This window comes from Cyanobacterium sp. (genome assembly GCF_054166785.1).
Genome location: NZ_JBSZCP010000017.1, coordinates 1 through 54,809, shown reverse-complemented (window position 1 = coordinate 54,809; position 54,809 = coordinate 1). Strand labels below are relative to the sequence as shown.

Genomic DNA, 54,809 nt, shown 5'->3' with positions numbered 1-54,809 from the left:
TTTAGTGGCGGTCGGGCAGCCCGTCCAAGAAAAGGCTAGTGGAGATGGTCGCAGCGGGGGCGAGTTTACTCGTCTAGCCACGAATCTGTGAAGCTAGAATCCCCCGACATAATCTTTGATTTGTCGGTGGGAGTGTCAATATGAGCATATTTTTCTCGTAATTCAACACAGCAAAAAAGATAGTTTTTTATACTATATTTTGACTTCAATCATAACACTAAAACTGCAATCATAATTTTTTCTTATGTTAACTATGTTAATTTTTGATAACATTCTTTTATATTACTTAGATAGTTTGTATCATAATATACAGAAATGTTTTTAGTATATATTTGCTAAAAAAGGTTTCCATTAAAATTAATTTTTATTTTATGGAGTACAGCTATGTTGGTTAAATTAGCTACAGCAACAAATAAGGTTACAGAGGCAAAAAAATCTCTAACTACAGACTGGAATCCCTTATGTCACATCACCTATAATCGTGATTCATGGGTTAAGTTAAATCAAGCTCCTAATGATTACAGTCAAGAAGAAGCATTACTATTGTGCGAAGAAAAAGCAGGTACTTGGGTAAGTTGGGTTCCGGGTTACGGTGAGATTGTTTTGGATAAAAGTGAATTTTACTGCTAGATTGAGTTTTCTGAATTAATCATTAATTTTGACAAAATATTATGTCTATACTTGAGTTAAAATCTAGTTTCATTAACCTTGATCAACATATTGAATATCCTTCTGAAGGTGTTTTAAGTAAAGTTTTACTCAAGGATAAAAATTGTCAATATACATTATTTTGTTTAGCAAAAGGCACAGAAATTTCTGAACATACTTCCAGCCGTAACGCTACGGTTAATGTTATTGAAGGGGAAGGAATTTTAACTTTGGAAGGGGAAGACATTAAGCTGGAAAAAGGGGTTTTCGTGGTGATGCCTAGTAATGCACCCCACGCCCTAAATGCTAATCAAAATCTTTGTTTTTTATTAACTCTTTCGGCAACAAGAGATTCTGACTAGCTGAACTATTAACGGTTTAAAACATCGTTGCGATGTTCCACTGCACCAACAATGCTTACAACTTCATCAATATTTTGTTGAGATACATTTAATTCATGGAGGGTTTCTACAAGGTTTTGGGCGATCGCATCAAAATGAACATCGGTTAAGCCCATTTTTTCTACCAAATCTTTATGGGCATCCCTCATACTACGCCCCGTAAATTTATCTGTGCCACCGAAAGCATAAGTCATAAAAGCCTTTTGGTGGTTTTTTTGCTGTTTCATATCAGTATCAACAAAAAAGTGTTTTACTCTCTCATCATTCAATACCTTTTCGTAAAACATATCTACAGCTACATCTACGGCTTCTTTTCCGCCTAATTTTTCGTATAAAGTTTTCATTGTTGATCCTATATCAATGTTTCACTACATTTTCATTGTATGTCACCCATCAAGTACCCATGATCAAAGTGCCAATATATTTTAAAGTGTTAAGTTTTCCTGACATTTAATTACGATTTGGTATAATTTTATACAGAAACTATAAAGTAAGGTAAATGGTATGAATTGCACAACATGGGAACAAGAAGAAGCAAAAATCTATCTGCCAGGCACCCCAGTTCAATTTAAGCAAAATGGAGGGGAAATATATTATGTAGAGGAATATGAGCCGATGCTTGTACCTCCTGTCTGGTTAGAAAACTATCCCAAACCTTGCTATCCTGAAGAATTAAGAGTTTTATCAAACTTATTTTGTGTGTTGCCTCAAAAAAGTTTACAAGTGGCATAAAAACGAAAAAAGGACAAACCTTCTCAAAGAAAAGATTTGCCCCAATGGTTGTGACTATATTAGAAAAAATTAAGTGAAATTAAAAGTTGTGGTGATACGTTTCATCGCCTCGATAACGTTTTCACGGCTATTAAAAGCGCTAAGGCGGAAATAACCTTCCCCTGCGGCACCAAATCCAGAACCAGGAGTACCTACGATATGGACGTTGTGAAGAAGTTTGTCAAAGAAATCCCAACTAGATAAACCATCGGGAGTTTTTACCCACACATAGGGGGCATTCACGCCACCATAGACGGTTAAACCTGCTTTGGTTAATTCTTGGCGAATGATACTAGCATTTTCGAGGTAGAAATTGACTAACTCACTAATTTCGGCTTTTCCTTCGGGGGAATATACCGCTTCGGCACCTCTTTGCACGATATAGGATACGCCGTTAAACTTGGTGGATTGACGACGATTCCAAAGTTTCCATAGTTCTACTTCAGAGCCATCATTGGCTTGTCCTTTGAGGGTTTTGGGTACTACGGTAAAGGCGCAACGGGTTCCTGTGAATCCTGCATTTTTGGAAAAAGAACGAAATTCGATCGCACATTCCCTCGCCCCTTCAATCTCGAAGATAGAATGGGGTAAAGTGGGGTCAGTAATAAATGCCTCATAGGCAGCATCAAAAAGAATGATAGAGCCGTTTTCTCTGGCATAGTTTACCCACTGTTGTAAATATTCCTTGGTGGCGGTAGAGCCGGTGGGGTTGTTGGGGAAACAAAGGTAAATTAAATCTACGGGTTCGGCGGGGATTTCGGCGGTAAAATCATTATCGGCACTAATGGGGAGATAAACTAAACCTTCATATTCTCCCTTCTCGTTAGCATCTCCCGTGTGTCCTGCCATCACGTTAGTATCTACATAAACGGGATATACAGGGTCAGTAACTGCAATTTTGTTGTTTTTGCCAAAAATGTCTAAAATATTGCCACAGTCACACTTAGAACCATCGGAGATGAAGATTTCATCGGGGGATACATCACACCCACGGGCTTGGAAATCGTTTTCGGCAATTTTTTCCCTTAACCAGCCGTATCCTTGTTCAGGGCCATATCCTTTAAAGGAGGTGCGATCGCCCATATCTTCAATGGCCTTAGCCATGGCATCACGACAGGCTTGGGGTAAAGGTTCGGTGACATCTCCAATACCTAACTTAATAATATTCGCTTCAGGATTATCTTGAGCAAAAGCACTTACCCTTCTACCAATTTCAGGGAATAAGTAACCAGCCTTTAGTTTTAAATAATTATCGTTAATTGTTGCCATATATAAATAACTGTAAAGATCCTATAAGCTATCGTATCATCACGGATCCACCAAAGAAACAATTGACAATTGACAATTAACAATGGACAATTCTTTAACCTGTTGAGGATTGGTCAATAACAAAAAACTATTGCCTATTACCTCATTTAAAGAATATCCGCGATCGCACTTTCCAACTCATCCTGAGTCAAATCAGTAATAATAAAAACCTCCTGTACACTTTTCCCCTGACGGGCAATGAGCTTAAACCCCCCTCGAATCGGCACAGAAACCTTTAATTTTAGATGGGGAATGTGACTGCGCGATCGACTCAAAACCGCTGGGGTAATAGTGCGAACCCCCTCATATACCACCAACTTTTCCAAAATAGGAATCAAACCATCCAGATGGGTAGAATGATTCCAAACAATGCGTCCTTCCGACGACTTACTCATGATGCCTCCAATGGTGCCATGGTCAAACCCTCTCTCCTTAACTGTTGATGATATAACTCCGCCTGTTCCAAAGGTCCTGCCCAAACCATCGCCTGTCCTTGAAAATGTACCTGATTAGTCAAATTCCAAGCCAACTCCTCCGTCATCTTCGGAATATGACGCATCAAACAACTAGCCACATGATCAAAAGTATTAAAATCATCATCCAAAACGATAACCTTATAATTAGGGTAAGGTTTGCGGACAGTTTGGTCAGACTTTGTCGGAGTAACTATAGCATTTCCTAATACCATATCAGTCATAAAAGGTTATTAATATCAATATTTTTCTCAAAACTGAACTTTTTGTTTTACCCATTATATATTAACCTGAATGGCAAACATCCCATAATCATAACGGAGCAAAAATAGATTACCTTTAGCATCCCTAGAGCTTCAAATCCCCAAATGACTACCCAGAATGTCCCAAATTAGCATAAACTATTTGAAGAAAGTTTGTTTAGTAAAAAAATATATTCAAGGAGATTTAAAAAACATGGGAGCTATATTCCAATTACTCTTAACAGCATTGGTTCTTTTTTCCTTTATCATGATTGTTTATGTACCCGTTGCTTACGCCTCTCCCCAAAACTGGGAACAGTCTAAATCTATTCTCTATATCGGCTCTGGTTTGTGGATAGCCCTTGTCGTTGCCGTTGCCGTACTCAACTTTTTCGTGGTTTAAGTTCAAAACTTCTTAACAAAAATTAATATTTCTTCAAGAATTTCTGAACAGAGTAAACAATAATTTTTTTAATCAAAAAGGGCTTTTCTGTAAGCCCTATTATTTTCCTCACAATAAGTAATCTTTTATTTTTTAATATGGCAGTTTTTGAAGGTAATTTTACCCAAGACATCCCCAATCTTCGTTTTGCATTAGTTATCGGGCGTTTTAATGATTTAATTACCAGTAAATTATTAACAGCTTGTCAAGACTGTTTAAAAAGACATGGCATTGACGTAAACCCCGAAGGAGAACAGGTGGACTATGCTTGGGTACCAGGTAGTTTTGAAATTCCCCTAGTATCCCGTAAATTGGCAGAAACAAAAAAATATGATGCTATTATCTGCCTAGGGGCGGTAATCAGGGGTGATACTCCTCATTTTGACTATGTATCTAACGAAGTAGCCAAAGGGGTAGCATCTGCATCGGTACAAACAGGCATACCGATTATTTTCGGTGTTTTAACCACTGACACCATGCAACAAGCCTTAGAAAGGGCTGGAATAAAAAGTAATCACGGCTGGGGCTATGCCATGAATGCCATCGAAATGGCTACCCTCATGAAACAGTTTAAATAATTAGGCGATAGTACAAAGTAATTGAGTTGACTTCTACTAAGGTTATTTTAAGGTTGACAATGGTGGGTGATTATTGCCCACCCTACAAATCTGTTTTTTATCACCGTTGCCCATTGCTTGTTCCCTATTCCCTCATTTACAATTGACTAGAATCGAGACTTTGGGCTTCGTCATTACTAAGGGGTAAATGTAAACCACATTCTTGTTTAACCCCATGGAAACGAGTATCCCTTTCATCATCATCACTAGCACTTAATGGACGGCTAGAATGCCAATCTCCCACGGATACATAACCTTTATCAAAGTAGGGATGATAGGGCAAATCATGCTCTGTTAAATATTCGTAAATATCTCGGGAACTCCATTTCAAAATGGGTAGGATTTTATAATGTTCCCCTTGTTTATTGACATATTCCAACTGCTGACGAAATTTTGTTTGATTTTGTCTTAAACCTGCTAACCACGCTTCAGCTTTTAATTCTTTTAATGCCCTTTGCATGGGTTCTACTTTCCTGATGCGGTCATAAAGATTTAAAGACTCAACGCTTTTATCTTGCCAAATTTTTCCATAAAGGGCTTCCATTCTGGCAGGACTCATTTCTGATTGATAGACTTTGAGATTGAGGTTTAATCTGTTGCTTAATTCTTCGGCAAAAACGTAGGTTTCTTTGGGTAAATATCCTGTATCAATCCAGATTATCGATATATCGGGTACTACTTGGGTGACGAGATGTAACATTACCGCTGACTGTATCCCAAAGCTGGTACTCATTACCAGATGTTCCCCAAATTGTTGATTTGCCCAATCAACGATCGCCCCTGCGCTACAATCAATCAATTGACTATTAACGGAAACAAGATCTAAGGGGTTTCTGGCGGTAGATAATTGATACACAGGATATATAAATAACTTTTGTATTTCTGAACGGATGAATTATATTCTAGGTTTCCTACCTTGTATATGTCAACCAACGGAAAAAAAATCCCACTCTTTTGGATGGTGGGAAAATGAAAAAGCTAATACGCAAGGGTTTCTAAAGTAGAGCGTAAATATTCTTTCACCTGCTCATCGGTGTTTGAGGATACAGATTTTTTGTCCTGTTGCCACTGTTTAAAACCAGAGCTTTTTGCGATCGCCTTTTTGAGGTTATTCCAAATTTCTTGATTTTTGCCTAAACCAGTCGAAATAGTTGACATTGCCATAAATACCTATTCTCGTCTTAATAGTTGACTTATTCACAATATAACTTAATATTTATGTTTTTGATTGTAACTAATGTCACAGTTTCCTCAAAAGGTAAGAGGCAAGGGGCAAAAGATGATGGTTATTAACTACTTCACTCAAATATTCTCCCATGGGTAAAATATTTTAATGATAATTACTTGCAATAAAAAATAAAATAGGATAAGCTAAGTTTAGCTTTTATAAACAGAGAAGCTAAGTGAATCGGTTACTTGTTTTAGGCGAGATGATAGATCTTGCTTAAAACTTTTTTAAAATTGTAAATTCATTGTCATTATAATTGAGAATTATGTTCAAGCATCCTGATGTTTTATGGTTAAATACGAATACTTACTTCAAACGGTTTAACCTACCCATTATCAAATATCTATCCCGTCAACTGTCCATTGGACAATGGGAATATGAACAAAATCAGGATGAAGGGTGTTCCTTGGAAGGTGCGATCGCACTTTTAGACGACTACTTAACCATGGCAAAAAAACCAGTACACCTGATTGGTCATAGTACAGGAGGATTACTAGGCTTATTATATGCTCGTCAACATCCAGAGAAAATAAAATCCCTAACCCTTTTAGGAGTAGGAGTAAACCCCAGTAAAGATTGGGTAGAGTATTATTATAATCTGCTCAAAAATTTTCCCTGTAGTCGAGAAATTATCTTAACTCGTCTATCTCACCATCTTTTCCATTACCAAAACCATTACTACCAAAAAGCATTCATTAACATCCTCGATAAAGCCCTGACATACTCCCTATCTCCCCATAGTCTCTATCAAACCTCAGACATCCTCAAAGGAGGAATTGACAAGCCCTTGATGGTGTGTGGCAGTGCAGAAGATGCTATTATTCCTAGCCACGACATTGAGCAATGGCAACCCCACCTAAAAAAAGAAGACTATCTCTGCTTAGTCAATCAAGGAAGTCATTTTTTTCACTACCTATCTCCTCAATGTGCAGGGCAACAAATCCTTAAATTTTTGAACACTACCTCACAAAATGCCATCAAGGAAAATAACGCTTTTATGGGAGAAAGTGTCAGAGGATAGTCAAGATAAAAAAGTCTAAATAGAATGAGCATCCTAGAGGTAAAACTACGAATATATACTTATAAAAAATCTTGAGAATTATCTTTAGTTTGCAATAATTTTAAGGCTTTCTTAATATCTTGAGTTTGATGTTTATTGACTATCAAAGTAGCATTACCATCCCTCACAATTACCACATCCTCTAATCCTATGGTTATAATTATTTCATTTTCTTCGGTACTATAGATAATAGAATTTTTAGTCTGATAATTGATACTATCGGTATTAGTAATATTCTCATCAGTTTTTGATAACAACCTTTCAAGGGCATTCCAATCTCCTAAGTCATCCCAAGGAAAATCGGCAGGTAATACATAGGCAGAAGCAGTTTTTTCCATCAAAGCATAATCAATGCTAATTTTCTCTAACTCAAGATAACCCTGCGCACCTTTTTCTTGCAGAGGTTTAAATATTTCTGGGGCAAATTTTGCCAATTCCTGCAATACAAAATCAACCTCAAAAATAAACATCCCACTATTCCAACTGTAATCCCCCGTAGCGATGAATTTAGAGGCAGTTTCTTGATCTGGTTTTTCAGTAAAACGGGTTACTTTGTACACAGGTAAATTATTTATTTCCTCCTCCTTATCCCCCTGCTGAATATAGCCATAGCCCGTAGAAGGATAGTTAGGAGTAATACCGAGGGTGACGATCGCCCTTTGGCTCTTTGCAAACTCGATACCTGCTAAAATAGTTTTGATGAAACCCTCTGGGGAATTAATCCAATGGTCGGCGGGAAAAAAACCTGCGATCGCACTTCCCCCAAAACGTCGTTGTATCTCCAAACTAGCCCAAGTAACGGCGGGGGCAGTATCTTTGCCCTCTGGCTCAACTAAAATATTTTCTGAAGGTAAAAGAGGTAGTTGTTGCCTAACATTTTCCGCCACCAAAGCCGAGGTAATCACCATCAAATTATCCCAACCATCCACCAAAGGTAAAAGACGGTTAGCCGTAGCCTGTAAAAGACTGATACCAGTGCCATCAAGACATAAAAACTGTTTCGGGCGCTGACGACGACTCAATGGCCAAAAACGCTCACCTTTTCCCCCTGCCAAAATTACGGGAATAAATTTTGATTTCATGTTTATCAAAAACTAAATTAATTAATAATACTAAATCTTATAGTAATAATATATTAATCGTGGCGGGGAAGAGGGAACGGGGAACAGGCAACAGTTAATAATGGTTTACTGTCAATTCTCAATTATCCATTATCCATTATCCATTATTCATTGCTTTCCTGCTAAAGTTTGAAATCGCCACACAAAAACCACAGAGGCAATTACCACCCCAATCAAAAGTCCTAACCACAAGCCCACAGCCCCTAAATTTAACCCGAAGGCGAACCAATAAGCACAAGTTAAGCCAATACACCAGTAAAAAAGGAAACTCAAAACCATCGGTATATGGGTATCTTGTAAACCTTGCAACGCCCCATAGGCAATTTTTTGAACTCCATCAAAGATATGGGCGATCGCCGCTACCCGTAGAATAGATACTGCAAGGGATACAATAGGCGCATTTTCTGGCTCAAGCACATTAATATATAACCCCACAATTTGCTGAGGGAATACCAACAACAAAATTACTACAAAAATACTCCATAAAGTTCCCACCGTAACACTAACTAACCCTGCTTGACGGATTCCCCGCATATTCTCTTGTCCAACCCATTTACCCACCCTTGCCGTGGCAGCAAACGACATACCCAATGGCACCATATAAATGATATTCATGGTTTGAAAAACAATTTGATGGGCTGCCAACCCATTAGTACCAAATTCTGCCATCAGATAGCTTACGACTGTATATACCCCCACCTCAAGGGTTGTAAATACTCCGATGGGTAGCCCTATTTTCAACAACTTCCAGAGTTTTTTGGGTTTTAACTGATGGAGATTTGCAAAGAAATGATAGTCTTTGAAATGATGACTAACAGAAAGATAGACGATTAAAGCACCAAACATCCCCCACCATGCGAGGGTAGAAGCTAAAGCCAATCCTGCCAACTCTAAGCGAGGAAAACCCCATACACCAAACCCTAAAACATAGTTACCTAAGATATTTAACCCTGTGGCAATGGTTACAATCCAAAAAATAGGACGAGCTTGGGATAGGGCAGAAACCACCCCCCGTAACATAGCAAAGCCCAAAGCAGGAAACAATCCCCATAACATAATATCAAGGTATGTACTAGCTAATTCTACGGTGGTTACATCTAATCCTAATGCACCCCCTAAACTATCAAAATGGGCGGTAGCCACCATAATAGGAATAGATAGAAGTAATGATAACCATAATCCTTGTCGGGTCAATTGTTCGATTTCATTTTTATTACCTGCACCATAGGCGTTTGCCACTAGAGGGGTAACACCCATGACAATGCCACTGGTGGCTATCATAATGGAGAAAAAGGTAATGGAGGCTAACGCACCCGCTGCTAAAATCTCGCTTCCCAAGTGTCCCATCATCACGGTATCGGTGAATCCTGTAGTCAACTGTGCCACCTGAGCGCTGGCTAGAGGTACGGCTAGTTTTAAGAATGCCCCGATTTCTGTACGAATGCCCAATTTCTGAGTATTGGGAATGGTCATGTTTTAAAAAACTCCATTATCCTTTATTGTTATTTTAAAGGTAGGATGTTTGCTTTTACCTTTGCTTGGTTGATAGTAATTAAAGCCCCCATCATTAACTCTGATTCAAATTGTTTGAGAGCATTTAAAACTAATTCTCCTAGTTTGTCGGGAAAAACATTTTGGGTTCTCACTTGAATTACACTAGGTTTATTAGCTTTTGTTACAGCAAGGAGTGAACCAAAATCCAAATCATGGGTAAAAACGACATAATCATTATGAACAGCCCATGTCATAATTTCTGTATCTTTTGCTCTGGGATTGCCTACCTGTGTCCAGTGTAATGCTTCATAGCCTCCTTGATAAAACACTGGCAACCAATCAGGAGATAAATTCATATCGATGATAATTTTCATTACACAATCAGAGCAACCTCTTTTTCTTCACTACGCCATGAAGCATAAGCTAAGGCTTGATAAATATCTTCTTTTTCTAGGTAAGGATAGGCTTTTAGGATGTCAGACGGTGTATATCCTTCTGCCATTAAGCCTACAATGGTTCCTACTGTAACACGCATCCCACGGATACAAGGTTTACCGCCCATAACTTGAGGATCTAATGTAATTCTGTCTAAGTTTGTCATAAAAAACACATTTAAAAATAAAAAATTACATATGCTACAGTGAAATAATACTGTTCCACCATTGTCAATTACCTTCACGATTCCATTTTGTTAAACAGCCTAATTATCTATTCCCCTGCATGGTATGAACTACGTACCAAGGGGCCACTACGAACATGACTAAAACCCATTGTAAGGGCGATCGCCCCTAACTCGTCAAATTCTTCGGGAGTCCAATATTTTTCCACGGGTAAATGAGCCAACGACGGACGCATATATTGACCGATGGTAATGCGATCGCACTTTATGCCCCTCAAATCCTGTAAAGTAGAAATAATTTCCTCCTTCGTTTCCCCCAAACCCAACATTAAACCAGACTTCGTAGGAATCGTATTATCAAACTCCTTCACCAACTGCAAAACCCGTAACGAGCGCTCATACTTACCCCCCCGACGCACAGGATTCTGTAACCGTGGCACCGTTTCCACATTGTGATTATAACAAGCAGGTTTAGCTCTCACCACCGTAGCCACCCTAAGCGCCTGTTGATTTTGAGCATCTTTTCCCGTACCAAAATCAGGAGTCAACACCTCAATTTGTGTAGTGGGATTAACCCTTCTCACCTCATCTATTACCCTCACAAACCAACTAGCCCCCCCATCAGGCAAATCATCCCGTGCCACCGAAGTCAACACCACATAACGCAACCCTAATAATTTTACCGCTTCCGCCACCTTTTTCGGCTCATCAGGATCAAGATTCATGGGTGCTTCTCCCTTATCTACCTGACAAAAAGCACAACTGCGGGTGCATATATGCCCCATTAACAAAAAAGTAGCCGTACCATTGCCATAGCATTCTCCCCGATTAGGACAACGTCCTTCCTCACATATAGTATGAATTTCCCTTTGTTTAACAATTTTTTGCACCCGAGAAATTTCCGATGCCTTACCGATGGGGGCTTTTAACCAACTAGGTAAAGGTGTAGGAGATGATACCTTTGAAGTCATAAGTTTCCAGAAAACTACAAATTTGTTGCGCATTATTCTAGTCAAATGGTAACACATTCAAAGATTTTAGTCCTTAAGGCAATCTTTAGGGATAAAAAAAGCTCATAATTTTAGTCAATATTAATGATTAGCAAATAAAAAAATTAACCCTTATAATTGAACAACAATTCCTAGTATTTCATATGCTATGAAGAAAATCATAAACTTTTACTATTTATTAAATAAATCTTGACAAAAAAAATAATATCTGTTACATTTGCTTGTGGTGATTGTACTCAATCCCATCGGAAATTTATTAAATAATTAAAGAAAATATTAAGTATATGGATTCTTCTGGTAGTAGTAGCCAAATCGTAACGGTGAAATCTATGACAGTAGAGGAAGATCCTGACCCTAGCGGACACGGTACTTGGTAGTTGATTGGTAGAATATAATATATCTTTTTGATAAGGTTATTTCTCTAGTCACTACTAAAGAAAGTGGCTTAAAGGGAAAGAGATTAACCTTTAATAATTGTTTTGGGAAATAGTTGTTAGCTATTTATCCCTAATTTCGCTTTGTATTTTTTTATTCTTTTATGGATAGATAATGATATACTGCTGTGCATTTTTATAGAAAACTTAGATTGCTCGTAGTTCTCCGTAAATTTAAAGGGAAATTAATCTAAAAATTTTAAGTTCTGACTAATAATTTAGGACTGCTAGATAATTTTTTGTAGGTTTTAAATATTTTTTCATAAAAATATCACAGTACAAAGTGAGGGGTAAGGTATCGGCATATTTTGGTGCAACAAATTCCTAGATAATTCATTATTTAATATTTTCTCTTATCTATTTATCAAACAAAAAAATGATTATGGAAAGAGGTAAAAAATGCGTAATTTACTCAAAGATTTATTGGAACCCTATGCCTTAGAAGCGGCAAAAAAAGAGGCAAATAGTTTTCCCCCTGCCGAATTAGTTCAACTATTAATGGATATTGAACCCGAAAAAAGGGTGTTAGCATTTCGTTTACTCGAAAAAAACAAAGCGGCGCAGGTATTTGAATATTTACGTCCTGAAGATCAAGCAGGATTGACTCAAATGATGGAAAGCCCAGAGGTTATGGGGTTAGTTGAAGGGTTAGAAGCCGATGAGCGAGTAAGACTTTTTGATGAATTACCTGCCAAGGTAGTTAAGCGGTTGATTGCCAATTTACCCACCCAAGAACGGGAAACGGTTAATATTTTGTTGGGTTATCCCGAAGGCAGTGTCGGCAGAATTACCAATTTACGGATCATTTCGGTAAAGACTAGGGCAACGGTAGCTCAGGCTCTGGATTTGGTCAAAAATTCTGATTTGGATGATAACCAGTTAGAAATGATTTTTGTGATCGATAATGAGCGACATTATCAGGGCTATGTGCGTACTGTTAATTTAATTAAAAGTAATCCCACGGCTTTGATAGTGGATGTTTTGGAAAATAATACCGTTGCAGTGATGACGGGCGATCGCACCTCAGAAGCAGTCAGACTCTTAGGAGAAGTGAACCTTCCAGCCATTCCCGTAGTAGATAGCGAAGGGCGCTTGGTAGGAGACATTACCTTTGATGATGTCATCGACTTAGTAGAAGAAGAAGCAGACGAAACCGCCCTTGCTCAGGCGGGGGTAGTGAACCTCTTGGGTAGAGATGAAGCATGGAGTGATACCTTAGTCAAAGGTTCAGCTTTTTCCTCCGTACGCATCCGCATTGCCTTTCTCTTGATTACCCTTGTAGGGGGCTTTTTAGTAGGTGGTATCATCGAAACCTTTGAGGAAGTATTAGAAGAAATCCCGGCGGCGGCGGTATTTATTCCCCTGGTGATGGACATGGGGGGTAACGTTGGAACCCAGTCAACTACGGCTTTTGCTAGGGGTTTAGCATGGGAACAAATTAACCTCAATCGTTACTTTCTCTACATTTTCCGAGAAGCCCGCATCGGTATCTTAATGGGACTGATTTTAGGAAGTGTATCAGGTATTGTGGCTTATTTTTGGCAGGGTATTCCCAACGAAATCCCTCAATTGGGCATGGTGGTAGGAATTTCCCTCGCTTTGGTGGTGACTTTGGGGGCGATGTTGGGTTCTATTTTACCTTGGGTGATGTTGAAATTAGGGTTTGATCATGGCCCAGGTGCTGATCCCCTCATTACCACTATTAAAGACTTTGTCGGACTGTGGATTTATTTTTCTTTAGCCACTTGGTTGATAGGAATAGCTTAAGTGAAAGGCAAAAAACAGTTTCAAGAAACATTATCAATGAAAAAAATATAGGTAAATACAATGAACGAACAAAGAAGCAGAATCTCCCGTTACTATGGTCAATTAAATCCCGAAGACTTATTTTTTAATGTCAATTTACAGGATTTTACCCACCAAGTGGAGCTAATTTCTTCGCTACAAACAGGGGGGAAAATTACTCCCACAGAGGCGATCGCACGGATTAACCATATTTGGGAACATATCAAAGACTATCAACAAGGCTCAGGGTTAGATTTACCTGCGGTGGAATTAGCAGAACTTTTGATGCAAATTGAACCCGAAAAAAGACTTTTTGCTTTCAATTCCTTATCACAGGAAAAGGCGATTAAAGTTTTTAAATGTTTGAGATCTGAAGATCAAGCAGGGTTAATTGAATCCATGGAAAATCAACAAATTATGGATCTAATCCCCAACCTAGAAGCCGATAATTTAGTAAGATTATTTGACGAATTACCCAGTAAATTCGCTGAAGAATTAATCGAAAAATTAGCGCCTCAAAATCGCATTTCCGTTGACATCCTGCTCAAACACCCCGAAGGCACCGTAGGGCGCATTATGAACCTACGGCAGATGGCAGTTTTACCCAACACCACCGTAGAAAATGTCTTAACCGCCATCCAACACTCTAGCCTTACCGCCAACCAATTAGCCCTTATTTACATCATTGACGAACAAAAATACTATAGAGGTTTTGTGCGTACCGTGCGCCTATTACGGTGTGATCCCAGTCAAACCCTTGAAAGTATTATGGAAGGGCAAAATATCGCTATGGCAACCAAAGATCCCGATGAGAGAGCCATTAAAATCCTTAGGAATAATGATCTTCCCGCCCTTCCTGTGGTTGATGGAGAAGGAAGATTAATTGGGAATATCTCCTTTGATGATATTATCGACCTAGTGGAAGAAGATGCCACCGATACAGCCCTTGCCCAAGCAGGGATTGGGAATCTACTCAGTCGGGATAAAGTATGGAGCGATAAGTTAGTCAGAGGCTCTATAACCTATGCTGTTAGATTAAGAATTACCTTTCTAATCGTTACTCTGATTGGGGGTTTTATCGTCGGTGGAGTGATTGAGAACTTCGAGGAAACCTTGGCAGTATTGCCCTTTGCGGCGGTATTTATTCCCCTTGTGATGGATATGGGGGGTAATGTGGGAACTCAGTCAACCACTATTTTCGCCCGAGGGTTGGCATGGGATCAAATTGATGTACGCAATTATCTTCCCTACTTTTTCCGTGAAACTCGCATCGGTTTAATGATTGGGGGAATTTTGGGCTTAATCGCTGGTGGTATTGCTTACTTTTGGCAGGGGGTTCCCAATGGTGTTCCCCAGATGGGTTTAGTCGTTGCGATCGCCATTGTCAGTGTAGTTACCCTCGGTGCTATTCTTGGTGCATCCTTACCATGGATAATGCTCAAACTAGGCTTTGACCACGGCCCAGGGGCTGATCCCTTTGTTACCACCATTAAAGATTTTGTAGGACTATGGATTTACTTTTCCCTCGTCGTCTGGTTAGTGGGAATAGTATAAATATTGGTGGAGCGATATATACAACGCCCATCATCAATTGATTAGGTTTGGCTAAAATAAAATTATGGAGAATAAAATAATGCCATGGAAATTACTAAACAAGAGCTAAAAGCCCAACTAGACGAACTTATCGACAAATTACAAAGGGAAAATGAAGATATTATCATTCTTGATGGTGGCAAACCTATCATTAAAATTTGTCAATATCAAGTATCTCCTACCACCGAGGAATTATTCTCTCCCCTTAGAGGAAAAGTAAAATATTACGAAGACTTAACCTCTCCTACCACTGGAGAATGGGGTAGTGAGTTATGAAAATTGTTTTAGATACTTGTGCTTTAATTTGGTGGAGTTTAGATCCTGAGTGTTTATCCACTAATGCTCAAAGTGCTTGTGAGAAAATGGAAAAGGCAAAAAATGGTCTAGTTGCTTCAATTTCATTATGGGAAATTGCCCTAAAGGTAAAAAGAAAAAAATTAGATCTGGGAATTAATTTGGATGTATATATAAATACTCTCATGCGTTCAGACGTAGTCTCAATTATTCCCATTGATGTCAGTCTGTGGGTTAATAGTGTTCAATTAAACTGGGAACATAAAGATCCTGCGGATCGAGTTATTGTCGCTTTAGCAGATAAGTATCAAGCTGAATTGATTACGAAGGATACTGTGATCAAAGACTTTTACTCTTTAACAGTCTGGTAAACCACTAAAGTTTTATTCTCAATTATCCATTATCCATTATCCATTATCAATTGTAATAACCTTCCCTTAACCTCGCTATTTGAACCGTAGTGGTAAAATCCAGATAAATTGCAATAAATAGGAGAAAAGTGTGGAAAATTTAGAGTTCGCCATGCGCCTTGCTGTGGCATTTTTGCTCGGTTCGGCGCTCGGTTTTGAAAGACAATGGCGCCAAAGAATGGCAGGTTTAAGGACAAATACCCTAGTTGCCACGGGTTCGGCTTTGTTTGTCATGCTTTCAGTGCTTACCCCTGATGATGCTAGTCCTACTCGTATTTCTGCTCAGGTGGTATCAGGTATTGGTTTCCTCGCAGGGGGGGTAATCCTCAAAGAAGGTTTGAGCGTCCGAGGGTTAAACACCGCGGCTACTCTCTGGTGTGCGGCAGCTATCGGGGCTTTAGCTGGGGCTGGTTTCATTTCTGAGGCTTTCATGGGTGCGATCGCCGTTCTCATCTCCAATACCGTACTGCGTCCCCTCGGTTATCGTATCAATCAACAACCCCTAGAAAACACCGAACTAGAGTTGTGTTATGTCTGTTCTTTAATGTGTCACAGCAAAGACGAAGCCCATGTGAGAGCTTTATTATTGCAATCCCTTAACAGCGGTAAAATGAAATTACGTTCTTTATCTAGTGAAGACATAGAGGATACTATAGATAAAGTAGAAGTAGAAGCAGAAATGGTCACTCAAACCCGTGATGATGGATTTTTGGAACAAATCGTCAGCCGTCTGAGCCTTGAACCTGCGGTAACGGCCGCTAATTGGCGTATTATCGAACAGGAGTTTGGTTAAACTGTTGAGCTTTAAAGGTTTGGGGAAATATGGTAGAGTTTAAATATATTCTGGGAAATACTCCATTACCCATAGTTTTATTATTTGTGGTTTGCCGATTTGTTGGGGAAAGATTTTTTAAAATTTTGCGGTAAAGTCAAAGAATTGTTTATAAAAAAAGTTCTAAAGGTTATTATATAGTTGTATATTTTTTGTTTATCTTTAATTTTTATTTTTAAGTTTTTATAAATATGTCTTCTATTAATTACCAAAATATAATTCATGAACTAGGAAATATTAAAACAATAATTGACTCCAAACAGATTAAAACTTTATCCCAAGATTATTACTATTTTAGTCCTATTTTAGTAGATAAATTAGCCGATAAAAAAGCAGATTTAGTAGTTTTACCTAGTAGTGAAGAAGAGGTTTTAAAAGTTGCTCAAATTTGTGTAAAACATAGAATACCGCTCACAGTGAGGGGCGCTGGTACGGGAAATTATGGGCAATGTATTCCCCTTAATGGTGGCATTGTCCTAGATATGACTCAGATGAAGCAAATTCACTGGATTAAAAATGGTTGTGCCTGTGTACAAGCTGGGGTAAAAATGGCAAGCCTAGAAAAGGCAACTAGGCAAGAGGGATGGGAATTGCGCATGATTCCCTCAACCTATAAAGTCGCTACCATCGGAGGCTTTTTTGGGGGTGGTAGTGGGGGCATTGGCTCCATAAATTATGGGCAACTCAGGGATAGGGGTAATCTTCACCGAGTAAGGGTTGTAACCCTTGAGGATGAACCAAGAATTTTGGAATTAAAAGGAGATGAAACTAACCAAATTAACCATGCCTATGGCACCAATGGTATTATCACAGAACTAGAAATTCCCCTCGCTCCCGCTTATAATTGGTTAGATGCGATCGCCACTTTTCCCAACTTTATGGATGCGGCAAAATTTGGACAAGAGTTAGGGGATAGTGATGGCATTATTAAGAGGTTAATTAGTGTCCATGCTAGTCCTATTCCTGAATATTTTACGGCTCTTAAAAAATATTTACCAAAGGGAGAAAGCTGCGTTTTATTAACTATTAGTGAAAACTCCCTAAACTCTCTATCAGAATTAGTGATAAAACATCAAGGAAAAATTACTTATCAAGAAAATTTAGAGAAAAAAAATAGCCTTAATTTAACAGAATTTACTTGGAATCATACCACCCTCCATGCCCGTGCCATTAATCCGAATATTACCTATCTACAAACCTTCTTTTTTACCCTAGATAAAGTTGAGCAAATGTATAAATATTTTGGGGATGAAGTAATGATACACCTTGAATTTATGAGGGTGGGCGGTAAGGCTATCCCCGCAGGATTACAGCTAGTAAAATATACTAGCGAAGAGCGACTAAATGAAATTATCCAATATCACGAACAAAATGGGGCTTTTATTGCCAATCCCCATACCTATATATTAGAAGATGGAGGAAGAAAACAAATTGAACCTGAGCAACTAAAATTTAAGCGGATGGTTGATCCCTATGGTTTAATGAATCAAGGTAAAATGAAGGCATGGACAGAAAATAGTTAATTTCTGGTAAATGTAGCTACTCCTCATAAATGAAAAGATTTAATTTTCACAAATCAATCAAATATCAATTGCCTAATACCTAATTATGAAACTTAATCGACGTACTTTTTTACAGGGGGCTGGTTTAAGTATTGCCTCTTTGGGAGGTTTTTTTGGTGAAACAATTTTACCAACCCATCAATTAAGCCGTTATGCCCAAGCCTTGGGGGCAAATGAATCCCGAAAGTTAGCCCTTTTGGTGGGAATTAATCAATACCCATCGGGCAATAATAATTTAAGGGGTTGTGTGACGGATGTTGAGTTGCAAAAGGAGTTGTTGGTTTCTCGTTTTGGGTTTAATTCTGGGGATGTTGTCAGTTTAATTAATGGGGAAGCCTCAAGGGAGTCGATTTTAACTACGTTTGATGAGCATTTGACAAAACAGGCAAGGGAAAATGATATAGTTGTATTTCATTTTAGTGGGTATGGACGACAGGTAAGGTTAAATAATGGGGATGAGAATTTAACGGAAAGTTTGATTACCTCTGGTAGTAGTTTTAAGGGTGATGGTAATAATGAAGATATTTTGTTGGATAGTTTAATTAGTCTATGTCAATCTTTGAAAACTAGCCGCTATACTCTCATTTTAGATACCAGTTATCAACCTTTTGAGGTTTCCACGGCAACTAAGTTATGGTTAAGGTCCTATCGTGGTGATAATATTCCTATTATTAGTAGTAAGGAGTTAGCTTTTAATAAGGAGATTAAACAAAAAAGTAAAAGTTCTAATTCTTTGTTAAAGGGGAATAAATCGGGGGGAACAATTTTTACTTCGGCGACAGAAGGATTAGCGACGGAAATTACAAGTAATGGTTTTAATGCTGGTTTATTTACCTATAGTTTAACCCATTCTTTATGGCAAAATGTTGCTCCTATTAATAATTTAATTTTGAGTAAAAAAGTAGCGGCGAATATTGCTCTTATTAATGGGGAGTTAAAATATACAAATATTAGTTTAGCAATAAAAAATGATCTTGCCCCTTATTATATTTCGGCGGATGAAGAACATCATGGTGATACGGTGATAAAAAGTGTAAATGCTAATAATAATGTAGAGTTTGATTTAGTCGGTTTACCTTTATTAGTGCTGTTTAATTATGGTATAAATTCTTGTTTTTCCACAGAAATTGATCTTTCCCAAAATGTGGTGATTCAAGTTAATTCTTTGATGGGAAATAAAGCTAAGGGTGTTATTTTAAAGGGTGTGGATAAGGTAAAAACTGGTTTGGTGTTACGGGAGGCGGTGAGGGTAATCCCTAGGGAAATTGATTTGATGGTGGGTTTAGATAGTAGTTTACAAAGAATTGAAAGGGTTGATGCTACCAGTGCTTTGACTTCTGTGGGAGATATTAAGGCGATTAATTTGGGGGATGCTTATGGGGATTGTATTTTAGGGAAGTTAACTTCTAATGGTAGTTATGGTTTGTTTTCTCAGGCGGGGGTTGTGTTACCCAATACCATGGCAAAAATTCCTAATGAGGCGGTATCTACGGCGGTTAAACGGTTGAGTAGCCCTCTAAGAAATAAGTTAGCTCAAAAGTTGGTGAATCTAACTCTCAATAGTAATGCTTCTCGTTTACCTGTTAGGGTGGCGGTAGAATATTCTCAAAATAAACAAAGTTATATTAGCTATCAGAAAACTTCTTACAGTACGGCATTAGATAATCAAAAGTCTAATTTAAAAACTACTCCTAATATTGCTCAACAGAAGCAGTTAATTAATATTTCTGCTGGTTCTTCTTTTTCTATTTCTATCCACAATGAAAATGATTATGATCTCTATTATATTATAGTTGGTTTTAATTCTTCGGGAAGGGCGATCGCCTATTTTTCCACTCAAAATGTTATGGTAAATGCTCAGAAAATTTTTACTATTCCTGATGATAAAAGTGCTATTAAATTAATAGATAATGGTAATCAGGGTATTGGGGAATTAGTTATTATTTGTTCTCAATCGCCTTTTAATAATACGTTTAATGAACTATATAAAAACAGTAAAAATAGTTTAGAAGAAGAATCCGTAATTGTTTTAGAAAATCCTGTGGCGGTAGCCCAAGCTATTCTTTTAGATTTACATGAAGGTAGTGGCGTTACCCCTGATTTAGTTCCTAATTTATCAGATGTTTATGCTTTTGATTTGAGTAACTGGGCTAGTTTTAATTTTGTTTATGAAATTGATAGCTAAGTATGGGGATGAGTGTAATTGAATGACGGAGATGGTGAGCAAAGCCCACCTCACAAGTTACATTACAATTGGTTTAGATATTCCTTTAATTGATCTAAATTTAGCTCCCCTACATCTCCATCTTTCCTACTTCTAAGACTCAGGGTTTGTTTCTCTACCTCTTTGGTGCCAATGACGGCGACGAGGGGAATTTTTTCTAGTTCAGCTGTTCTAATTTGTTTCCCAAGGCGATCGCCACTACAATTAACCTCCACACGATAATCTAAGTTGCGCAACTGTTGGGCAACGGAATCAGCATAGGAATATTGCTCTTCGGTGACGGGTAAAAGCCTTAACTGAATGGGTGCTAACCAGAAAGGAAAATCCCCTGCATAGTTTTCAATCAAGATGCCAAAAAAGCGCTCTAAAGAGCCAAAAATGGCACGGTGAATCATAATCGGGCGTTGACGAGTACCATCAGAAGCCACATATTGAAGATCAAAACGCTCTGGGAGGTTAAAATCTACTTGGATGGTGGAACATTGCCACAATCTACCGATGGCATCCTTAATTTTAATATCAATTTTAGGGCCATAAAAAGCACCGCCCCCCTCATCCACCACATAATCCCACTCTTTTTCCTTGAGGGCATCCATTAAGCCTTGGGTTGCTAAATCCCAAATTTCTGAACTTCCCACGGACTTAGCGGGGCGAGTAGATAAATTTACTTCGTAATCCGTGAAGCCAAAATCCGATAAAATTTGCTCAGTAAGGTTCAAAACCCCCAATATTTCCCTTTTAACTTGCTCTGGTAAACAGAAGATATGGGCATCATCTTGGGTAAAACCTCTGACTCTCATCAATCCATGTAATACCCCAGAGCGCTCGTAACGATATACCGTGCCTAATTCTGCCCAGCGGATGGGTAAATCACGGTAGGAATACAAAGCACTTTTGTAGGTTAGCACATGAAAAGGGCAGTTCATGGGTTTGAGTTGATATTTTTGGGCATCGATGTCCATTTGATCAAACATATTTTCCCGATAAAAGTCGTAATGCCCTGATGTTTTCCACAACTCAAGGTTGGCTATGTGGGGGGTATATAAAAATTCGTAACCTGATTTTAAATGTTGCTCTCGCCAATAGTTTTCGATGATTAGGCGCATTTTTGCCCCCTTGGGTAGCCAAAAGACTAACCCTCCCCCTGCGTCTTCTTGGAGGTTGAACAGTTTTAATTCTGTACCTAGTTTACGATGGTCTCTTTTTTTTGCTTCTTCTTTTTGAGTTAAATAGGCTTTTAGTTGTTCGGGGGTTTCCCAAGCGGTGCCGTAAATTCTTTGTAGTTGGGTATTCTTTTCATCTCCTCGCCAATAAGCCCCTGCCACGCTTTCGAGGGTGAAGGCTTTGGGGTTAATTTCCCCTGTGTGGTTTAAATGGGGGCCGGCACACAAATCCCACCAGTATTCTTGGGGCGGAATTTTTACGGTTTCAATGAGGGATGGCTCTATTTCGGGATGGTTGGTGTAGCCTACGTCGGGGCTACCGATAAAGTAACGGGTAATGGTTTCTTCTTCGGGAATGTTATCTAATATTTCTAGTTTGTAATTCTCCCCTAGGGCTTCTATTTCTTCTCTTAAGTGCGATCGCACCACTTCTTCCCTAATAATGGGCAATTTTGCCTTGATAATCCTTTTCATCTCCTTTTGAATTAACTTCAAATCCTCTGGGGTAAAGGGTAAAGGGCGATCGAAATCATAGTAAAATCCATTCTCAGTCCAAGGCCCTATGGTTACTTTCGTTTCAGGAAAAAGACTTTGTACCGCCATCGCCATCACATGGGCGCAAGTATGACGAATACGCAACAACTTATCAGGGCTACTTTTACTTAGAACATCCATGGTACTTTGATCTTTTGCTGAAACCGCCATATTAATATTTTGATAATGATTATCATTATTTATGATATAGGCAATTAGAGAAAAATTCTACCTCTGATTAATATTGCAGAGTTTTGAGAACTAGCTGACCACCATAAGGATTATACAAAGCATAAGTAGCTTGATGGGGAATTTTGCCCACATTACCCACACCAATAATCTTTTTCTCCTTAACATCCTTGTTATCACTACTTTGACTATCTAAAGTCATAACCATCGATGTTAAACTACCCTGTTGTAACTGATACTCATACAACAAACTAGAACGTCCTGAAAAAAGATAATTGACATTCATCCGTTGTAAACGATCTAACATTATCCAAGGGGAAGTATCAGGGGTTAAAACCTCACTAACACTAACACTGCTACCATGAATCAAAAGACAATCAAACTCCACAAAACCGAAATCCAATTTTTGTAACCAATCCATGGTTTCACGGGAAATACAATCCCATAAACTCTTAGTAGCATCCACCCCAAATTGATCAATTAACTCCATAGGATTTGCCGTAGAAGCCAATCCATAAAGAATTAAACATTGCTCTTCCCACCAACCACGACAAACATGGGGAATTAACTCATGACTAGGAGGATTAATAATCCTCTCAATAACTGCCTCATTTTCTGAGCTAATACCAATCACATCACCCAATATGTATATATCCTCAATGGTTTGCTTTTGCTGATAAATATCTTTTAATACCGCCTCGTAAGCCTTTAAATTACCTTCAATTCCGCTTAAAATTGCCCACATTTTTTTAGTAAATATTTGATAGTGAATGGCTAAGTCCATCAGATACTACACTGAGTAAAACTTAATCATTGTCCATTGTTAATTGTCCATTGTTGACTACCTTTGACACACATGAGATGCGTCTTCCGCTTTTTCCGCAAACTCCAATCCCCTAGCCAATCGCCAAGCAAAAATAGGCGGTAAACCTTTCTCGATAATATCTCTACAGGTGGATTGATAATCATATTCAACCTCCCTTAAAGTCACTTCCCCCGTCTCCTTGTGGTAAATAACATAGGTAGCATTAGGTCTTCCGTGACGAGGTTCTCCCACAGATCCCACATTGATGATACGTTTTAAAGGACTATGAAATTCTTTTTCTTCTGATGCTTCTATGGTGGGCTGCTGAATTTTTACTTGTAACATACCATCGGTTAAATCACGAACATAGGGAATGTGGGTGTGTCCACAAAATAAAACGTCCGCAGAGGAGCTTAAAACACGTTCTAAGGCGGTGAAAGCATCCATTTCGGGCAAAATGTATTCGTGGTTGCTTTGGGGACTGCCATGGGCAAAACAGAGATTATCTAGTTTAAGGGTATGGGGTAATTCAGCTAAAAATTGACGATTTTCTGGGGTAATTTGTTCATTAGTCCACTCGTGGGCGACTATGCCTCTTTTTTCTGCTAACAAAGACGGATAACTACAATCACAAGCATTTAATCCTTCGACAATGTCCTCATCCCAGCATCCTTGTACAGAAGGAATTTTTAACTCTCGAATTTTATCAACAATTTCATTAGGATGGGGACCATATCCCACTAAATCCCCTAAACTATAGACAGCATCACAGTGATGGGCTTCAATATCTTTGAGTACCGCTTCAAAGGCGGGTAAATTGGCATGGATACAAGACATAACGGCAATTTTCATTAATATTTTTCCTCAATTTAGATAAAAGTTTTGTAGTTAAGGTGCGTCTTCGTAAATCAAACAGTTTGATTACTAAGGATTGAAGCATAGTACAAACATCAAAAAAATCGCCATCATCCATTAATACGCAGTGTCATTTTTTAGTGATTCTCTAACTTGTTGTTGATAAAAGTAAACCGTTGAATCGTCCAAACAAAAATCCCCTAAAGTATCGGCCATGGCTTTTTTATCTAGGTTACAACCAATGATTTCCAAACCGCTAAAATGAGTTGGTCTGCCCTCAAGGGATAATGGTAAATTTAAGGGATAAAATTCTGGACTATAACTATGGTCTAAATATTCACCATAAATACATTGACCATCCATAATGTTAAATATACCTTTAGCTCGAAAAATATCACCATAAGCCCCTAGGGTTAACTCTTGCCAAAAAGTTTCTAAGCTGGAGAAATCTAAAACTTCTCCTGTTAAAGTCGCTCTATGAATTTGTAAATCAGAAAAGTGTGGTAAACGGGGTTTTATGGTTATGGCTTGATTAACAATTATGTTGTTAGTTAAGGGTTTCCATTTATCTTGATTTTCTTCTGGATTTACTATGGCGATTACTTGAGCATTTAATTTTTCAAATAAATCTTTGATGGGATAATAATCTACATATTCAGGGACTTCTAAATAGATATGATTTTTTCCTGCTAATTCTATTAAATCTTGGGGAGATTGTACATCTACAATGGATAAGTCTTGATGAATACTTTGTAAAAAAGCACCATCAAGGGGAAAGGTATTAGTTTTCGGACTGTAATAGTAAAAATGGTGATCTTGATTTTCCTTGAATTGTTGTTGTATCCAGTGAGTTTTGCCTACACCAAAACTACCAATGACTACTGTTATCATATTTTTTGATGGTGACACTTATAAGAATGATAATCGTTATTATCTGTTTTTAGCAATGGTTTTTCCATTAAAAAGGTAAATCGTCTTCGTCTTCTATGTCTAATTCAGGGCGATTGATAACCTTTATTTCGGGAGGTGGAATGATAAAGGGTGGGGAGTCAATATTATCCAGAATTTCACCGTTGAGGTTTTTAGCAAATGTTTCTGCCACTTGTTTTATTTGGGCGGAGGATGTCTTGGCTATTTTTATCTCATTATCCGCAACAAGAGGTTGGGGTGAGGGGGTTATGATTTCTTCTTTCTTCTCCACGGGTTGAGAGTTGACGGGAGGAGGAGGGCTATAGGGTGGTTTTTCTTCTATGGGTGAAGATGGGGGGTTATCAAAAACTTTTTTTGTGGTTTCTTTTCCTTCTTGTACTTGAAATACTAGGTTAATGGATTTGCCTAAAATTTGACTGAAGGCTTTTTCCATGGCTGGTTGATGCTGTTTACTAAGTTTGAGAAAAAATTCTGTGATAACACCGATGGTAATGGTGGTGTTTTGATAGTCGAGAATATGGCATTGTTGCACCAAGAAACTTTTTGTCATCACGGCGGAGATGGTGGAGGCGACTTTTTCTTTTAATTCTTCTAAGGAGTTAAATGCAGGGGGGGGAGTGGTGGTTTCTTTTTCTGGGGGAGGGGAGGGTTGAGAGTTGACGGTGGTAGGGATAGCAAGGGGAGATTCTTCTTGCTTTGGAGGGGGGGTAAAGGTTTTTTGAGCGACGGGAGGGGGAGATGGGATGGGGGTGGGGGTTGGGTTGATTACGGCATTGGTAGCTACTACCCTATTAGCGGAGGGGAGGAGATTAAGGAGGGTAATTTCTAGCCAAAGGCGGGGTTGGGTGGTGTTTTTGATTTGGAGTTCGCTATCTTTGAGTTTTTTTTGCCCTTGAAGGATGGTTTCCATGGGCCAATGGTGGGCTGTTTGACATAGTTTTTGCCATGTTTCTTCGGTAACGGTGACTAAGTCCGATCGCCCTGGGGCTGTTTTTGCTATCAATAGACTAAGATAAAAGTTAGCGAGGTTTTGTAGCAGTATTAAGGGTTCTCTACCCCTATCCAATAGTTTACGACATTGTACTATGACGGTTTCTGGGTTATCCGTTGCGATCGCACTCAACAACTCCAATAAATCCTGCTCAGATACCGAACCCACCAAATCCCAGACCTTTTGGGTGGTAATAGTACCCGATAACAAACTTAGTTGATCTAATAAACTTTCTGCATCCCTCATCCCCCCATTGGAAAGTTGTGCCACCAGACTAAGCGCCCCAGAATCAATGTCTATGCTCTCCTCCGTGGCGATATAGCCCAAGTGTTTTACCATGGCATCAAGGGGGATACGACGATAATCAAACCGCTGACAACGGCTGATAATGGTGGGTAATACCCTTTGGGGATCGGTAGTCGCCAGAACAAAAATTACCCTACTCGGTGGCTCTTCCAAGGTTTTTAACAGAGCATTAAATGCGGCGGTACTGAGCATATGGCAATTATGAACCAATAAACCATTTGCTACAAAATTATGGTTATCCTCAACTTCTATGTCGTAAACGTTCTCTTTTCCAATAACACTAATCTTTTCTATGACTTCTAAACTTGTATTCCATTGAGGGGATGGCGTATTGTTGAAAATCCTTGAGCCATTTACGAGTTGATTTTGCTCCGTATTGATTATCTTTAAACTGGTGTCCTCTGGCAAAACGTCTGATTCTACCATCTGTTCCGTATTTATGGATAAGACTCCCGCATCCACATTCACAGGGGATAGTATCTTCATTCCTTCTCGAAGCTCGTTTGCTTTTATCCATCCATCTGTTGTCCGAATTAAATGATTACCTGTACAACGAATTTCTCTATGGTTGGTTTTTATTTTTAGAGTTTCTTTGATTCCTTGGTCTAACCATCTTATAACTTTTTTATATTCCCACTGCTTTGATTTTTCATCATAGCTAAGGACTTTTTTCCCTTGAATTTTTGGGTTATCTAACCTCATAAATCCTTCATTCGTATTTATCAGGCTATCTCCTGTTAAACATTCGTCGATCACATATACTTTATAACGAAACTGCACAGGGGCGAACTGTACCCGCTCAATAATTTCCCTAATGTTGTCAACCCCCGTATTACTGGCGGCATCAATTTCAATGACATCAAGGGCTGAACCGTTGGTGATACTTACACAGGCTTCACACTTTCCACAGGGCGCAGGGGTAGGTTTATCTGTCGCCATACAATTTAGGGATTTGGCTAAAATACGGGCGCTGGAGGTTTTTCCTGTACCCCTAGGTCCACAAAATAGATAAGCTGGGGCGATTTTCTCTGAGGTAAGGGCATTACTCAGGGTTTGGGCGATCGCATCTTGTCCTGCTAATTGTGCAAAGGTTTGAGGACGATATTTATGGTGTAAAGGCTCGTAAGTCACAGCAGTTATAGTTTGTGCAGGGTAATGGCTAGTAGCGATTGTTTTTACTCTTTATCTTAATTGTCTATGGTCTATTGTTTATTGTCAATTCCATTGTCTATTGTTTCTGGTTATCCGTTATTATTAAATATCAATAGAATATGGGTTTTTGTTCTCGAAGGTAATGATTAAAAAAATATGGCCGTGGGGTGCAAAAAAAGAAGAATCACCACAGGATTATAATCAAGAAGAAGGGGAAGACTCCTCCCAGGAAAAGCATTTTACCGATGATAAAACTTTGGAGTACCTTTTTAATCAATTATTAGAAGGGGTTGCTAAGGGATGGACGGAAAACCGCATCGAGAAATTTTTTCAGAATTTAGAACCAAAAAAAATAACCGTTGATAGTTGGTTGATATGGTTACAAAAATATGGCGAAGATTTGGTTAACTCTTTTGCTCCCCATTACACCATCGCCTCAAGGATGGTAATTTTGGGGGAAAAAACTTCTTCGTTACCATTTTATCGTCCCGTGGGAGATTTAGCCCATGAGTTTGGCAATGAAATTTTGGCAAGGAAAGATGGTATCCAATTAGAGCCTATCAAGAGTAATGGTGATGAGGATGAGTCATCGGAGGTTAGTAGTTTGGCGGATTTATTAAAACTTCTTCAGGATGACGAAAATTTTGCCCGTAAAACTGCCCGTAAGTTGGGTTTAAAAAATCATGACCCGGGGGCTATTATTGAAAAGCTGGTGAAAGCGAGTAATTCAAGCAAGGAAATTCTGTTGGAAATAGAATCTATTGCCATGGATGAGGAAGAAGAGGAGGAGTTAATTGATTTAGAATGGGTGGAGCATTGGTTTAGTTTGGGTTTAGAAAAGGCACAAGGTGGAGATTTGGAAGGGGCGATCGCCTCTTGGGATAAAATCATAGAAGTAGAACCAAATTTAGGACAGGTTTGGCATAATCGAGGGTGCGCCCTTGCCTATATGGAAAGATATACCGAAGCCATCGAATCCTTTGATCACGCCCTTGATATAAACGTCAATGATGTGGAATCATGGAATAGTCGTGGTAATGCTTTGTACAATCTACAACAGTATTCCGAAGCCCTCATGAGTTGGGAAAGAGCCATCGGTATTCAACCTAATTATTTTATGGCATGGTACAACAAAGGTCGTGTTTTAGAAATTCTTGATCGCTACGGTGAAGCCCTAGAATGTTATCAACAAGTAAGTGCGATCGCCCCTGAGTTTGAAGAAGTAAAACCTCGCCTCCAAAACCTCAGAGAAATCAATGCCTAATCCCCTCCACGTCACCGCCATCCTCGCCATGAGTGCCGACGGAAAAATAAGCCCCCACAGTAACACCCCTGCCCGATTCAGTAGCCCCCAAGACCTAGAACACCTAGAAGAGCAAATATCCCTCTGTGATGTCATCATTTTCGGAGCCAACACCCTTAGAGCCTATGGTACCACCCTCACCATCAAAAAAAACCATCTCCTCGCCCAAAGACAGAGGCGACAACAAACCCCCCAACCCATAAATATCGTCTGTTCCTCATCGGGGCAACTAGAACACCATTATCGTTTTTTCCAACAACCCATTAAAAGACTTCTATTAACCACAAAAAAAGGTCAAATAAACTGGCTAAATAGTATTAATAAAACCCAAGAAAAACAACTTTTCACCGATTATATAATAAACAAAAAAGATGATGACAAAATAGACTGGCAAGATACCTTTCATTATCTGCAAACCATCAACCTTAATCGTATAGGTATATTAGGAGGAGGAGAACTAATCGCCTCCATTCTTGCCGAAAACCTCTTAGATGACCTTTGGCTAACCCTTTGTCCCGTCATCCTAGGCGGAAGCCAAGCCCCCTCCCCCGTAGGAGGAATCCCCCTAGAAAAACCTCTATCCTTGGAATTAAAAAATATTAAACCCATAGGAGAAGAACTGTTTTTACACTACAAAGTAAGAAAAACTAACGATCAACCATAACCCCTTGTTTCTCTTTTAACTCCGTAATTTCTTGCTCCAAAGACTCAATTCTATCAATCAAAGTTCTGATCACCGTTGCCTCAGAATCAGGTAAATTACCGTGTTCCAAAGGATTAACCTTCGCCCCAGAGCGATAGACAATTCTCCCCGGAATACCTACCACCGTACACTCAGAAGGAACATCTCGCAAAACCACCGAACCAGCGCCAATGCGCACATTATTTCCAATTAATAAATTACCCAAAACCTTTGCCCCAGCACCTACCACCACATTTTCACCGAGGGTGGGGTGACGTTTACCCGTATCCTTGCCCGTACCCCCCAGAGTTACCCCCTGATAGATAAGGCAGTAATCCCCTAAAATCGCCGTTTCCCCAATGACAACCCCCATACCATGGTCAATAAATACCCCATTCCCCAACTGCGCCCCGGGATGGATTTCAATACCAGTAAAAAATCTACCCAAATGGGATAAAAAACGAGGAATAAAAGGAATTCCAAGGCGATATAACCGATGGGAAAAACGATGTAAAACCACCGCTTGTAAACCAGGGTAGCACAATAAAACTTCTAACCAGTTACGGGCAGCAGGATCTCGCTCAAAGATAATTTTAAAATCAGAAATGATGGATGATAGCACTTTTTATATATGGGGTAAATTTTTTACTAAGTTTATTATCTCTTAGGTTGAACTTATTTGATGGAAGGGTTTACCGAAATTTAAAAAGGAGATTGATTGGTTTGAGAAGGTCTAGCACTCGGTACATTTGCACTACCTTGATTGGGGCTAGTACCGACACCTTGAGAGTTAGAAACCCAAGGGATAGGATTATTATTATTCCCCATATTGGAATTATTTTGAACCGAAGGTGGATTATAAATTTGGCTCCCCACAGGAGGAACATTACTGGGCATACTTTGGGGTCGATTCATGTTCCCACGGGGATTGTAATTCGTCATTACATTGCTCACTGCCTGATTTAGAGGACTAGGAGATATGGACGTTTGGGAAGACTGTCTTTGCTCGTTTAGTTCGGGGCTAAGTAACCCTTGATTGATCAAGTTATTATTGCTGTCACCCCCAGATGGTCTTACTTGGGGAGAAATACGAGGTAAGGATAAAACCTGCTCATATAAACGGGTTTGCCCAGTTCTATTGGGGGTAGCTCCTTGGATAGTATCCCTTGAGCCGCCTCCTAATATATCAAATTCTGCAATGTCTTCTGAGTCGGAAAGATTTTCTCCCCCCGTAGGATTTTGAGGGGAAGATACATTATTCTCAGGGTTTAACGAGGTATTCTCTGAAGTATTATCAGACTCATTCTGATTTTCGACTCCATCAACTTCTTCTACTTCAACGGTGGCCCCTGTGCTGGAGGGAGGGGGGGTTTCTCTGCTAACTTGTCTAAATTGGTCGTTGATGACGATGAGTTGCCAAGCAACAATTCCGATTACCCCGAGTCCTACTACTGCTGTTAAGAATAATGGATTTAGAAAAGTACCCATTCTTGATTTGAGATAGTCGGGGGAGTTTTTTCGAGAAGGAGGTGCCATGATAAAAATATCCAATGATTGTCGGCACTTTCAATTATATCACTGTCTATTTAACATTGATGTAAAGAAGCCAACTGGCTAGGGTAAAACCAATAATATTTCCTAACCATGCGCCCATCAATGGGTTAAGGATGCCTGACATTGCTAAGGATTCTCCCATGAATGAAATGACGTAGTAGGCTAAGATGATGGCGATGCAGACACCAAAACTTTTGGCTTTTCCTGTATTTTGGGGGCGAATACCTAACGCAGATCCCATCATGGCAAATACAATACACACAAAGGGTAAGGCTATCTTACTTTGAATTTTTACCGCTAGTTTACGGGCTTCACTTTGGTCTCCTTCTAATCTGGCAGTTTCTAGGTACTCTTGGGCTTGACTGATACTCATTTCATCATAACTTAGGGGGCGATCTGCAAAATCTAGGGGCGCTCGGGGGAGGGATAGTTGTTGATGTTGGAAGCGTACAACATTTCTTGAGCTACCGTCTGTGGCGATCGCATAGATGGTGCCATTAAAAAAATCCCAAATATTTTCACGAATATTCCATTGGGCAGTTTCAGCGGTTAAAACTTGATTGACTCCTTCCCTCGAAAAATCAAGGATGGTAAGGTACTTCATTTGATTACCATTAAATTCCTCCGCATAAAAAAGCCGAACTAAACCATAACTAACGGAGCCGTCACTTTTGACAATATCTGCATATTCAGGGTACAAAATATTTTGTTGACTTAAACTAGGTTGTACTTGATTTAGGGCTTGTTGTAAAACAATGGTGGCTTGTCGATTGGTGGAGGGAGTTACAACATCGTTAATAAAAAATGTGATACCCGTAATGGAAAGACTTAGAATGAGGGCTGGTACTACTAAGCGATAAAGACTCACCCCCACACTTCGTAAAGCAATAATTTCGCTATCACTAGAAAGACGACTATAGGCAACTAGGGTTGCTAAAAGTATTGACATGGGAAAGGCAAAAACTATAAACTCTGGTACCCTAAGCAGAAAAATATGAACGGCTACGCTTACAAATAACCCTGACTCGGTAACTCGACGAATGAGATCAAATAATGTACCGATGGATAGCCCTAGGGCAGTAAATAAACCGATACCAAATAGAAATGGTATGATTATTTCTCCCAGAACATATTTATCCATAAGGGAGATATGGAATTTTAGGGGTTGAGTAGTTTTCTTTTCTTCCATCAGAGTTATATTTTAAAGTTATCTCCTAGGTAATATTGTCGCACAAGGGAATTTTTATAAAGTTCTTCAGCGGTTCCCGATGCCAAAATTTGCCCTTCTCGCATGATATACGATCGCCCCGTAATCGCCAAAGTTTCCCGAACATTGTGATCTGTAATTAAAATACCCATCCCTCGATTTTTGAGGTCTTCAATAATTTTCTGAATCTCTGATACCGCAATGGGATCAACCCCCGCAAAGGGTTCATCCAGCAACAAAAATTTAGGTCCATCCCTGCCCACCGCCAAAGCCCTAGCTAATTCCGTGCGTCTTCTTTCTCCCCCTGATACCTGAGAACCTTTGGTATTGACCACTTTTTCAAGGCGAAAGTCTTCGATGAGTTGTTTTAGTCTGATGTGACGGTTACGGGATGAGAGGCTACTTTGTTCGAGGACTAATTCTATGTTTTCTCGGACGGTGAGGTTGCGAAAGATACTGGCTTGTTGGGTAAGATAGCCGATACCAAGTCTTGCCCTTTGACTGAGTTGCAGGGAGGTGATGTCCTGCTCATCCAAGTTTACTTCTCCTAGGTTGGGCATGATTAATCCTGTGGTGATATAGAAGGTGGTGGTTTTTCCTGCTCCATTGGGCCCTAGTAGCCCGACTATTTCCCCTTGTTTTACTTTGAGGTTAACTCGATTGACAATGGCTCTTTTGCCGTAGGATTTATGGATGTTTTTAAGTGCTAATTCCATGGGATTGTGTCGCAAAAACCAGTTTCTTTCTTTATTTTAGGGGTTGTTGGAGTCAATGAGATAAACCGACTCTACTTGTCTTTGGTTTTGGGGGGTGGCGATAAATCTTCCCTCATCGATCAAATAGGTCATGGTTTCGGCTCTCATGCTGTTACCGTCTTGGAGCACTTGAACGTTACCGTTTAGCACTAATCTTCTTTCTTGGCTAAAAAATTGGGCTTGGGCGGAGGTGGCTTGAATATTACGGGATGGAAATTCTATAAATACATTACCTCTGGCGGTGATAACTCCTGTTTCTGAGTTGGCTTCTTGTACGTCAGATCTTACGGTGATGGGTTGTCTGGTATTATTTTGGGCTTGGGCTTGATAAATATTTTTTTCTAGGTTGGGTCCCCCGATGGTGGTAATTAGGGAGGTAATGATGGCGGTGGTAATTAATACGGGAAAATATTTTTTGGGGGTCATTTTATTCATGGCGATCGCACATTAGTTAGTAAAGGACTATTGATTAGATTTTTGAGAGAACAAATATGTTCCCCTGATTACCCCTACTGATGCGTAAATCATGGTCAAGGTAAGTGGTTTCTAACCAGCCGTTGGCATTGGTAAAATTTTCGAGGGCTTGGTTAATTTTGATGTCGAGGGGAAAAAAATGTTTTTTGTTACTAATTTGGGTGATGATGTCTCTAGGAGATAAATACTTGAGCCAGTTTTTTAGGGTAACGATGGTGCGCTCAAATTTTACATTTACTCTCTTCTCTGATTCTACCTTTAAACTAGCGATAACCACCATTACACTATCAAGCAAGGGTAGTCCTCTTATTTCCACAATGTTGTATATCTTTTTGGTGGAGATATGAATAGATTGATAGATATTATCGATTTCTACTAGGGGAATATTATTTAACCCCAACAGACTTTTACTCGAGGTGTACAGTAGTTGCCAATCTCCCTCCAGAAGTTCCTTTTTTTCCATGGGTCGAGGGTTTGGGTTTGTATCCTCTAATTCTTCTATGGCACTGAGGATCTCTACTTTATCACTATCAGAAGTATTTTTTTTACTGTTATAACGGGCGATCGCCCCCAACAAATTAGTTTTCGCATTCATAAATAATCTGGTAAAATGTATGTTCTCAACGAAATTTAGACAGCTAGTTATATTAGTTTATGAAAAATCCCGCACTGCGTAAAGAAAAGCGCTACGAGCCAGCACCTGTAATTCCTTTAAAACAGGAAGGTTCAATCTTAGACTGGTTAGAAAGCAATAATAAAATCATGTACCGAGAGGAAAAAGAAGAAAAAACCCACATCCTCCCCGTATCCGAAGATGAAGAAATCTCTGAACTCATTGAAGACGATGACGATGATGATGATTATGAAGAACAGGATTCCGACGTAGATGATGATCTACTTTAATAGAGTTAACTTAAAGGGTATAGGGCATAAACCCTAACCCCCACACCCCAAAAACTATTCCTCCGCCCCAATCTCCTCTTCTCCTAGGGGAGTGATACGATTAATCAACTGAATTAATTGATCTCCTTTTTCCAAAGAAGAGTCCTCCATAAATCTTATCTGGGGAGTATGACGTAAATTTATTTTGCTTCCTAAACTACGTCTCACAAACGCCGTACAAGCCTTTAAACCCTCCATAGTCTCTTTTTTAGCTTCCGAAGTACCATAAATACTCACAAAAACCTTAGCGTGTTGTAAGTCTCCAGAAACCTCCACATGGGTAATGCTGACCATTCCAGCACCCACACGATCATCTTTTATTTCATTGATGAGCATTTGACTTACTTCTCTTTTAATGAGAGATGATACTTTTTCAATACGACGACTATTAGCCATTTTTCTATTTTAAAAAATTCTTTAATACACAACATTTTTTGTTAGGTTGCACTGAGTCCTAACATTGCCTCTAGGGTAAAATAAAGGAAGGAAAAAATCCCGATCAATACCCCAAAAATAGCAATTCCCGTCACAGGGTTTTTAAATAAAGGTTTTATCTGTTCCCATAAAAAAATAAATATTCCTAAAATTAAACTCACCATATAGCGAGGATAACGCAATACATTTTCCCAAAAACCGTCCATAATTTAATTATCTCTGAGTTATTTAATATGTAATTTATTTTATTTTAAGCACTAAATACTATATTTAATTAAGGGATGTGCGGCAAGCTAGAAAGTCATAAAAATTAGTTAATAATTGAGAATAAATAACGCTTTTTTTATTAAATTTTCTCCCTGTGGGATTTTTATTTTTCCCTTTATTCTTTCTAGGTTTACCCTTAAAAACCTTTTATCACATCCTGATCATTATATTCAGTTTAACATCGATTTTTACCAAAAACTTTGGGTTTACCCGTTAGGGTCAAGATTTTTATTGAGAATTTTAATAATATGCTGATCGTGTAATGGTTTAATTAAAACATCTGCAAAGCCTACAGACTTATAATCGTCAGGCTCAATTTTGCTCAAATCATCGGTAATGAGAATAACGGGTATTTGTTGAAAAGCGGTAGTTTTTTTAAATTTACTAATTAAATCATAGGCATTCACAGAAGATAATTCCCTATCCACAAAGATTACTTGAGGATTATTTTGTTGGGCAAATGCGATCGCCAAATCTCCTCTATTAAAAGAGTTAAACTGGTAATCAAGCTCACCCATGGTATTTTTTATATCTTTGGTTACTTGCTCTTGCTCCGTAATACATAAAGCCTTCCTCTGATGTCCATGAATGGAAGAAGGTTTAAATTTGATTAGCCAAGGTAGGGGAATATCCTCAGCCAGAGTTAATTCTATTAACCCTAATTGAAAATAAGGAATCATCATCCGTGTCATCGACACAATATCTTGATTCAACTGAACATGTAAATCTCGTATGGTATTTTTGCCATTAAATAGCTTTTTCATAATCTGATAAGTTTGGGGAGAAGTGCGCCGATTTAACTCTCCTGCTTGACGAATTATAGGGGCTTTATTCGGGGATCTATCCGCTAATTTTGCCCCTAACCATTTTTGCCAATCTTGCCAAACTTCCACGATAATAGGTTCTGTATCGATAAAAACTAAAGGAGATGAGGGGTTTTTATCCTCGACAATATCGAAGTTTACTTCCATTGCCCTTGTTAAATCGAATAAAATTTCTTGAATAATACCACGAATTATTTTATTAGTAACGGCAGGATTTAAAACTTTTTCATCTATTAATAAAGAAAATAAATTGTATTCCCAATTAAGCAGAAATTGTTTATTATTAAAAATTTTCGGGTCAAAAGTATCTAATATTTGTAGAGTTTCAGGAGCATATTTTAGTACATTTCTTCGCCACCGACGACAGGGATGTATGCCCCCCGTAGCATAGGAAATTCTACCCAAATACATAAAGAATACCCATTGAGTACCGTTTCTGGCGGTAAAAATCAATTTCCCCGTAAACTGAGGAACTTTTAAAGTTTTAAACAAATGTGCTTGTCGGGTGCCGACAAATTGAGGAATGGCGACTTTAAACGACTCATTAATATCCGACATTGTTATTGAGATAAAGGATTAGTAAACTTATTTACGTGTTTTTGGTCTAAGTAATTAAACGGGCTATGAGAGCAAGGAAAGTTATCTTTCTATTTTTAACAGATTGCTTATGGACTCTATTATTATTCTACCAACATATTTGATATATTTTTGATCAATCACACAGCCATGAAAATTATTATAAATACTTGTTTTCATACTATGAAGGTGAACTAATGAAAAAAATCACTAAACATAAATCATTTTTCAGAACATTTCTATTCTCCATATTAGCCATATTTCTTTTTTCGGGATTAGTAACGGCTTCAGATATTACCGATAGATTACCCACTCCCCGCACATTTCCTTTACCTCCACCCCTCGCCTCCCTCACCCTAGATACTGAAGAAAATTATTTTGATCACCTCGAACCCCATTTAGTAGGACATTTGATCTGGTCAGAATTTCCCGTAACAGTATATGTTGCCCCCCCTGACCAAAATCTTTCCGAATCGGGCTATCAAAGACAGTTACAATGGCAAAAAGCCGCCCACAGTGCGATCGCCTCTTGGCAACCATACTTCCCCCTTGCCATAACGGAAATAGAAGACAACGCAGACATTCTTATTCGCCGTCAACCAGCCCCAATCAGGGGAAAATTTAGCGCAGAAACAGGACTTTTTGACTTACCGAGGATTACTGCAGCTACGGCCACGGTGAGATTTTATGCAACCCAAACCCCTCCAGCAAAACTAAAACATCAAATGATAATTGAAGTTAGCCCCCATCAAACCTTTGACTATTGGGTTAACAATATAAAACACGAATTAGGACATGCCCTTGGTATTTGGGGACACAGCCCCAATCAAGATGATATAATGTATCATGCCCAAACCCGCAACATCCCCACCATATCCCCCAGAGATTTAAACACCCTCATCAAAATTTATCAGCAACCCACGAGACTAGGAGGCACTTTTCCCCCATCCCCATCCGCCACGAGATAACCATGAAAAAGAAAAAAACAAAACGCATCCCCATTCCCCCAGAAGTTAGAAAATACGTTTATCAAAGGGATAATTACCGCTGTCAAAGTTGCGGCAAACCAAGCCAAGAAACCACTCTTAATATTGATCATATAATTCCCCTAGCTAAGGGAGGAAGTAATGATATTAGTAATTTGCAAACCCTCTGCTCTAATTGTAATTTACAAAAAAAAGATAAATTAGATCATCGCTTTCGCCGCCATTATTCGTAAATATATTTTTATGATAGTTCAAATGATAAGGGCGATCGCACTCTATTGCGTAGATATAATGGTACTAATTTTTTGTGGATGTTTAATAGCGTAGAGAGATTAATCACAGGAATAGTAAAAAATGGCTCGAGGCAGATTTGAACTGCCGACCTTGGGCTTATGAGTCCCCTGCTCTAACCTACTGAGCTACCGAGCCTTATTTCGTAACGGTTAACTATTATAGCTAAATATCCATAGAAATTCAAGGGAAAAATAAAAAAATTATCTTTCCCCCTGCCCACACTTAAACCCAAACCAGATTAACCATCCATCCATTCAGTGTGGAAAAATTCTCCACGGGGTTTATCAGTGCGCTCGTAAGTATGAGCTCCAAAATAATCCCTTTGGGCTTGGGTTAAATTTTGAGGTAATCTCTCACTGCGATAACTATCAAAATAGTCAAGGGAAGCATTAAACGCAGGGGCAGGAATACCCATAGAAGTAGCCATCATCAACACATCTCGCCATGCTTGCTGACGGTCTAACATACTTTGTTTAAACTCAGGGGCAAGAAGTAAATTAGGTAAATCAGGATTATCAGAAAACGCCTTATTAATTTTACCTAAAAATCCAGCCTTGATGATACAGCCACCCTTCCAAATTCGGGCAACTTCGGGCAGATTAATATTAAAACCAAACTCCTCGGACGCCTTAGCAATTAAAGCCATACCTTGGGCATAGGAACACATCTTAGAACAATATAGAGCATCCCTAACCTTGGGAATAAAACTCTCCACATCTCCTGTAAACTCAGAAGTAACCCCTTTCAATTCTTGAGAGGCTTTGACTCGTTCATCTTTAAAACCTGAAATTACCCTAGCATTTACCGCTGCATAGATGGTGGGAATAGGTACAGCCAACTCCAAAGAGCTTACCACAGTCCAGCGCCCCGTACCCTTTTGCCCCGCTGCATCCATGATTAAATCAATGAGATGTTTGCCAGTTTCGGGATCTTTTTTGGGGAAAATATTGGCAGTAATATCAATCAAGAAAGAATCTAACTCCTCGGTTTTATTCCATTCACTAAATACTTCATGGAGTCTTTCATTGCTCAAACCCAAACCGTTTTTAAGTAAATCATAGGCTTCAGCAATCAACTGCATATCACCGTATTCGATGCCATTATGTACCATTTTCACATAATGCCCAGCGCCCCCAGGACCAATATAAGTAACACAAGGGCCATCATCAACTTGAGCCGCAATCTTGGTTAAGATAGGTTCTAAATCTTGATAAGCGGATTCAGTACCCCCCGGCATAAGGGAAGGACCATTGAGCGCCCCTTCTTCACCACCACTGACACCCATACCCATAAAGCCTAAACCCGTGGCTTCTAGTTCCTTGGTACGTCTTTCGGTGTCTTCATAGAGGGAGTTCCCACCATCAATAATCATATCTCCTTCTTCGAGGAGGGGTTTTAGCTGTTGAATGACGGCATCTACGGGGCCTCCTGCTTTTACCATCACCAGAATTTTGCGAGGGCGTTCGAGGGTTTTTACAAATTCTTCTAGGGAATAAGCCGCTTTTACGTCTTTATCTTTTGCCCTAGTGGCCATGAAGTTTTCCGTTTTATCTGGGCTACGGTTATAAACGGCAATGGGAAAGCCCCTACTTTCAACGTTAAGAGCTAGGTTTTCGCCCATTACAGCTAGTCCAATTACTCCAAAGGTTCTTTTAGTCATAAAAATGTTTATGTTTTGTACTTATTACACTTTTAGGTTAGCTTGATATTTTGGTTTTGTTTCCGAAGATATTGTTAAAAAAATAGAGAATAAGTAGGTTGGCTAAATTAATTCTAGCTTTTCTTATCCTAGTAAGATTCTTATACAACACACAGGGGCAAGGGGCTTAAGGACTTTGTTATCCATTAGGCACATCAATTTAATTATGACTACTCAATTAAACATAATTTACCAAAGCAATTAATAATCAAACTTCGTTTACTCCTACCCCTAATCTCCCCTACTCCCCATTTCCTCAATCTGGCAAGTATCTGGTAAGATCTAAATTTCAATTCATGTTCGGAGATGTTGATTTTACTGTGATTAAACTGATTAAAACTCCCCAAGAAGACCAGTTGATAATTACCCATAATGGTGATGGTTTACAAGGTACTATTTCTATCCCGGGGGATAAGTCTATTTCCCACCGTGCTTTGATGTTAGGGGCGATCGCCTCTGGACAAACCACCATCGAAGGATTATTATTAGGGGAAGACCCTCGTAGTACGGCAAAATGTTTTCAGGCCATGGGGGCAACCATATCAGAGTTAAACACACAAAAAGTCGTTGTAGAAGGCATTGGCAACCAAGGATTACAAGAACCTACCGATATTCTTGATGCGGGTAACTCAGGCACTACCATGCGCTTAATGTTGGGTTTGTTGGCATCTCAACCCGGTAAGTTTTTCACCGTCACAGGGGATAACTCATTGCGATCGCGCCCTATGTCTCGGGTAGTAAAACCTTTACAACAGATGGGAGCATTAATCTACGGTAGAAAAGATAATCAAAACGCGCCCCTAGCGGTAATCGGACAAAATTTAAAACCCATCCATTACCATTCCCCCATCGCCAGCGCTCAGGTAAAATCCTGTATTTTGTTGGCAGGGTTGATGAGTGAAGGGAAAACCACCGTTACCGAACCTGCTCTATCACGGGATCACAGCGAAAGGATGTTACGGGCTTTTGGGGCAAAATTGGACATCGATCCAGATACTAACAGCGTTACCATTGAAGGTAAAACCCCCCTTATGGGGCAAAAGGTAATCGTACCGGGGGATATAAGCTCGGCGGCCTTTTGGCTAGTGGCAGGGGCGATCGCACCTAATTCAGATTTGTTGATCGAAAATGTGGGGGTAAACCCTACCCGTGTGGGCATCTTGGAGGCTTTACAGATGATGGGGGCGGATATTACCCTAGAAAACCAAAGGGAAGCAGCGGGGGAACCCGTGGCGGATTTGCGGGTGAAGTCTAGTCAGTTAAAGGGTTGTACCATCGAGGGAGCTATAATTCCCCGTCTCATTGATGAAGTACCTATTTTAGCCGTGGCGGCCTGTTTTGCAGAAGGAACGACAAAAATTAAAGATGCAGAGGAATTGAGGGTAAAAGAGAGCGATCGCCTTGCGGTAATGGCGTTAGAATTAGGCAAGATGGGGGCAAAAGTTACTGAATATCCTGACGGATTAGAAATCATCGGGGGAAGTCCTCTCCATGGTGCCGATGTAGATAGTTTTACCGATCATCGTATTGCTATGAGCTTGGCGATCGCAGCCTTAATGGCAAAAGGAGAAACCACCATCCACCGTGCCGATGCCGCTTCCATTTCCTATCCCACCTTTGTTGATACCCTCTCCCAACTCACCGCAAACTAAATTTTGTTCGTCACCATCAAATATATGAACTACATTAAGACTAAGTTAGATAATTTTTACCTAACTGACTATCGTAAAAGTTAGTTTTATTTAATAATAGACAAGGTCATCGAGAAGGTAGATAAATAAATGCTAGAACAAGATTCCATATTGATTGAAGAAATTGAAGCTAGGGAGATATTAGACTCCCGTGGGCGCCCCACCGTAGAAGCAGAAGTACGCCTAGAAAGCGGCGTGGTAGGTATTGCCCAAGTGCCTAGCGGTGCCTCTACTGGTAGCTTTGAAGCCCATGAATTGAGAGATGGAGATCCTAATCGCTACGGTGGTAACGGGGTTTTAAAAGCCGTACGCAACATCAGAGAAAAAATTGCTCCCGAACTACTTGATATTGACGCTTTTGATCAGGTGGGCATCGATACAGCTATGATTAACCGTGACGGTTCCCCCAACAAGAAGAATTTGGGTGCTAATGCCATTCTTGCGGTATCCCTCGCCAATGCCAAGGCGGTAGCCCTTGAATTACAGATGCCTTTATATCGTTATTTGGGCGGCCCTTTAGCCAATGTTTTACCTGTTCCCATGATGAACGTTTTAAATGGTGGTTCCCATGCTGATAATAATGTGGACTTCCAAGAGTTTATGATTATGCCCGTGGGTGCGGAAACTTTCTCTGAGGCTCTAAGATGGGGTGCAGAAATTTTTGCTTCCTTGAGCAAGGTTTTAAAGGGAAAAGGCTTACTCTCTGGGGTAGGTGATGAGGGGGGATACGCTCCCAATCTAGGGTCTAACCAAGAGGCTCTGGACTTGCTTATACAGGCGATCGAGGTGGCTGGTTATAAACCGGGAGAACAGGTTGCTTTGGCTATGGATGTGGCGGCCAGTGAGTTTTACAAAGATGGTCAATATGTTTATGATGGCTCTGCCCATTCCTCGGAGGAGTTTATCGATTATTTAGAGGATTTGGTGGGTAAATATCCCATTATTTCCATCGAGGATGCCCTACAGGAAGATGATTGGGATACCTGGAAAACCCTTACTGACAGATTAGGTTCTAAAATTCAATTAGTCGGCGATGATTTATTTGTCACCAATGCCACCCGTTTACAAAAGGGTATTGATTTGGGTATTGCCAATTCTATCTTAATCAAGTTGAATCAAATTGGTACCCTCAGCGAAACCCTAGAAACCATCCACTTGGCTACCCGTAAAGGTTATCGCTCTGTTATCAGTCATCGCTCTGGGGAAACGGAAGATACTACCATCGCTGATTTGGCGGTAGCTACCCGTGCGGGGCAAATTAAAACTGGTTCTCTTTGTCGTAGTGAAAGGGTTGCAAAATATAACCGTTTATTACGCATTGAACATCAATTGGGAGATAGGGCTGTATATGCTCCTAAAATTGGTTTAGGTCCTTGTTAGAATCTTTTGATCTATTTTCTGATATAGGTCTTTTATATCTCCAGAATTGTCTATAACTACATCTGCCCTTTTGAGTTTTTCTCTTAGGGGCATTTGATTTGTAATGCGGGCGATCGCACTTTCTTCGGACAAACCATTTCGCTGTTGTAATCGAGCCACTTGAGCATCAAAATCAGCATAGACTACCCAGACTTCATCCACTAAATCAGTCATTTGTGCTTCAAACAAAAGAGGAATAGATAACACCATCATCGGTGCTTCACACTCCCTAACTTCCCTCTCCATTGCTTTTCTCACGTAAGGATGAATTTGCCCCTCTAACCACACTTTTTCGGCTTCATCATTAAAAATAATCTCCCCTAACCTAACCCGATTGATAGTTACATCCGCCAATAATATTTGCGCCCCATAACGGTTTACGATGTTTTTATAGATAGGAGAATAAACCTTTACCGCTTCCCTCGCCAAAATATCTGCATCCACCACAGGGATTTTATACTTATTTTCTAAATACTTCGATACCGTACTTTTACCTGTGGCAATACCCCCTGTCAAACCAATAATCATAATTTAAATTTATATTTAAATGAGCCATGGGGCTCGGAACTTTTTGTTGTACTAAATCTGATTTATAAACTGTACTTTTATTGGTTATTTATTGCAAGGGGCTTAAGCCCATTGTTGACCTCATTAGTATAAAATTTTTATCTCTTACCTTCATTATCCATTGTCAATTATCAATTATTTAGAGGTTTTCATTTCCAAAGCCCCTTTAGGATAAACAATCCGTTTATGATTAAACTGTTGCCAAACATTGATAAACACTTCTGCAATAATAGGTAACTCATCATAACGTAACCCCGAATCATCCAGTTGATGGTCACGCCAACGGGCCTTAAAAATCTTGTTAACCATACCCATAGCCTGTTCAGGGGTAGCGTCATTGAGCGATCGCAACGCCGCCTCACAACCATCGGCTAACATTACAATACCTGTCTCACGGGATTGGGGAATAGGGCCATCGTAACGGAAATTGGTTTCATCGATTTCTATGTCAGGATTTTCCTCTTTTTGAGTTTTGGCTTGATAATAAAAATAGGAAATTAATAAAGTGCCTTGATGTTCGGGGATAAAATTACGAATAGCTTGGGGTAAACCATGTTTTTTTGCCATCAAAATCCCTTCGCTAACGTGTTTTTTAATAATATCAGCACTTTTCCAAGGATCATTTATTTCGTCATGTTTATTATGACCCCCCATCTGATTTTCAATAAAGCCGAGGGGGTCGTGCATTTTTCCTATATCATGATATAAAGTTCCTGCCCTGACTAATTCCACGTTGCAATTTAACTTCCGCGCGGCAGCTTCAGCAAGGGAGGATACAAACATCGTATGTTGAAATGTGCCGGGGGCTTCGGTGGCTAATCGTTTTAATAAAGGACGGTTAGTATTAGATAATTCGGCAAGGCGAATGGGGGTAATCAGGTCAAAAAATCTTTCTAAATAAGGGGAAATACCAAGGGCGATTACTCCATAGGTTAAACCCACTGCCCCATGCCAAATGGCGCTGGGTATAATGGCATACCAAAAACCACCGATGGCGGTACTAGAGGCGAGGGTAACGACGAAGTAAACAGCCCCCTGGGTAAAACCTACTCCACCCCCTAAAAAGGCTAATTCTTCCCGGGAGCGTAAACGGGAGGCGATAATGGCGGCGAGAATAGATGAGACGTAGGAGGAGGCTAGATATTGCCATCCTAAAGTACCTGTTTGAAACAGGGTTAATCCCGCTGTCAGACTTACATGGGCTACGGCTACCACGGGGCCATAAAAACTACTCATCAAAAAACCCACGGCAGGTAAGGAGTTGTAACCCACATCAAATAAACTAATCACTGGTACAGATATACTAAGCAACCACCATAGAAATTGATCTCTTCTTCTTAATCTTCTTTGGGTACGTTTAGATGCGATCGCCATGAATACCACCACAGCCCCCCCTGTCAAAGCCCCAGAGGTTAACACTCCCCCCCAATGGATGCTACGACGACTTAGCCCAAAATTGTCCAACAACACAAACTCACTCTGGGTAATTTGTTGCCCCTCGGCAACGATGGTTTCGTTGGCCTGAATAGAAACCACAATAGGCTCAATTTCTTCGGCAGCCCTTTCTGCCCTCACCCTTGTAGCTTCCTCATCGGTTATTAAATTAGGTCGTAAGTTGGAGCTAATTAAACTGACTAATGCTCCTTCTAGGGCAGGAGAAATATTATTATTAGCTAAATGACTTTGTACTGTTGCCACCCGCATAGTGTCTGGTAAACCAATGGGGATACCTTGGGTAAGAATACGATTGGTAACTCTATTGACTAAATCTCGAATTTCCCTCCACTGTTGCTCTCTCAAATCAAGAAACTGACGTTTATCGCTATCGTTAAGCTCAGAAAAATCGATTAATAAACCTTGGGCTACCTGATAGTTACTTCGGTGGACGGCTATTTGGTTAATCAAATTATCAAATTGTGTTTCATTCGCCCTTTCCTGATAATCTATTAATTCCTCAACGGCTTCTCCAAAACTAGAATTTGCCTCGGAAATAGAAGCTAAATTCTCTCTATTTTCAATGATATTCTGCCACTGGGCTTCATTGGTTGATCTTAAATATTGTTGAACTTCCGTAGAAAGAATCGTGTTATTAATCTCTGGATTTGCCAATAATACTTCCCTTGCCTGTTGGATTTTCTCTAGTTTTTCCCTAATGACACTTTTAATGGAATCCGTCGCGCTCAAATCTTGTTTTAAGGTGGGCAATAAACCATTTCTGGTATTACGACGAAGCTCTTCTGTGGTTTGATGGTCAATAAAGGAGCCATCTTCGGGGGCAATGATGGTATTGGGGGCAATGGTACCAGTTGCTAATTCTGGTTGATTATAGTAACGATAGCTGATTACTCCCGTAATAGTGGTGATGGAGAAAATGATCATTACGGGGGAGTGTACTTTACAGATAAATTTAAACCATTTTGGTTTGGTACTCATGTTATGGTCAGTGTCAGAATATGACTGCTGGGAGTACTCTTGATGGCTTGGGCTATAATAACTTTGTTGCCATCTTTTCAAAGTCTGGCTAATAGACTGTAAAGTTTTCATATATAAAAGTGTGTGAAAGGCTAAGAAGTTGAAGGCGGTTATCCTTTATATTCTCGATTTTGTCTTTCTTTATTTTAATGAATTATTCTTTCTATCTTATCGAAAAGGATCTTAACCTTGAGTATCTTGATTTTGAGGTAAGGTTATATTGAATTAATATTTGTTGGTCAATAACCCACCACTAATCGGATTACCAATATAGTGGGGGCTTGAAATACAGTTATAGTTGACCAGATTCAGGTACTTTACCTACGTTAATGGTAAGAGTTCAAGTTCTTACCTACAGATGCGAAGCTAGTCTGTAGCTCTAAAATCCGAGAATTAAACAGGTTTAAAGGGTTAAGCCAGTGTTTTCGGAAAAGTACCGACCATTAACATTATCGAAGCTAACATTACCCATTTATGGAGGGACTTATGTCCAAAATATTTATCTTAGATACAAATTACAAACCATTAAACCCAATTCATCCTGCACAAGCTAGACAACTATTAAGAAACGGGAAAGCCGCTATTTATCGTAAATATCCTTTTACTCTAATCTTAAAAGAATCTAAACCAGATAGCAATGTCGCTCCTTTGAGACTAAAAATTGACCCTGGGGCTAAATTCACAGGTATTGCTTTAGTTAGCGATACTTCGGGAGAGGTTGTCTTTGCTGCTGAATTACAGCATAGAGGATTTGCCATTAGAGATGCTCTAACTTCCAGAAGACAACTTCGTAGAAGTAGAAGAAATCGTAAAACTCGTTACCGTAAGCCAAGATTTTTAAATAGAACTCGCCATCAAGGTTGGCTACCCCCTAGCCTACAAAGTCGAGTTGAGAATATCAAAACCTGGGTTAAACGATTACAAAAAGTTGCCAACATTACAGCGATTAGCTTGGAGTTAGTTCGTTTTGATATGCAATTAATGCGTAATCCAGAGATTCAAGGAAAAGAGTATCAGCAAGGAGCTTTGGTTGGTTACGAGACTAGAGAATATCTCTTAGAGAAATGGGGCAGAGAATGTGCTTATTGTGGGGCAAAAGATGTTCCCTTAGAAATTGAGCATATTCATCCTAAATCTAAAGGTGGCTCAAACTCCATAACTAACCTTACTTTGAGTTGTCACAAATGCAACACAAAAAAGGGTACTCAGAATATTAAAGATTTTCTCAAAGGTTCTCCCAGACTAGAGAAAATATTAAAACAAGCTAAAAAACCTTTGGCAGATACGGCGGCAGTTAATGCTACCAGAAATGCTCTTTTGGCTATGTTAAAGGAAACAGGATTATCTATAGAGACAGGTTCTGGTGGCTTGACGAAGTTTAATAGATGTCAACAAAACTTACCTAAAACTCATTGGTTAGATGCGGCTTGTGTCGGTACATCAACTCCAACACTTAAGGTAAAAGGCATTAAACCTTTGTTGATCACAGCTAATGGACATGGTACCAGACAATCCTGTCGTACTGATAAATACGGTTTCCCTTCTCGCTATGTGCCTCGTTTTAAGTTTGTTAAAGGATTTCAAACGGGCGATATAGTCAAAGCCATTGTAACTAAAGGAAAGAAGATTGGTACTTATACAGGCAGAGTAGCTGTTCGCTCTAGTGGAAGTTTTAATATTTCTACCAAAAACGGTTTAATTCAAGGTATTAGCCACAAATATTGTCAACATATACACAAAAAGGACGGATATAACTATGCAACATAAGCCTTGCCCCTCTATTCCTCTCACCACCAAGCTGATTACAGCTATGCTGGGAGTCTCCAAGAGGGCGGAAAGATGATGACTAAAAAAACCCTATCAATGGGGGAAAATACCCTTTGTAATAGAGTTTAATATTTTGAAAAATTTTATTATTTTTTAAGGCGGCACCCAGATTCGAACTGGGGGATGAAGGTTTTGCAGACCCTTGCCTTACCACTTGGCTATGCCGCCACTTTTTTAGTCCTTTATTATACTAACTTAAAATAAGTCTAATTTGCAAGGAAAAATTATGTCTGTCGAAATTGAACGCAAATTTTTGGTTAATAAGAAACTTTGGCAACCTCCTGATGATGGGGTAGTTTATCAGCAGGGTTACATTTATACCCAAAATGGTAGCACGGTAAGGGTGAGAATTGCTGGTAATTTGGGTTTTCTCACTCTCAAGGGTAAAACAACGGGCATGAGTCGTTCTGAGTTTGAGTATCCTATTCCTTTGACGGAGGCAGAGGAAATGTTAAGGATTATGTGCGATCGCCCTTTAATTGAAAAAAAACGTTATAAAATCAAAATTGAAGAATTAGTGTGGGAAATAGACGAATTTTTTGGCGATAACCAAGGATTGCTATTAGCAGAAGTAGAACTAACCTCAGAAAATCAAACCATCTCCCTACCCCCATGGATAGATAAGGAAGTAACCGAGGATTTACGCTACTATAATTCTAACCTTGTCAAAAATCCCTACAACAATGGTCAATGGAGCATATCCCCCAACTAAAATAATCGAGAAAACTTGTGAAAAGGTGCAACATCTAAGGTAATCTTTTTTAGGGAAATAAAAATAAATTATTGTTAGGAGCATACCGTGGAACGCACTTTTTTAATGATTAAACCCGACGGAGTACAACGTAACCTCGTAGGTGAAGTAATCAAACGCTTAGAAAATAAAGGATTTACCCTCGTAGGCTTAAAATTAATGGCCGTATCTCAAGAATTAGCCGAAAAACATTATGACGTTCATAAAGAGCGCCCCTTCTTCGGTAGTTTAGTAGAATTTATCATTTCCTCCCCCGTGGTTGCCATGGTATGGGAAGGAGAAGGAGTTGTGGCATCTGCCCGTAAAATTATTGGTGCCACGGATCCTTTAAGTGCTGAACCTGGTACCATTAGAGGAGACTATGGCGTTAATATCGGTAGAAACCTCATCCATGGCTCAGATGCCATTGAAACTGCCCAAAGAGAAGTAAGCCTTTGGTTTAAAGAAGAAGAGCTTTGCTCTTGGCAAAACACCATGAAGCCTTGGCTTTTTGAATAATAAATCTTCGCCCCTCTTTTTTTGAGGGGTTTTTCATCATCATAAAACTTGTAAATGTTGCCACACCGAGGCAAGGGTATTGGCGGTAATCATGCCACTAGCTGCCACCGCAGGGACACCAATGCCGGGGAAAGTAGAATCTCCACAGCAGTATAAATTATTAATAGGAGTAGTGGAGCCTGGGAATAAACCCTCATCTGCATTCCATGCCGCCCCATAGGTGCCTCGATAACGTCTTAAAAATCTTTCGTGGGTTAAAGGAGTACCTACCAACGTTACCTCACATCTTTCCCTAATGTCGGGAATAAATCTTTCTAAGGCTGACCACATAATGTGTGATCGCACCTCCTTTAAATGATTATACTCATCACCATTGCGACTCAACCCAGCCCACAAAGAATAAGGCTCAGTGGCAGGGGTATAAACATGGATAGAATGCTTACCCTCAGGGGCTAAACTAGGATCAAGTATAGAAGGAATCGACACCGCCACCACATTTTGCTCCGCCGTAACCCCCCTATCCCAATCATTAACAATCATATGATGACAAGGTAAATCCGCAGGTAAACCAGCCCCATCAATGCCCAGATGTAAGTGCATAAAACTATCATTCATCGGTGTTTTATCCGCTTTCTCCACAAAATCCCTTGGTAATACCCCCTCCCTCATCAAAGGAATAGTATCCCAAATAGAAGCATTAGAAATCACTGCCCGGCTAGCTTTAATAGTTTTCCCATTCCGTAACACAACCCCCACAGCCCGATTATTTTCCACCATAATCTCCTGCACATGACTAGATAACCATAACTGCCCCCCATGCTTCTCCATGCCCCTTACCAAAGCATTAACCATCGCCTCACTACCCCCCACAGGATAATCCAACACCACATCAGGACGATACCACTCCGCAAACATAAAAGCCATCTCCGCCGCCGAAGTGCCATGGGCAGGTAAACCCGACAACATAAAACACAATAAATCTAACCAATTACGAATAAATTCATCCGTTACCACCTCATCCATAATTTTCCCAAAACTTCCCGTTAACTTACCCGCCGAAAACACATAAGGAAGCATCGACACTGCATAGGGTGCGAGGGTAAAAATAGCTCCCAAATCATAACGAAAAGCCCCCGGAGGAATCGCCGTAGATGCTTTCCCCAAAGGTTTCATCACTTCCTGTAATTTTCGCCACTGCCTACCCGCTTCATTCCCCCGTAATTCGATTAATAACTTATAAAAATCATCCGCACCCACCGCCACATCAAAATAACCCTCAGGCAACCAACAACCCCAGTTATTATAGTTTTTCCACTCCACATCCTCTCCAATAATGTCCAACACTTGACGCAGAGGATTAGTAGAAGGGGAATAGGATAAACCAGAGTATAAAGAAGGGCCCGAATCAAATTTAAAACCCTTATACTCAAAACCATGGGCTGCCCCCCCCGGCAAGGCATGACTTTCACAGACAATTACCTGATAGCCATATTTTGCCAACATTGCCCCACAGCATAAGCCCCCTAAACCACTACCGATAATAACAATGTCTGTTTGCTGTTGATTTGACATGATGACTAGAAATGTAAAGATTATTTAATAATTGTAGGATAAAGGATTATCAATGATCCTTAAAGACTTACTATATAAATGGTGTCAAATTTATCTGACAAAAAATTAAACTCTTAAATAATGTTTGGAGGGGTGAACTTTTTTTATTATTGGTCTCCATAAAGGGTAATATTAAATAAACTCCCTTAAGTAAAAATTAGGTTATTTTGCCCTAAAAATAATCTTAAAATAGGTTAATTAAACAAATTATTAATTATGTTTTTTTGATTTATTTACTTATTTAAAGAGTTTTTTTTCGTTGTTTTTAATATTTATTTAGTGCAAGTTTTATAGAAATGTCCAACAGTTATAAAGTTCATTTAGTTAACGAACAATTAGGAATTGATGCCGTCATCGATGTGATGGCTGATGAGTATATTTTAGATGCGGCCGAAAGACAAGGTTTTAATTTACCTTATTCCTGTCGGGCTGGGGTGTGTGTAAATTGTACTGGAAAACTCAAAGAAGGTACAGTAAATCATGACTATGACTTTTTAAAACCAAAGGAAATTGAAGCGGGGTTTTTCCTTACCTGTAAAGCCTATGCCACTTCTAATTGCACCGTTATTACCCATCAGGAAGATGTTTTATTAGATTTATAATATCTACAGAATGTGACAGGGGGTTTAAACCCCTTGCCCTGAAATAGGAAACCATGAACTATGACTTTTTAGTAGGGTAAATTCACATATACTCCCCTGATATGAGGGTTAACATCTTCTTGCCAGTCAGGGCTATTAATAGGGCGCCAAGTAAAGTTACTGGTGGGGATGGATGAGGGATTTGGTGAATCTTCAAAGGTAGCAGAGGCACTATTTACCCGTAAAGGTATTCCTTGTACTTGCCTGATTTCAAAGGTATCAGCATCCATTAATACTCTCCCTATCATGTCCTGCCCTCTTGCTCGAAGATTGGGGTGGATAAAGTTACCTAAACTTTCAAACATAATCCCTTGTTTTCCCGATGGTTTGTTGATAATGGTGACGGGGCGCCACACATGGGGGCCATGACCAAAGACTATATCTCCGTTATACTGACGAATAAAGGCACTACCGATATTTACTAATTGTTGTTGGGTTTGATCATTCCAGCTATGAAGGGATAAAATTCTGATGTCTGCATTGGCATCTCGGAGCGATCGCAATATGGCATCTCGATCACTAATACAGGTAATATTATTACACGCTCCCCCCACATATAAACTAGCAAAGGCAACTCTTACCATACGCCCTTTTATCTCCATAGTTTGTACCACTGCCACATTTTTCTCTTGGGCTTTACCCACCCCATGCCATAACCAATTAGCCCTCAAAGTTTGGGTTAAATTTCTCATCTGAGAAGCACTCATCAAAGCCCCATCTAAGCCATTTTCTCCCCTAGGGCAATCCCAACTATGATTATTAGCCAAACTAATCAAATTAAAACCCCTTTCGTAGGCTTGGGCGAGGTTAGCAGGATGGGAAACAAAAGTAAAAGAAGTCCTACTGGGTGTACCCCTAAAACTATTACAGCGAGTGCCGACTACGCTTTCCCAATTTAGAAAAGATAAATCTCCTCGGTAGGATTTGCCTGTAGCATCAAGACGATCTAATCGTACTCCAAAATTAGCGGGTAGTCCATCCCCTAGGTTACTCTCAGGGGTAGGAGGTTGACGGTAGGTTAATGCCATGCCAGAGTCACCCACCCCTCTTATGTCAATAAAATCATTAGCTTTTTGCCTGTCTAGGGGTATGGGGGCAAGATTTTGTGAGGAATTTTGAACCAATAAATCTACTTGGTTGATGGCATTTTTTAGAGGCTCTGCTTTTAGCTCACAATTAATGGTATTAAATAATAGGGCTATGCAGATAAAAGAAAGTTTTTTGATCATCTGAGTTAGAGTTTTTTGGGAATGGTTAAAATGTGTGATTAGGCTAGTTATTTAAAATATAATTATATCCATTTAAGAGATTAAAAAAATCATTTATTTCTCTCTTTTGCCTAATGTCACGACACCACTTTTCATTGAACCCTAATTATTTATTCCTCATCAAGTAATTCAAAATTAGCAGTGACATTTTGGACATCATCTAAAGATTCTAAAGCGTCCATTAATCTTAATAAATATTTGGTTTGTTCAGGATCATTTATTTCCACAAAATTATTAGGTATCCAGCGTAATTCCGCTTCTTTAACACTAAATTTATCCCGTAAATGTTGATTAAGATTTTCTAGGTTGGCTACTTCGGTAAATATTTCTGCCCCTTGATAGTCTTCCTCGTCTATCATTTCATAACTTTGGGCATCGGCTTCGAGGGATATTTCTAGTAATTTATCTTCATCGATTTCCCCCTCCAATATTACTACTCCTTTATGATCAAACATCCAACTCACACAACCTGTTTCCCCAAGGTTGCCTCCATTTTTACTAAAGGCTTCCCTCACATCCGCAGCGGTGCGATTACGATTATCGGTGAGGGCTTCAATCAAAACGGCAACCCCTCCAATGCCATAGCCCTCGTAACGGATTTCCTCTAGGTTGGCTTCTCCATCATTATAAGTACCTGCCCCCTTGGCGATCGCCCTGTCGATGTTATCATTAGGTATCCCTGCAGCCTTCGCTTTTTCTACCGCTGTGCGTAACTGAAAATTTCCATCAATATCGGGAATACCATTACGCGCTGCTACAATAATTGCCCGTGAAAGTTGAGTAAAGGTTTTACCTTTTTTTGCATCAACCCTCGCTTTTTGTCTTTTGATATTTGCCCACTTACTATGGCCTGCCATAACTATTTAACTATTGATTAAATTAACACTAAAAATGGATAATTAACTATTAACAATGGTATTTTATTGATTACTAATAGTTCTTACTAAATACTAATATCAACAAACATACTTTTAAATTTATGAAAATATTAATATTACTAAATAAAAACTAATAATAATATAAAAAACAAGAATTGAAAATAGTCAAAAAATTATCCACTAACAAAACTAAACAATGATTATTATTAATTTTATCAATTAATGGTCACAGCCTCCTCACTATCAGAAACTACCTTCATATCTTCCTCATCCTCCACCATAGGCACATCAAGAATTTCCTCAGTGATAATTTCCTCCAAAGATTTATTGTTTTCCTCCTGATTAACCTCACTATCTTCAGTCAAAATATTATCAATCACTTCCTCCACAAAATCTTCTACCTCAGTGATTTCTTCCTCCATGGTTTCTTCCTCAACCACCGAATTAGATTCATTGATAATAGTTTCTTTATCTTCTATCACTTTATCTTTAGAAAGCAGCTCATCTTCAACAATATTTTCCTCCGTATTTATAACCTCATCCTCTACAACCTCCTCTAACACAGGCTCAGGAGATGCCATATAGGTAGGAATAGTAATAGCCTTGGCTTTATTTAAACTAATTTTACCCGTTACTAATTTTGATAAAGTATCCTTAATTTTTGGATCATAATTAATTACCCTTACGGTACTATTAAAAGAGTTTTTGATCACATCTCCACGGTCATCAATAAATTCTAATTTTACCCAGTTTTCCCCCTTATTAAAACCAGTTAAATAAATGGGTTGCCATGTGTCTAACAAAAAAGTTTCCCCATTAACCGTCACTCGAATACGCCAGTCTTGAATACCATCCTCCTGACTTTCTTGGGCGACTAGGTGTAAGGGGGCATTGGTAAGGTAAAAATCAAGCATAATAGGCTCTGCACCGTAATTTCCTTGGGGGCGAGAGTAGGTGAGGAGGGGTTGACTAATGGAAGGATTATTGTCTTCGGTGGGGGTGAAAACATGGAAAGTAGTTTGGGCGTAGGCATCAGGATTTTTAAAACTTTCATGCCATGGGCGAGACGCAAAAACCCTTATGGTGTGGGTGCCGGGGGCTAAATCGGACAAAATTAGAGGCTCATCGGTATTATATACGGCTTGATAGGGTTGATCATCGAGGAAAAAGTGTATATGGGGCCCCATCTGTAATTCTTCATTTTTGAAGATGTCTAATCCTTTGATGTCGAGTTTGACTTCGGCGGTGGTGGTGGAAAGGATTTCATCATTAGCGGGGCTAAGAATACTTACTTGAGGTTGTTTTTGTTGAAAGGTTTTGTTTAATTCTTGAATTAGTTTTGGGGGGGCAACTTCGGCGATGTTATCCACTTTGGGGATGGGGGCGTTATTAGCGTTAAAGGCTTGGACACTATCAATGGTGTCGTTACAACTGCTGATCATGATACTTAAGGAAAAGATGATCAAGCAAGATAATATCTTTTTAATTAGCATATTTTTATCTATATATTATTCTTCGTTTCTATGATAAAGCTCTGTTTACCATGAAGGTTTAGTGAACTACTCAAATCCGCTACGCTGAGATTTGAGCTTCATCCTTCACAGGTTCGTGTCTCAAGACAGATTTACGCCCGCCTTTTGATCTTACCGATCCTCCAGATGCAGAGACGGCTGTTCCCTCCGCCTGTATTTTTCT

At 39.4% G+C, this 54,809-nt stretch carries 56 protein-coding genes and 2 tRNA genes; 24 read left to right on the top strand and 34 right to left on the bottom strand.

The features are described 5' to 3' along the window. The first annotated feature begins 384 nt into the window (after positions 1–384). Both ACXITR_RS02480 and ACXITR_RS02475 read left to right on the top strand, forming a co-directional pair. Positions 385–630, top strand: a complete 246-nt coding sequence (locus tag ACXITR_RS02480) for a hypothetical protein (protein WP_457995649.1) — start codon at positions 385–387, stop codon at positions 628–630. Between the two features lie 41 nt (positions 631–671). Continuing rightward, complete coding sequence (locus ACXITR_RS02475; RefSeq protein WP_457995648.1) at positions 672–1,010, top strand: cupin domain-containing protein; 339 nt, start codon at positions 672–674, stop codon at positions 1,008–1,010. Between the two features lie 8 nt (positions 1,011–1,018). Here the strand turns inward: ACXITR_RS02475 and ACXITR_RS02470 are convergent, their stop codons facing one another. After that, positions 1,019–1,393 (bottom strand): group I truncated hemoglobin, encoded by a 375-nt coding sequence (locus ACXITR_RS02470; RefSeq protein WP_457995647.1) that lies wholly within the window; start codon positions 1,391–1,393, stop codon positions 1,019–1,021. Between the two features lie 160 nt (positions 1,394–1,553). Between ACXITR_RS02470 and ACXITR_RS02465 the strand changes: the two genes are divergently transcribed. Next, the gene (locus ACXITR_RS02465; RefSeq protein ID WP_457995646.1) at positions 1,554–1,781 is read left to right on the top strand and encodes a hypothetical protein; all 228 of its coding nucleotides are present in this window, start codon (positions 1,554–1,556) and stop codon (positions 1,779–1,781) included. 69 nt (positions 1,782–1,850) lie between these two features. Here the strand turns inward: ACXITR_RS02465 and ACXITR_RS02460 are convergent, their stop codons facing one another. The 3 genes from ACXITR_RS02460 to clpS form a co-directional block, all read right to left on the bottom strand. Beyond that, positions 1,851–3,089 carry an LL-diaminopimelate aminotransferase gene (locus ACXITR_RS02460; RefSeq protein ID WP_457995645.1) on the bottom strand — a complete coding sequence of 413 codons (1,239 nt, stop codon included), beginning with the start codon at positions 3,087–3,089 and terminating at the stop codon, positions 1,851–1,853. A gap of 146 nt (positions 3,090–3,235) precedes the next feature. Then, positions 3,236–3,523, bottom strand: coding sequence for a DUF2103 domain-containing protein (locus ACXITR_RS02455; RefSeq protein WP_457995644.1), 288 nt, complete (start codon positions 3,521–3,523; stop codon positions 3,236–3,238). Then, complete coding sequence (gene clpS, locus ACXITR_RS02450) at positions 3,520–3,825, bottom strand: ATP-dependent Clp protease adapter ClpS (protein WP_457995643.1); 306 nt, start codon at positions 3,823–3,825, stop codon at positions 3,520–3,522. The genes ACXITR_RS02455 and clpS overlap by 4 nt, the downstream gene beginning before the upstream one ends. A 232-nt stretch (positions 3,826–4,057) precedes the next feature. On the opposite strand from clpS, the gene psbZ reads away from it, so the two are divergent. Together psbZ and ribH are read left to right on the top strand one after the other, a co-directional pair. Beyond that, positions 4,058–4,246, top strand: coding sequence for a photosystem II reaction center protein PsbZ (psbZ, locus tag ACXITR_RS02445; RefSeq protein ID WP_069790382.1), 189 nt, complete (start codon positions 4,058–4,060; stop codon positions 4,244–4,246). A gap of 137 nt (positions 4,247–4,383) precedes the next feature. Further along, on the top strand, positions 4,384–4,863 hold the full coding sequence (gene ribH / locus ACXITR_RS02440; RefSeq protein WP_457995642.1) for a 6,7-dimethyl-8-ribityllumazine synthase: 480 nt from the start codon (positions 4,384–4,386) through the stop codon (positions 4,861–4,863). Positions 4,864–4,999: 136 nt separating this feature from the next. On the opposite strand, the gene cysH is transcribed toward ribH, so the two are convergent. Next, a complete protein-coding gene (gene cysH / locus ACXITR_RS02435; protein ID WP_457995641.1) occupies positions 5,000–5,758 on the bottom strand; it encodes a phosphoadenosine phosphosulfate reductase in 759 nt (252 codons plus the stop codon). Between the two features lie 122 nt (positions 5,759–5,880). After that, positions 5,881–6,060 carry a hypothetical protein gene (locus ACXITR_RS02430; RefSeq protein WP_457995640.1) on the bottom strand — a complete coding sequence of 60 codons (180 nt, stop codon included), beginning with the start codon at positions 6,058–6,060 and terminating at the stop codon, positions 5,881–5,883. Positions 6,061–6,395: 335 nt separating this feature from the next. Here ACXITR_RS02430 and ACXITR_RS02425 point away from each other — a divergent pair, with 335 nt between their 5' ends. Beyond that, entirely contained in the window at positions 6,396–7,151 is a 756-nt protein-coding gene (locus ACXITR_RS02425; protein WP_457995639.1) for an alpha/beta fold hydrolase, read from the top strand. A gap of 59 nt (positions 7,152–7,210) precedes the next feature. On the opposite strand, the gene ACXITR_RS02420 is transcribed toward ACXITR_RS02425, so the two are convergent. From ACXITR_RS02420 to lipA, 5 genes are all read right to left on the bottom strand, one after another. Further along, positions 7,211–8,272 carry a mannose-1-phosphate guanylyltransferase gene (locus ACXITR_RS02420; RefSeq protein WP_457995638.1) on the bottom strand — a complete coding sequence of 354 codons (1,062 nt, stop codon included), beginning with the start codon at positions 8,270–8,272 and terminating at the stop codon, positions 7,211–7,213. Between the two features lie 147 nt (positions 8,273–8,419). After that, positions 8,420–9,784, bottom strand: a complete 1,365-nt coding sequence (locus ACXITR_RS02415) for an MATE family efflux transporter (RefSeq protein ID WP_457995637.1) — start codon at positions 9,782–9,784, stop codon at positions 8,420–8,422. A gap of 29 nt (positions 9,785–9,813) precedes the next feature. Then, complete coding sequence (locus ACXITR_RS02410; protein ID WP_457995636.1) at positions 9,814–10,179, bottom strand: DUF5615 family PIN-like protein; 366 nt, start codon at positions 10,177–10,179, stop codon at positions 9,814–9,816. Then, complete coding sequence (locus ACXITR_RS02405) at positions 10,179–10,406, bottom strand: DUF433 domain-containing protein (RefSeq protein ID WP_457995635.1); 228 nt, start codon at positions 10,404–10,406, stop codon at positions 10,179–10,181. The genes ACXITR_RS02410 and ACXITR_RS02405 overlap by 1 nt, the downstream gene beginning before the upstream one ends. Before the next feature lie 107 nt (positions 10,407–10,513). After that, on the bottom strand, positions 10,514–11,395 hold the full coding sequence (gene lipA, locus ACXITR_RS02400) for a lipoyl synthase (protein WP_457995634.1): 882 nt from the start codon (positions 11,393–11,395) through the stop codon (positions 10,514–10,516). 872 nt (positions 11,396–12,267) lie between these two features. On the opposite strand from lipA, the gene mgtE (ACXITR_RS02395) reads away from it, so the two are divergent. From mgtE (ACXITR_RS02395) to ACXITR_RS02365, 7 genes are all read left to right on the top strand, one after another. Further along, a complete protein-coding gene (gene mgtE, locus ACXITR_RS02395) occupies positions 12,268–13,635 on the top strand; it encodes a magnesium transporter (RefSeq protein WP_457995633.1) in 1,368 nt (455 codons plus the stop codon). Positions 13,636–13,695: 60 nt separating this feature from the next. Further along, entirely contained in the window at positions 13,696–15,207 is a 1,512-nt protein-coding gene (gene mgtE / locus ACXITR_RS02390; RefSeq protein WP_457995632.1) for a magnesium transporter, read from the top strand. Positions 15,208–15,291: 84 nt separating this feature from the next. Beyond that, positions 15,292–15,522, top strand: a complete 231-nt coding sequence (locus ACXITR_RS02385; RefSeq protein WP_457995631.1) for a type II toxin-antitoxin system Phd/YefM family antitoxin — start codon at positions 15,292–15,294, stop codon at positions 15,520–15,522. Continuing rightward, on the top strand, positions 15,519–15,911 hold the full coding sequence (locus tag ACXITR_RS02380; protein ID WP_457995630.1) for a type II toxin-antitoxin system VapC family toxin: 393 nt from the start codon (positions 15,519–15,521) through the stop codon (positions 15,909–15,911). Before ACXITR_RS02385 ends, ACXITR_RS02380 begins: the two co-directional genes overlap by 4 nt. Before the next feature lie 130 nt (positions 15,912–16,041). Continuing rightward, positions 16,042–16,743, top strand: a complete 702-nt coding sequence (locus ACXITR_RS02375; RefSeq protein WP_457995629.1) for an MgtC/SapB family protein — start codon at positions 16,042–16,044, stop codon at positions 16,741–16,743. Positions 16,744–16,973: 230 nt separating this feature from the next. Further along, entirely contained in the window at positions 16,974–18,305 is a 1,332-nt protein-coding gene (locus ACXITR_RS02370; protein WP_457995628.1) for an FAD-binding oxidoreductase, read from the top strand. A gap of 85 nt (positions 18,306–18,390) precedes the next feature. After that, the gene (locus tag ACXITR_RS02365; protein WP_457995627.1) at positions 18,391–20,529 is read left to right on the top strand and encodes a caspase family protein; all 2,139 of its coding nucleotides are present in this window, start codon (positions 18,391–18,393) and stop codon (positions 20,527–20,529) included. Positions 20,530–20,591: 62 nt separating this feature from the next. On the opposite strand, the gene thrS is transcribed toward ACXITR_RS02365, so the two are convergent. The 5 genes from thrS to dnaX all read right to left on the bottom strand — a co-directional run bounded on the left by thrS (position 20,592) and on the right by dnaX (position 27,472). Further along, complete coding sequence (thrS, locus tag ACXITR_RS02360; RefSeq protein WP_457995652.1) at positions 20,592–22,406, bottom strand: threonine--tRNA ligase; 1,815 nt, start codon at positions 22,404–22,406, stop codon at positions 20,592–20,594. A gap of 97 nt (positions 22,407–22,503) precedes the next feature. Then, on the bottom strand, positions 22,504–23,199 hold the full coding sequence (locus ACXITR_RS02355) for a metallophosphatase (RefSeq protein ID WP_457995651.1): 696 nt from the start codon (positions 23,197–23,199) through the stop codon (positions 22,504–22,506). A gap of 96 nt (positions 23,200–23,295) precedes the next feature. Next, complete coding sequence (locus ACXITR_RS02350; RefSeq protein WP_457995626.1) at positions 23,296–24,111, bottom strand: metallophosphoesterase family protein; 816 nt, start codon at positions 24,109–24,111, stop codon at positions 23,296–23,298. A gap of 120 nt (positions 24,112–24,231) precedes the next feature. Next, the gene (locus ACXITR_RS02345; RefSeq protein ID WP_457995625.1) at positions 24,232–25,005 is read right to left on the bottom strand and encodes a GTP-binding protein; all 774 of its coding nucleotides are present in this window, start codon (positions 25,003–25,005) and stop codon (positions 24,232–24,234) included. Positions 25,006–25,072: 67 nt separating this feature from the next. Continuing rightward, a complete protein-coding gene (gene dnaX, locus ACXITR_RS02340; protein WP_457995624.1) occupies positions 25,073–27,472 on the bottom strand; it encodes a DNA polymerase III subunit gamma/tau in 2,400 nt (799 codons plus the stop codon). A 163-nt stretch (positions 27,473–27,635) separates the two neighbouring features. Between dnaX and ACXITR_RS02335 the strand changes: the two genes are divergently transcribed. Both ACXITR_RS02335 and ACXITR_RS02330 read left to right on the top strand, forming a co-directional pair. Continuing rightward, positions 27,636–28,757, top strand: a complete 1,122-nt coding sequence (locus tag ACXITR_RS02335) for a tetratricopeptide repeat protein (RefSeq protein ID WP_457995623.1) — start codon at positions 27,636–27,638, stop codon at positions 28,755–28,757. After that, positions 28,750–29,460 carry a RibD family protein gene (locus ACXITR_RS02330; RefSeq protein ID WP_457995622.1) on the top strand — a complete coding sequence of 237 codons (711 nt, stop codon included), beginning with the start codon at positions 28,750–28,752 and terminating at the stop codon, positions 29,458–29,460. The genes ACXITR_RS02335 and ACXITR_RS02330 overlap by 8 nt, the downstream gene beginning before the upstream one ends. On the opposite strand, the gene cysE is transcribed toward ACXITR_RS02330, so the two are convergent. The 6 genes from cysE to ACXITR_RS02300 form a co-directional block, all read right to left on the bottom strand. Beyond that, a complete protein-coding gene (gene cysE, locus ACXITR_RS02325; RefSeq protein WP_457995621.1) occupies positions 29,444–30,100 on the bottom strand; it encodes a serine O-acetyltransferase in 657 nt (218 codons plus the stop codon). The two genes, ACXITR_RS02330 and cysE, sit on opposite strands and share 17 nt — an antisense overlap. A gap of 80 nt (positions 30,101–30,180) precedes the next feature. Then, positions 30,181–31,014 (bottom strand): hypothetical protein, encoded by an 834-nt coding sequence (locus tag ACXITR_RS02320; protein WP_457995620.1) that lies wholly within the window; start codon positions 31,012–31,014, stop codon positions 30,181–30,183. A gap of 46 nt (positions 31,015–31,060) precedes the next feature. Further along, positions 31,061–32,221 carry an LptF/LptG family permease gene (locus ACXITR_RS02315; RefSeq protein WP_457995619.1) on the bottom strand — a complete coding sequence of 387 codons (1,161 nt, stop codon included), beginning with the start codon at positions 32,219–32,221 and terminating at the stop codon, positions 31,061–31,063. 5 nt (positions 32,222–32,226) lie between these two features. Beyond that, positions 32,227–32,955, bottom strand: a complete 729-nt coding sequence (gene lptB, locus ACXITR_RS02310; RefSeq protein WP_457995618.1) for an LPS export ABC transporter ATP-binding protein — start codon at positions 32,953–32,955, stop codon at positions 32,227–32,229. 36 nt (positions 32,956–32,991) lie between these two features. Beyond that, on the bottom strand, positions 32,992–33,420 hold the full coding sequence (locus tag ACXITR_RS02305) for an LptA/OstA family protein (protein WP_457995650.1): 429 nt from the start codon (positions 33,418–33,420) through the stop codon (positions 32,992–32,994). 43 nt (positions 33,421–33,463) lie between these two features. After that, positions 33,464–34,063 (bottom strand): PAP/fibrillin family protein, encoded by a 600-nt coding sequence (locus tag ACXITR_RS02300; RefSeq protein ID WP_457995617.1) that lies wholly within the window; start codon positions 34,061–34,063, stop codon positions 33,464–33,466. A 59-nt stretch (positions 34,064–34,122) separates the two neighbouring features. Between ACXITR_RS02300 and ACXITR_RS02295 the strand changes: the two genes are divergently transcribed. Continuing rightward, positions 34,123–34,371: a DUF3134 domain-containing protein gene (locus ACXITR_RS02295; RefSeq protein WP_457995616.1), complete on the top strand. Its 249-nt coding sequence runs from the start codon at positions 34,123–34,125 to the stop codon at positions 34,369–34,371. A 54-nt stretch (positions 34,372–34,425) separates the two neighbouring features. Here the strand turns inward: ACXITR_RS02295 and rbfA are convergent, their stop codons facing one another. The 3 genes from rbfA to ACXITR_RS02280 form a co-directional block, all read right to left on the bottom strand. Further along, positions 34,426–34,806, bottom strand: coding sequence for a 30S ribosome-binding factor RbfA (gene rbfA, locus ACXITR_RS02290; RefSeq protein WP_457995615.1), 381 nt, complete (start codon positions 34,804–34,806; stop codon positions 34,426–34,428). Between the two features lie 41 nt (positions 34,807–34,847). Next, positions 34,848–35,051 (bottom strand): DUF751 family protein, encoded by a 204-nt coding sequence (locus ACXITR_RS02285; protein WP_193800647.1) that lies wholly within the window; start codon positions 35,049–35,051, stop codon positions 34,848–34,850. Positions 35,052–35,318: 267 nt separating this feature from the next. Beyond that, entirely contained in the window at positions 35,319–36,494 is a 1,176-nt protein-coding gene (locus ACXITR_RS02280) for a response regulator (protein WP_457995614.1), read from the bottom strand. Between the two features lie 215 nt (positions 36,495–36,709). Between ACXITR_RS02280 and ACXITR_RS02275 the strand changes: the two genes are divergently transcribed. Continuing rightward, on the top strand, positions 36,710–37,480 hold the full coding sequence (locus ACXITR_RS02275; protein WP_457995613.1) for a matrixin family metalloprotease: 771 nt from the start codon (positions 36,710–36,712) through the stop codon (positions 37,478–37,480). A 2-nt stretch (positions 37,481–37,482) separates the two neighbouring features. Further along, complete coding sequence (locus tag ACXITR_RS02270) at positions 37,483–37,731, top strand: HNH endonuclease (protein WP_457995612.1); 249 nt, start codon at positions 37,483–37,485, stop codon at positions 37,729–37,731. A 122-nt stretch (positions 37,732–37,853) separates the two neighbouring features. Here ACXITR_RS02270 and ACXITR_RS02265 read toward each other — a convergent pair. Continuing rightward, a tRNA-Met gene (locus ACXITR_RS02265) sits at positions 37,854–37,927 on the bottom strand. 103 nt (positions 37,928–38,030) lie between these two features. Then, on the bottom strand, positions 38,031–39,452 hold the full coding sequence (gnd, locus tag ACXITR_RS02260; RefSeq protein ID WP_457995611.1) for a decarboxylating NADP(+)-dependent phosphogluconate dehydrogenase: 1,422 nt from the start codon (positions 39,450–39,452) through the stop codon (positions 38,031–38,033). 335 nt (positions 39,453–39,787) lie between these two features. Here gnd and aroA point away from each other — a divergent pair, with 335 nt between their 5' ends. Together aroA and eno are read left to right on the top strand one after the other, a co-directional pair. Continuing rightward, on the top strand, positions 39,788–41,143 hold the full coding sequence (aroA, locus tag ACXITR_RS02255; protein WP_457995610.1) for a 3-phosphoshikimate 1-carboxyvinyltransferase: 1,356 nt from the start codon (positions 39,788–39,790) through the stop codon (positions 41,141–41,143). Between the two features lie 129 nt (positions 41,144–41,272). Continuing rightward, positions 41,273–42,562 carry a phosphopyruvate hydratase gene (gene eno, locus ACXITR_RS02250; RefSeq protein ID WP_457995609.1) on the top strand — a complete coding sequence of 430 codons (1,290 nt, stop codon included), beginning with the start codon at positions 41,273–41,275 and terminating at the stop codon, positions 42,560–42,562. Here the strand turns inward: eno and coaE are convergent. Then, positions 42,548–43,129, bottom strand: a complete 582-nt coding sequence (gene coaE, locus ACXITR_RS02245; protein WP_457995608.1) for a dephospho-CoA kinase — start codon at positions 43,127–43,129, stop codon at positions 42,548–42,550. The genes eno and coaE overlap by 15 nt on opposite strands. A gap of 174 nt (positions 43,130–43,303) precedes the next feature. Then, entirely contained in the window at positions 43,304–45,712 is a 2,409-nt protein-coding gene (locus ACXITR_RS02240) for an HD family phosphohydrolase (protein ID WP_457995607.1), read from the bottom strand. A gap of 414 nt (positions 45,713–46,126) precedes the next feature. Here ACXITR_RS02240 and iscB point away from each other — a divergent pair, with 414 nt between their 5' ends. Continuing rightward, positions 46,127–47,407, top strand: coding sequence for an RNA-guided endonuclease IscB (iscB, locus tag ACXITR_RS02235; protein WP_457995606.1), 1,281 nt, complete (start codon positions 46,127–46,129; stop codon positions 47,405–47,407). Between the two features lie 156 nt (positions 47,408–47,563). On the opposite strand, the gene ACXITR_RS02230 is transcribed toward iscB, so the two are convergent. Continuing rightward, a tRNA-Cys gene (locus tag ACXITR_RS02230) sits at positions 47,564–47,635 on the bottom strand. A gap of 58 nt (positions 47,636–47,693) precedes the next feature. Here ACXITR_RS02230 and ACXITR_RS02225 point away from each other — a divergent pair. Together ACXITR_RS02225 and ndk are read left to right on the top strand one after the other, a co-directional pair. Next, positions 47,694–48,179 (top strand): CYTH domain-containing protein, encoded by a 486-nt coding sequence (locus tag ACXITR_RS02225; protein WP_457995605.1) that lies wholly within the window; start codon positions 47,694–47,696, stop codon positions 48,177–48,179. An 87-nt stretch (positions 48,180–48,266) separates the two neighbouring features. Then, entirely contained in the window at positions 48,267–48,716 is a 450-nt protein-coding gene (gene ndk, locus ACXITR_RS02220) for a nucleoside-diphosphate kinase (RefSeq protein WP_457995604.1), read from the top strand. A gap of 39 nt (positions 48,717–48,755) precedes the next feature. Here the strand turns inward: ndk and ACXITR_RS02215 are convergent, their stop codons facing one another. Then, positions 48,756–50,288, bottom strand: a complete 1,533-nt coding sequence (locus tag ACXITR_RS02215; protein ID WP_457995603.1) for a phytoene desaturase family protein — start codon at positions 50,286–50,288, stop codon at positions 48,756–48,758. A gap of 335 nt (positions 50,289–50,623) precedes the next feature. Here ACXITR_RS02215 and ACXITR_RS02210 point away from each other — a divergent pair, with 335 nt between their 5' ends. Continuing rightward, the gene (locus ACXITR_RS02210; RefSeq protein ID WP_457995602.1) at positions 50,624–50,929 is read left to right on the top strand and encodes a 2Fe-2S iron-sulfur cluster-binding protein; all 306 of its coding nucleotides are present in this window, start codon (positions 50,624–50,626) and stop codon (positions 50,927–50,929) included. A gap of 68 nt (positions 50,930–50,997) precedes the next feature. On the opposite strand, the gene ACXITR_RS02205 is transcribed toward ACXITR_RS02210, so the two are convergent. The 3 genes from ACXITR_RS02205 to ACXITR_RS02195 form a co-directional block, all read right to left on the bottom strand. Then, positions 50,998–52,197: a CapA family protein gene (locus ACXITR_RS02205; protein ID WP_457995601.1), complete on the bottom strand. Its 1,200-nt coding sequence runs from the start codon at positions 52,195–52,197 to the stop codon at positions 50,998–51,000. Positions 52,198–52,346: 149 nt separating this feature from the next. Further along, positions 52,347–53,093: a YebC/PmpR family DNA-binding transcriptional regulator gene (locus ACXITR_RS02200; RefSeq protein WP_457995600.1), complete on the bottom strand. Its 747-nt coding sequence runs from the start codon at positions 53,091–53,093 to the stop codon at positions 52,347–52,349. A gap of 236 nt (positions 53,094–53,329) precedes the next feature. Then, positions 53,330–54,556: a hypothetical protein gene (locus tag ACXITR_RS02195; protein ID WP_457995599.1), complete on the bottom strand. Its 1,227-nt coding sequence runs from the start codon at positions 54,554–54,556 to the stop codon at positions 53,330–53,332. Between the last annotated feature and the right edge of the window lie 253 nt (positions 54,557–54,809).

What these genes read in the sequence shown, in the direction of transcription:
- eno (WP_457995609.1), top strand. Translation starts at nt 41,273, where the DNA reads ATGCTAGAACAAGATTCCATATTGATTGAAGAAATTGAAGCTAGGGAG.
- ACXITR_RS02465 (WP_457995646.1), top strand. Translation starts at nt 1,554, where the DNA reads ATGAATTGCACAACATGGGAACAAGAAGAAGCAAAAATCTATCTGCCA.
- ACXITR_RS02200 (WP_457995600.1), bottom strand. Translation starts at nt 53,093, where the DNA reads ATGGCAGGCCATAGTAAGTGGGCAAATATCAAAAGACAAAAAGCGAGG.
- clpS (WP_457995643.1), bottom strand. Translation starts at nt 3,825, where the DNA reads ATGACTGATATGGTATTAGGAAATGCTATAGTTACTCCGACAAAGTCT.
- mgtE (WP_457995632.1), top strand. Translation starts at nt 13,696, where the DNA reads ATGAACGAACAAAGAAGCAGAATCTCCCGTTACTATGGTCAATTAAAT.
- psbZ (WP_069790382.1), top strand. Translation starts at nt 4,058, where the DNA reads ATGGGAGCTATATTCCAATTACTCTTAACAGCATTGGTTCTTTTTTCC.
- ACXITR_RS02225 (WP_457995605.1), top strand. Translation starts at nt 47,694, where the DNA reads ATGTCTGTCGAAATTGAACGCAAATTTTTGGTTAATAAGAAACTTTGG.
- ACXITR_RS02300 (WP_457995617.1), bottom strand. Translation starts at nt 34,063, where the DNA reads ATGAATGCGAAAACTAATTTGTTGGGGGCGATCGCCCGTTATAACAGT.
- ACXITR_RS02475 (WP_457995648.1), top strand. Translation starts at nt 672, where the DNA reads ATGTCTATACTTGAGTTAAAATCTAGTTTCATTAACCTTGATCAACAT.
- ACXITR_RS02480 (WP_457995649.1), top strand. Translation starts at nt 385, where the DNA reads ATGTTGGTTAAATTAGCTACAGCAACAAATAAGGTTACAGAGGCAAAA.
- ACXITR_RS02425 (WP_457995639.1), top strand. Translation starts at nt 6,396, where the DNA reads ATGTTCAAGCATCCTGATGTTTTATGGTTAAATACGAATACTTACTTC.
- lipA (WP_457995634.1), bottom strand. Translation starts at nt 11,395, where the DNA reads ATGACTTCAAAGGTATCATCTCCTACACCTTTACCTAGTTGGTTAAAA.
- thrS (WP_457995652.1), bottom strand. Translation starts at nt 22,406, where the DNA reads ATGGATGTTCTAAGTAAAAGTAGCCCTGATAAGTTGTTGCGTATTCGT.
- ACXITR_RS02240 (WP_457995607.1), bottom strand. Translation starts at nt 45,712, where the DNA reads ATGAAAACTTTACAGTCTATTAGCCAGACTTTGAAAAGATGGCAACAA.
- ACXITR_RS02385 (WP_457995631.1), top strand. Translation starts at nt 15,292, where the DNA reads ATGGAAATTACTAAACAAGAGCTAAAAGCCCAACTAGACGAACTTATC.
- ACXITR_RS02355 (WP_457995651.1), bottom strand. Translation starts at nt 23,199, where the DNA reads ATGTGGGCAATTTTAAGCGGAATTGAAGGTAATTTAAAGGCTTACGAG.
- iscB (WP_457995606.1), top strand. Translation starts at nt 46,127, where the DNA reads ATGTCCAAAATATTTATCTTAGATACAAATTACAAACCATTAAACCCA.
- rbfA (WP_457995615.1), bottom strand. Translation starts at nt 34,806, where the DNA reads ATGGCTAATAGTCGTCGTATTGAAAAAGTATCATCTCTCATTAAAAGA.
- ACXITR_RS02415 (WP_457995637.1), bottom strand. Translation starts at nt 9,784, where the DNA reads ATGACCATTCCCAATACTCAGAAATTGGGCATTCGTACAGAAATCGGG.
- ACXITR_RS02410 (WP_457995636.1), bottom strand. Translation starts at nt 10,179, where the DNA reads ATGAAAATTATCATCGATATGAATTTATCTCCTGATTGGTTGCCAGTG.
- ACXITR_RS02330 (WP_457995622.1), top strand. Translation starts at nt 28,750, where the DNA reads ATGCCTAATCCCCTCCACGTCACCGCCATCCTCGCCATGAGTGCCGAC.
- ACXITR_RS02210 (WP_457995602.1), top strand. Translation starts at nt 50,624, where the DNA reads ATGTCCAACAGTTATAAAGTTCATTTAGTTAACGAACAATTAGGAATT.
- ACXITR_RS02430 (WP_457995640.1), bottom strand. Translation starts at nt 6,060, where the DNA reads ATGTCAACTATTTCGACTGGTTTAGGCAAAAATCAAGAAATTTGGAAT.
- ACXITR_RS02215 (WP_457995603.1), bottom strand. Translation starts at nt 50,288, where the DNA reads ATGTCAAATCAACAGCAAACAGACATTGTTATTATCGGTAGTGGTTTA.
- coaE (WP_457995608.1), bottom strand. Translation starts at nt 43,129, where the DNA reads ATGATTATTGGTTTGACAGGGGGTATTGCCACAGGTAAAAGTACGGTA.
- ACXITR_RS02285 (WP_193800647.1), bottom strand. Translation starts at nt 35,051, where the DNA reads ATGGACGGTTTTTGGGAAAATGTATTGCGTTATCCTCGCTATATGGTG.
- gnd (WP_457995611.1), bottom strand. Translation starts at nt 39,452, where the DNA reads ATGACTAAAAGAACCTTTGGAGTAATTGGACTAGCTGTAATGGGCGAA.
- ACXITR_RS02455 (WP_457995644.1), bottom strand. Translation starts at nt 3,523, where the DNA reads ATGAGTAAGTCGTCGGAAGGACGCATTGTTTGGAATCATTCTACCCAT.
- ACXITR_RS02380 (WP_457995630.1), top strand. Translation starts at nt 15,519, where the DNA reads ATGAAAATTGTTTTAGATACTTGTGCTTTAATTTGGTGGAGTTTAGAT.
- ACXITR_RS02470 (WP_457995647.1), bottom strand. Translation starts at nt 1,393, where the DNA reads ATGAAAACTTTATACGAAAAATTAGGCGGAAAAGAAGCCGTAGATGTA.
- ACXITR_RS02315 (WP_457995619.1), bottom strand. Translation starts at nt 32,221, where the DNA reads ATGGAAGAAAAGAAAACTACTCAACCCCTAAAATTCCATATCTCCCTT.
- ACXITR_RS02345 (WP_457995625.1), bottom strand. Translation starts at nt 25,005, where the DNA reads ATGATAACAGTAGTCATTGGTAGTTTTGGTGTAGGCAAAACTCACTGG.
- ACXITR_RS02370 (WP_457995628.1), top strand. Translation starts at nt 16,974, where the DNA reads ATGTCTTCTATTAATTACCAAAATATAATTCATGAACTAGGAAATATT.
- ACXITR_RS02405 (WP_457995635.1), bottom strand. Translation starts at nt 10,406, where the DNA reads ATGACAAACTTAGACAGAATTACATTAGATCCTCAAGTTATGGGCGGT.
- ACXITR_RS02350 (WP_457995626.1), bottom strand. Translation starts at nt 24,111, where the DNA reads ATGAAAATTGCCGTTATGTCTTGTATCCATGCCAATTTACCCGCCTTT.
- mgtE (WP_457995633.1), top strand. Translation starts at nt 12,268, where the DNA reads ATGCGTAATTTACTCAAAGATTTATTGGAACCCTATGCCTTAGAAGCG.
- ACXITR_RS02460 (WP_457995645.1), bottom strand. Translation starts at nt 3,089, where the DNA reads ATGGCAACAATTAACGATAATTATTTAAAACTAAAGGCTGGTTACTTA.
- aroA (WP_457995610.1), top strand. Translation starts at nt 39,788, where the DNA reads ATGTTCGGAGATGTTGATTTTACTGTGATTAAACTGATTAAAACTCCC.
- ACXITR_RS02320 (WP_457995620.1), bottom strand. Translation starts at nt 31,014, where the DNA reads ATGGCACCTCCTTCTCGAAAAAACTCCCCCGACTATCTCAAATCAAGA.
- ACXITR_RS02335 (WP_457995623.1), top strand. Translation starts at nt 27,636, where the DNA reads ATGATTAAAAAAATATGGCCGTGGGGTGCAAAAAAAGAAGAATCACCA.
- ribH (WP_457995642.1), top strand. Translation starts at nt 4,384, where the DNA reads ATGGCAGTTTTTGAAGGTAATTTTACCCAAGACATCCCCAATCTTCGT.
- ACXITR_RS02270 (WP_457995612.1), top strand. Translation starts at nt 37,483, where the DNA reads ATGAAAAAGAAAAAAACAAAACGCATCCCCATTCCCCCAGAAGTTAGA.
- ACXITR_RS02195 (WP_457995599.1), bottom strand. Translation starts at nt 54,556, where the DNA reads ATGATCAGCAGTTGTAACGACACCATTGATAGTGTCCAAGCCTTTAAC.
- ACXITR_RS02305 (WP_457995650.1), bottom strand. Translation starts at nt 33,420, where the DNA reads ATGACCCCCAAAAAATATTTTCCCGTATTAATTACCACCGCCATCATT.
- ACXITR_RS02365 (WP_457995627.1), top strand. Translation starts at nt 18,391, where the DNA reads ATGAAACTTAATCGACGTACTTTTTTACAGGGGGCTGGTTTAAGTATT.
- ACXITR_RS02420 (WP_457995638.1), bottom strand. Translation starts at nt 8,272, where the DNA reads ATGAAATCAAAATTTATTCCCGTAATTTTGGCAGGGGGAAAAGGTGAG.
- ACXITR_RS02275 (WP_457995613.1), top strand. Translation starts at nt 36,710, where the DNA reads ATGAAAAAAATCACTAAACATAAATCATTTTTCAGAACATTTCTATTC.
- ACXITR_RS02280 (WP_457995614.1), bottom strand. Translation starts at nt 36,494, where the DNA reads ATGTCGGATATTAATGAGTCGTTTAAAGTCGCCATTCCTCAATTTGTC.
- lptB (WP_457995618.1), bottom strand. Translation starts at nt 32,955, where the DNA reads ATGGAATTAGCACTTAAAAACATCCATAAATCCTACGGCAAAAGAGCC.
- ACXITR_RS02295 (WP_457995616.1), top strand. Translation starts at nt 34,123, where the DNA reads ATGAAAAATCCCGCACTGCGTAAAGAAAAGCGCTACGAGCCAGCACCT.
- ACXITR_RS02205 (WP_457995601.1), bottom strand. Translation starts at nt 52,197, where the DNA reads ATGATCAAAAAACTTTCTTTTATCTGCATAGCCCTATTATTTAATACC.